Source organism: Sedimentisphaera cyanobacteriorum, assembly GCF_001997385.1.
In the GTDB taxonomy this organism is placed as follows: domain Bacteria; phylum Planctomycetota; class Phycisphaerae; order Sedimentisphaerales; family Sedimentisphaeraceae; genus Sedimentisphaera; species Sedimentisphaera cyanobacteriorum.
This window is the reverse complement of record NZ_CP019633.1, coordinates 288357-346027: the sequence shown is the minus strand read 5'-3', so window position 1 is coordinate 346027 and position 57671 is coordinate 288357. Positions and strand designations below refer to the sequence as shown.

The 57671-nt window shown below is 46.8% G+C and carries 49 protein-coding genes, 1 tRNA gene and 2 rRNA genes (2 of these 52 cut by a window edge); 21 read left to right on the top strand and 31 right to left on the bottom strand.

Going from position 1 to position 57671, the window contains the following annotated elements; all coding sequences use genetic code 11:
• A 23S ribosomal RNA gene (locus L21SP3_RS01225) occupies positions 1-2496 on the top strand (it extends 313 nt beyond the left edge of the window).
• A gap of 91 nt (positions 2497-2587) precedes the next feature.
• Positions 2588-2691, top strand: a 5S ribosomal RNA gene (rrf, locus tag L21SP3_RS01220).
• 178 nt (positions 2692-2869) lie between these two features.
• Here rrf and L21SP3_RS01215 read toward each other — a convergent pair.
• The 5 genes from L21SP3_RS01215 to L21SP3_RS01195 form a co-directional block, all read right to left on the bottom strand.
• Positions 2870-3619, bottom strand: a complete 750-nt coding sequence (locus L21SP3_RS01215; RefSeq protein WP_077538777.1) for a hypothetical protein — start codon at positions 3617-3619, stop codon at positions 2870-2872.
• Between the two features lie 193 nt (positions 3620-3812).
• A complete protein-coding gene (locus L21SP3_RS01210; RefSeq protein WP_077538775.1) occupies positions 3813-4502 on the bottom strand; it encodes an L-ribulose-5-phosphate 4-epimerase in 690 nt (229 codons plus the stop codon).
• Positions 4495-6162: a ribulokinase gene (locus L21SP3_RS01205; protein WP_077538773.1), complete on the bottom strand. Its 1668-nt coding sequence runs from the start codon at positions 6160-6162 to the stop codon at positions 4495-4497. Before L21SP3_RS01205 ends, L21SP3_RS01210 begins: the two co-directional genes overlap by 8 nt.
• A gap of 11 nt (positions 6163-6173) precedes the next feature.
• Positions 6174-8600: an alpha-L-arabinofuranosidase C-terminal domain-containing protein gene (locus L21SP3_RS01200; protein ID WP_077538771.1), complete on the bottom strand. Its 2427-nt coding sequence runs from the start codon at positions 8598-8600 to the stop codon at positions 6174-6176.
• Positions 8601-8796: 196 nt separating this feature from the next.
• A complete protein-coding gene (locus L21SP3_RS01195) occupies positions 8797-9723 on the bottom strand; it encodes a glycyl-radical enzyme activating protein (RefSeq protein WP_077538769.1) in 927 nt (308 codons plus the stop codon).
• A gap of 176 nt (positions 9724-9899) precedes the next feature.
• On the opposite strand from L21SP3_RS01195, the gene L21SP3_RS01190 reads away from it, so the two are divergent.
• Both L21SP3_RS01190 and L21SP3_RS01185 read left to right on the top strand, forming a co-directional pair.
• The gene (locus tag L21SP3_RS01190) at positions 9900-10559 is read left to right on the top strand and encodes a YqaA family protein (RefSeq protein ID WP_123785105.1); all 660 of its coding nucleotides are present in this window, start codon (positions 9900-9902) and stop codon (positions 10557-10559) included.
• A gap of 80 nt (positions 10560-10639) precedes the next feature.
• A complete protein-coding gene (locus L21SP3_RS01185; RefSeq protein WP_077538765.1) occupies positions 10640-10843 on the top strand; it encodes an STAS-like domain-containing protein in 204 nt (67 codons plus the stop codon).
• A gap of 120 nt (positions 10844-10963) precedes the next feature.
• Here the strand turns inward: L21SP3_RS01185 and L21SP3_RS01180 are convergent, their stop codons facing one another.
• The 4 genes from L21SP3_RS01180 to hflK form a co-directional block, all read right to left on the bottom strand.
• Positions 10964-12451, bottom strand: a complete 1488-nt coding sequence (locus L21SP3_RS01180; RefSeq protein WP_077538763.1) for a hypothetical protein — start codon at positions 12449-12451, stop codon at positions 10964-10966.
• 186 nt (positions 12452-12637) lie between these two features.
• Positions 12638-13168, bottom strand: a complete 531-nt coding sequence (locus L21SP3_RS01175; RefSeq protein ID WP_077538761.1) for a Fe-S-containing hydro-lyase — start codon at positions 13166-13168, stop codon at positions 12638-12640.
• Between the two features lie 14 nt (positions 13169-13182).
• Complete coding sequence (gene hflC / locus L21SP3_RS01170) at positions 13183-14142, bottom strand: protease modulator HflC (protein ID WP_077538759.1); 960 nt, start codon at positions 14140-14142, stop codon at positions 13183-13185.
• A complete protein-coding gene (hflK, locus tag L21SP3_RS01165; RefSeq protein ID WP_077538757.1) occupies positions 14139-15104 on the bottom strand; it encodes an FtsH protease activity modulator HflK in 966 nt (321 codons plus the stop codon). The genes hflC and hflK overlap by 4 nt, the downstream gene beginning before the upstream one ends.
• Positions 15105-15959: 855 nt before the next feature.
• Between hflK and L21SP3_RS01160 the strand changes: the two genes are divergently transcribed.
• Positions 15960-17930, top strand: a complete 1971-nt coding sequence (locus tag L21SP3_RS01160; RefSeq protein ID WP_077538755.1) for a hypothetical protein — start codon at positions 15960-15962, stop codon at positions 17928-17930.
• A gap of 55 nt (positions 17931-17985) precedes the next feature.
• On the opposite strand, the gene L21SP3_RS01155 is transcribed toward L21SP3_RS01160, so the two are convergent.
• A complete protein-coding gene (locus tag L21SP3_RS01155; RefSeq protein ID WP_077538753.1) occupies positions 17986-19269 on the bottom strand; it encodes an O-acetylhomoserine aminocarboxypropyltransferase/cysteine synthase family protein in 1284 nt (427 codons plus the stop codon).
• Between the two features lie 185 nt (positions 19270-19454).
• Here L21SP3_RS01155 and L21SP3_RS01150 point away from each other — a divergent pair, with 185 nt between their 5' ends.
• From L21SP3_RS01150 to L21SP3_RS01130, 5 genes are all read left to right on the top strand, one after another.
• A complete protein-coding gene (locus tag L21SP3_RS01150) occupies positions 19455-21305 on the top strand; it encodes a hypothetical protein (protein WP_077538751.1) in 1851 nt (616 codons plus the stop codon).
• Between the two features lie 122 nt (positions 21306-21427).
• Positions 21428-23119, top strand: a complete 1692-nt coding sequence (locus L21SP3_RS01145) for a cation:proton antiporter domain-containing protein (RefSeq protein WP_077538749.1) — start codon at positions 21428-21430, stop codon at positions 23117-23119.
• Positions 23120-23129: 10 nt separating this feature from the next.
• Complete coding sequence (gene cmoA / locus L21SP3_RS01140; RefSeq protein WP_077538747.1) at positions 23130-23864, top strand: carboxy-S-adenosyl-L-methionine synthase CmoA; 735 nt, start codon at positions 23130-23132, stop codon at positions 23862-23864.
• A gap of 97 nt (positions 23865-23961) precedes the next feature.
• Positions 23962-24993: a peptidylprolyl isomerase gene (locus L21SP3_RS01135; protein WP_161488041.1), complete on the top strand. Its 1032-nt coding sequence runs from the start codon at positions 23962-23964 to the stop codon at positions 24991-24993.
• A 373-nt stretch (positions 24994-25366) separates the two neighbouring features.
• Positions 25367-25451: transfer RNA gene (locus L21SP3_RS01130), tRNA-Leu, on the top strand.
• 335 nt (positions 25452-25786) lie between these two features.
• Here L21SP3_RS01130 and L21SP3_RS01125 read toward each other — a convergent pair.
• From L21SP3_RS01125 to metX, 14 genes are all read right to left on the bottom strand, one after another.
• Positions 25787-26134 carry a HepT-like ribonuclease domain-containing protein gene (locus L21SP3_RS01125; RefSeq protein WP_077538743.1) on the bottom strand — a complete coding sequence of 116 codons (348 nt, stop codon included), beginning with the start codon at positions 26132-26134 and terminating at the stop codon, positions 25787-25789.
• A complete protein-coding gene (locus L21SP3_RS01120) occupies positions 26115-26420 on the bottom strand; it encodes a nucleotidyltransferase family protein (protein WP_077538741.1) in 306 nt (101 codons plus the stop codon). Before L21SP3_RS01120 ends, L21SP3_RS01125 begins: the two co-directional genes overlap by 20 nt.
• Before the next feature lie 12 nt (positions 26421-26432).
• Positions 26433-26558 carry a hypothetical protein gene (locus L21SP3_RS12205; RefSeq protein WP_261340804.1) on the bottom strand — a complete coding sequence of 42 codons (126 nt, stop codon included), beginning with the start codon at positions 26556-26558 and terminating at the stop codon, positions 26433-26435.
• Positions 26559-26609: 51 nt separating this feature from the next.
• Positions 26610-27842, bottom strand: a complete 1233-nt coding sequence (locus L21SP3_RS01115) for a sulfate adenylyltransferase subunit 1 (RefSeq protein ID WP_077538740.1) — start codon at positions 27840-27842, stop codon at positions 26610-26612.
• Between the two features lie 20 nt (positions 27843-27862).
• Complete coding sequence (locus L21SP3_RS01110; protein ID WP_123785104.1) at positions 27863-28426, bottom strand: retron system putative HNH endonuclease; 564 nt, start codon at positions 28424-28426, stop codon at positions 27863-27865.
• A gap of 17 nt (positions 28427-28443) precedes the next feature.
• Positions 28444-29721, bottom strand: coding sequence for an AAA family ATPase (locus L21SP3_RS01105; protein WP_077538736.1), 1278 nt, complete (start codon positions 29719-29721; stop codon positions 28444-28446).
• Positions 29722-29813: 92 nt separating this feature from the next.
• On the bottom strand, positions 29814-30641 hold the full coding sequence (locus tag L21SP3_RS01100; RefSeq protein ID WP_227806783.1) for a sulfite exporter TauE/SafE family protein: 828 nt from the start codon (positions 30639-30641) through the stop codon (positions 29814-29816).
• A gap of 36 nt (positions 30642-30677) precedes the next feature.
• Positions 30678-31490: a sulfate adenylyltransferase subunit CysD gene (gene cysD / locus L21SP3_RS01095; RefSeq protein WP_077541781.1), complete on the bottom strand. Its 813-nt coding sequence runs from the start codon at positions 31488-31490 to the stop codon at positions 30678-30680.
• Positions 31491-31651: 161 nt separating this feature from the next.
• Complete coding sequence (dgt, locus tag L21SP3_RS01090) at positions 31652-32764, bottom strand: dGTP triphosphohydrolase (protein ID WP_077538732.1); 1113 nt, start codon at positions 32762-32764, stop codon at positions 31652-31654.
• A 15-nt stretch (positions 32765-32779) separates the two neighbouring features.
• The gene (locus L21SP3_RS01085; protein WP_077538730.1) at positions 32780-33280 is read right to left on the bottom strand and encodes an HIT family protein; all 501 of its coding nucleotides are present in this window, start codon (positions 33278-33280) and stop codon (positions 32780-32782) included.
• Positions 33277-34260 carry a hypothetical protein gene (locus L21SP3_RS01080; protein ID WP_077538728.1) on the bottom strand — a complete coding sequence of 328 codons (984 nt, stop codon included), beginning with the start codon at positions 34258-34260 and terminating at the stop codon, positions 33277-33279. Before L21SP3_RS01080 ends, L21SP3_RS01085 begins: the two co-directional genes overlap by 4 nt.
• Before the next feature lie 82 nt (positions 34261-34342).
• Positions 34343-35176, bottom strand: coding sequence for a hypothetical protein (locus L21SP3_RS01075; protein WP_123785103.1), 834 nt, complete (start codon positions 35174-35176; stop codon positions 34343-34345).
• Between the two features lie 221 nt (positions 35177-35397).
• Positions 35398-37752, bottom strand: coding sequence for a trans-4-hydroxy-L-proline dehydratase (gene hypD, locus L21SP3_RS01070; protein ID WP_077538724.1), 2355 nt, complete (start codon positions 37750-37752; stop codon positions 35398-35400).
• A gap of 140 nt (positions 37753-37892) precedes the next feature.
• A complete protein-coding gene (metX, locus tag L21SP3_RS12090) occupies positions 37893-39605 on the bottom strand; it encodes a homoserine O-acetyltransferase MetX (protein ID WP_227806782.1) in 1713 nt (570 codons plus the stop codon).
• A gap of 317 nt (positions 39606-39922) precedes the next feature.
• On the opposite strand from metX, the gene L21SP3_RS01060 reads away from it, so the two are divergent.
• The 8 genes from L21SP3_RS01060 to trpA all read left to right on the top strand — a co-directional run bounded on the left by L21SP3_RS01060 (position 39923) and on the right by trpA (position 49077).
• Positions 39923-42130 carry a hypothetical protein gene (locus tag L21SP3_RS01060; protein WP_077538722.1) on the top strand — a complete coding sequence of 736 codons (2208 nt, stop codon included), beginning with the start codon at positions 39923-39925 and terminating at the stop codon, positions 42128-42130.
• Between the two features lie 273 nt (positions 42131-42403).
• Positions 42404-43900, top strand: a complete 1497-nt coding sequence (locus L21SP3_RS01055; RefSeq protein WP_077538719.1) for an anthranilate synthase component I family protein — start codon at positions 42404-42406, stop codon at positions 43898-43900.
• Positions 43901-43924: 24 nt separating this feature from the next.
• On the top strand, positions 43925-44545 hold the full coding sequence (locus L21SP3_RS01050; RefSeq protein WP_077538717.1) for an anthranilate synthase component II: 621 nt from the start codon (positions 43925-43927) through the stop codon (positions 44543-44545).
• Positions 44546-44558: 13 nt separating this feature from the next.
• Positions 44559-45563, top strand: a complete 1005-nt coding sequence (trpD, locus tag L21SP3_RS01045) for an anthranilate phosphoribosyltransferase (RefSeq protein ID WP_077538715.1) — start codon at positions 44559-44561, stop codon at positions 45561-45563.
• On the top strand, positions 45563-46363 hold the full coding sequence (trpC, locus tag L21SP3_RS01040; protein ID WP_077538713.1) for an indole-3-glycerol phosphate synthase TrpC: 801 nt from the start codon (positions 45563-45565) through the stop codon (positions 46361-46363). The genes trpD and trpC overlap by 1 nt, the downstream gene beginning before the upstream one ends.
• Positions 46360-47031, top strand: coding sequence for a phosphoribosylanthranilate isomerase (locus L21SP3_RS01035; RefSeq protein WP_161488040.1), 672 nt, complete (start codon positions 46360-46362; stop codon positions 47029-47031). Before trpC ends, L21SP3_RS01035 begins: the two co-directional genes overlap by 4 nt.
• 1 nt (position 47032) lies before the next feature.
• Positions 47033-48229: a tryptophan synthase subunit beta gene (gene trpB, locus L21SP3_RS01030; protein ID WP_077538709.1), complete on the top strand. Its 1197-nt coding sequence runs from the start codon at positions 47033-47035 to the stop codon at positions 48227-48229.
• Between the two features lie 35 nt (positions 48230-48264).
• Entirely contained in the window at positions 48265-49077 is an 813-nt protein-coding gene (gene trpA, locus L21SP3_RS01025) for a tryptophan synthase subunit alpha (protein WP_077538707.1), read from the top strand.
• Between the two features lie 67 nt (positions 49078-49144).
• On the opposite strand, the gene fabF is transcribed toward trpA, so the two are convergent.
• From fabF to rpmF, 7 genes are all read right to left on the bottom strand, one after another.
• Positions 49145-50395, bottom strand: a complete 1251-nt coding sequence (gene fabF, locus L21SP3_RS01020) for a beta-ketoacyl-ACP synthase II (RefSeq protein ID WP_077538705.1) — start codon at positions 50393-50395, stop codon at positions 49145-49147.
• Positions 50396-50417: 22 nt separating this feature from the next.
• Positions 50418-50660: an acyl carrier protein gene (acpP, locus tag L21SP3_RS01015; protein ID WP_077538703.1), complete on the bottom strand. Its 243-nt coding sequence runs from the start codon at positions 50658-50660 to the stop codon at positions 50418-50420.
• A gap of 137 nt (positions 50661-50797) precedes the next feature.
• Entirely contained in the window at positions 50798-51535 is a 738-nt protein-coding gene (gene fabG, locus L21SP3_RS01010) for a 3-oxoacyl-[acyl-carrier-protein] reductase (RefSeq protein ID WP_077538701.1), read from the bottom strand.
• Positions 51536-51560: 25 nt separating this feature from the next.
• Entirely contained in the window at positions 51561-52496 is a 936-nt protein-coding gene (fabD, locus tag L21SP3_RS01005; protein WP_077538699.1) for an ACP S-malonyltransferase, read from the bottom strand.
• A gap of 15 nt (positions 52497-52511) precedes the next feature.
• Positions 52512-53528 carry a beta-ketoacyl-ACP synthase III gene (locus tag L21SP3_RS01000; protein ID WP_077538697.1) on the bottom strand — a complete coding sequence of 339 codons (1017 nt, stop codon included), beginning with the start codon at positions 53526-53528 and terminating at the stop codon, positions 52512-52514.
• Complete coding sequence (gene plsX / locus L21SP3_RS00995; RefSeq protein ID WP_077538695.1) at positions 53525-54541, bottom strand: phosphate acyltransferase PlsX; 1017 nt, start codon at positions 54539-54541, stop codon at positions 53525-53527. Before plsX ends, L21SP3_RS01000 begins: the two co-directional genes overlap by 4 nt.
• A gap of 2 nt (positions 54542-54543) precedes the next feature.
• The gene (rpmF, locus tag L21SP3_RS00990; RefSeq protein ID WP_077538693.1) at positions 54544-54732 is read right to left on the bottom strand and encodes a 50S ribosomal protein L32; all 189 of its coding nucleotides are present in this window, start codon (positions 54730-54732) and stop codon (positions 54544-54546) included.
• Positions 54733-55402: 670 nt separating this feature from the next.
• Between rpmF and accD the strand changes: the two genes are divergently transcribed.
• The 3 genes in view from accD to hisB are tightly spaced (at most 10 nt apart) and all read left to right on the top strand, a layout consistent with a single transcriptional unit that may run on beyond the window.
• The gene (accD, locus tag L21SP3_RS00985) at positions 55403-56251 is read left to right on the top strand and encodes an acetyl-CoA carboxylase, carboxyltransferase subunit beta (RefSeq protein ID WP_077538691.1); all 849 of its coding nucleotides are present in this window, start codon (positions 55403-55405) and stop codon (positions 56249-56251) included.
• Complete coding sequence (gene hisC / locus L21SP3_RS00980; protein ID WP_161488039.1) at positions 56248-57297, top strand: histidinol-phosphate transaminase; 1050 nt, start codon at positions 56248-56250, stop codon at positions 57295-57297. The genes accD and hisC overlap by 4 nt, the downstream gene beginning before the upstream one ends.
• Positions 57298-57307: 10 nt before the next feature.
• A protein-coding gene (gene hisB / locus L21SP3_RS00975; RefSeq protein WP_077538687.1) for an imidazoleglycerol-phosphate dehydratase HisB crosses the window boundary here: on the top strand, positions 57308-57671 show its 5' portion. It continues 221 nt past the right edge of the window; 364 of the gene's 585 nt are visible here — the first part of the coding sequence; the start codon lies at positions 57308-57310; the stop codon falls past the right edge of the window.

Sequence of the window (57671 nt, the reverse complement as noted above, 5' to 3'; positions counted from 1 at the left end):
TGGAAAGCTGAGCCACAGAGGGTGAAAGCCCCGTAGCTGGAAGCTTTTATACGGATTGGCACATACGAGTATCACGGAACCCGTGGAACTCCGTGTGAATATGGGGGGCCCACCCTCCAAGGCTAAGTACTCCTCGGCAACCGATAGTGCATAGTAGCGCGAGTGAACGATGAAAAGTACCCCTACAAGGGGAGTTAAAAGTACCTGAAACCACATACCTACAATCAGTGGCAGCCCATTAATGGGTGGCCGCATGCCTTTCGCATAATGAGCCGGGGAGTTACTGTCTATGGCATAGGTTAAGTCCTTCAGGGACGCAGCCGCAGGGAAACCGAGTCTTAATAGGGCGATTCAGTCATAGGCGGTAGACGCGAAACCAGGTGATCTACCCATGGCCAGGTGGAAGGGAGTGTAAAAATTCCTGGACGACCGAACCCACCAACGTTGAAAAGTTGGGGGATGAGCTGTGGGGAGGAGTAAAAGTCTAATCAAACCTGGAGATATCTCGTTCTCTTCGAAATAGCTTTAGGGCTAGCCTCAAGTAATACCCGTCGGGGGTAGAGCTACTGATTGGGACTGGGGGGCCACCAGCCTACCCACCCCTACCAAACTCCGAATACCGTCGGGCTTATCTTGGGAGTTAGACTGCGGGTGATAACATTCGTGGTCAAGAGGGAAACAACCCAGATCGCCGGTTAAGGTCCCAAATTTCTGCTAAGTTACAAAGGAAGTCGGTTTGCACAGACAATCAGGATGTTGGCTTAGAAGCAGCCACCATTTAAAAAGTGCGTAATAGCTTACTGATCGAGCAATCCGGTGCCGATAATGAACGGGAATAAGCAGAAAACCGAAGCCGCGGACAAGCAATTGTGGTAGAAGAGCGCAGCATTCAGCGTTGAAGCGATACGGAAACGAGTCGTGGAGCGTATGCTGGCGATTATCCCGGCATGAGTAACGATAAAGCAGGTGAGAATCCTGCTCGCCGAAAACCTGAGGTTTCCTGGGGAAGGTAAATCCGCCCAGGGTTAGTCGGCCCCTTAGTCGAGGCTGAAAGGCGTAGACGATGGAGAAGCAGGTTAATATTCCTGCACCGTGTTGTATGACACAGGCAGTGACGTATTCTTTAAGGCAGTCCCGTGAGTAGTCGAGCGGGTCCCGCAAGGGCGAGGGCGATTTACGATCCCGAAGCTGCCGGCGAGAGTACCGAGAAACAGCTGCTGCAGACTGATTACAGCGCGACCGTACTAAAACTGACACAGGTAGGTGAGGAGAATATCCTCAGGCGCTCGAGAGAACCGTCCTTAAGGAACTCGGCAAATTGACCCCGTAAGTTCGCGATAAGGGGGCCCTACCCCGCTTCGGCGGGAAGGGGACAGAAAAGTAGCTCTGGCGACTGTTTACCAAAAACACAGTTCTCTGCTAACACTTAAAGTGGATGTATAGAGAATGACGCCTGCTCGGTGCCGGAAGGTTAAGGAAGCTTGTTCACGCTCGCGACTGAAGCCCCGGTAAACGGCGGCCGTAACTATGACGGTCCTAAGGTAGCGAAGTTCCTTGTCGGGTAAGTTCCGACCTGCATGAACGGCGTAACGACTGGAGCACTGTCTCAAGGACGGACTCGGTGAAATTGTATTTGAGGTGAAGATACCTCATACCCGCGGCAAGACGGAAAGACCCCGTGAACCTTTACTGCAGTCAGGTATTGGCACCTGGCATATCATGCGTAGGATAGGTGGGAGATTATGAAGCGGCCATTCTGGTGGTCGTGGAGTCATCCTTGAAATACCACCCTTGGTGTGTTAGTTGTCTAACGGTGTTCCTTGAATCAGGGCACCGGACCGTGCTTGATGGGCAGTTTGACTGGGGCGGTCTCCTCCTAAAGAGTAACGGAGGAGTACAAAGGTACACTCAGCATGGTTGGCAATCATGCGAAGAGCGTAAAGGTATAAGTGTGCTTGACTGTGAGAGTTATCGCTCGAACAGATGCGAAAGCAGGTCTTAGTGATCCGGTGGTTCCGAGTGGAAGGGCCATCGCTCATCAGATAAAAGGTACTCCGGGGATAACAGGCTTATCTCCCCCGAGCGTCCATAGCGGCGGGGAGGTTTGGCACCTCGATGTCGGCTCATCACATCCTGGGGCTGTAGGCGGTCCCAAGGGTTCGGCTGTTCGCCGATTAAAGTGGTACGCGAGCTGGGTTCAGACCGGCGTGAGCCAGGTCGGTCCCTATCTGCCGTGGGCGTAAGAACCTTGAGAAGATGTTTCCCTAGTACGAGAGGATTGGGAAGCACTGACCGCTGGTGTACCAGTTGTGCTGCTAAGTGCAACGCTGGGTAGCTAAGTCGGGAAAGGATAACCGCTGAAGGCATCTAAGCGGGAAGCCAACTTCAAGATTAGGGTTCTACAGTTCCCTGGAAGACTACCAGGTTGATAGGCCGGGTGTGTAAGTGTAGAAATACATTAAGCTAACCGGTACTAACGAACGGATACTTGACCATATCAATCATTGATTGACTTAACGTAGGTAAACGTTAATCCGCTGTCTCTTTTTCTTTGAATATAACGCTCATTTGAGCTTATAATAATCTTGCTGGTGACTATACTGAAGGGGAAACGCCTGATCCCATTCCGAACTCAGAAGCTAAGCCCTTCAGGCCGATGATAGTCTAAGCGAAAGTAGGTGATCGCCAGCTTTATGAAGCTCCTCAGGGAAACTTGAGGAGCTTTTTTAATGTATATAATTTCTAATTGATGCTGCAGGAAAGCAGCTGATATAATAATGTAAAAATTACATATTACACGCAAATAAAATCCTGTGAAACCTGTCAAAAATCATTTGCCGCATCATAGCTGGAGAAATATCCTTCTCAGTTAATCCGAACTAAGGGGCTCGCAAGCTGGGTTGGACGGATCTTGCTTGCAGTTGATAAGCCAGTTTTTCGCCATAATTGCCAAATCAGAAAGATCGACCTTGCAGTCCATATTGATATCACCCTGCAGAGCGTAATCGCAGCTTCTCACCGAACCAATCGCTCCAACAGCATCAATATCCGCTCCAACTGTTGCACCTGAGTTATTGCCTTCGTTATAATCATCAATCAGCTGTACAGCATCAAACAGGAGCTCTCCTGCGGAATATCCGGCAAAAAAAGCATCAATATCTATCGATGAAGTGCTGCCTGAAACCTTGCCGATTTCATAAAAGCCGTCGTCGTTGCTGTCATAGTCTTCCCCCGCAAGAAGAGCAGCTGTCTCCTGCGTAGGGCGCACGGCAACAAATGTATCTTCTACATCCGGCCCTATCTCAAAGATATGCATATCAGGTTCTTGAGTACCGTCGTTTATGAGGAAGTTGTCAACAAACTTGAGCTCTATCAAACCGCCTCTTCCCAAACTAACAAAATAGTTATCATCAGGGACTCCCAAAGCTTCCTGCGGATTTGTATTTGATGTTGAAGCGGGGCCGCCTGAGTAGAGCGGGTCGTATGTTATAACCTCATCTGCAAAGCTGAGCTCGCCGTTTGGAAACTCAATTCCGCCATATTCCTCTGCCGAGGCAGATGAGGCGAAAATAAATACTGATGCAGAAATTATAATCAGAACAACTCTTATTTTTCCCATTTCAAAAATCTCCCAAAACAATATTTATATACAAAATTTAATATACGACAGTTTCAATATAGCATAATTCTTAAAATTACCAAAATCTTTTTCAGCTTTTTCAAACTTGTATCATAAAATAAGGCTGCCGGAAAAACATCCCGGCAGCCCCTTTCTAACCATATCTACATTTGCAGAGGGAACTGAGTGCGTTTTAATTTTGCCCGTAGTATGCGTCTTTCCCGTGTTTTCTGAGGTAATGCTTATCAAGGAGTGTTTGGGAAATGGCCTGCATTTTTCCGGAAAGGCTCATGGTATCTAAGCCCATTTTGCATGCCATCTCCAAAACAATTCCATTCTTTACAGATTCTGCGGCGTTTTTGCCCCAAGTAAAAGGCCCGTGGCCAGCGCAGAAAACAGCGGGTATTGTTTCAGGTTCAATACCTTTGAAGCGTTCGCAGATTACTTTGCCTGTATTAAGCTCATAATCGTTTTCGATTTCTTCTTTGCTGATTTTCCTTGTAACGGGGACAGTTCCGTAAAAATGATCCGCATGGGTTGTACCGAGGCACGGCAGCTCGGTTTCTGCCTGAGCGTAAGCGGTTGCGCAGGGGGAATGCGTATGACAAACCCCGCCGATACCGCCCCACTGCCTGTATAGCTCGAGATGGGTGGGCGTATCAGATGACGGCTTCATATCCCCTTCCACCTTCTCGCCATCAAGTCTGACAAGCACAATATCCTCCGGCCTGAGCTTTGCGTAGTCAACTCCGCTGGGCTTTATAGCGAATATGCCTTTGTTTCGGTCTATCCCGCTAACATTTCCCCAGCTGAGTATTACAAGCCCGCTTTCTGAAAGCTCAAGATTTGCCCTGCAAACCTGTTCTTTGAGTTCTTCAAGCATTTGCTGCCTTCTCCTTTATCTCGAGAAGATCTTTCATTACGTTTCCAAGATCGCCGCCCTGCCCGATTCCAAACTGATCGTGAATCTGGCAATAGAGCCCGTAGAGTTTTTGGTAAACCCTGCCGTTTTCAGGATTCGGTTTGTAAGCCTGCTCTCTAACGCCTGTCATAGCATTTGCGGCCTCATCGAAATCAGCAAATTCGCCCGCTGCAACCGCTGCACCCATAGCTGCCCCAAGAGCGCAGGTTTGGCTGGAGCTGGAAACCTTCAGCTCGCGTCCGAGCACATCAGCATAGATCTGCATAAATACAGGATTCTTCTCAGCAATCCCGCCGCAGCAAATGAGGTTTTCAATTTGCACGCCGTATTCTTCTATTCGGTTGATAATCCTGAGGGCTCCGAATGCAGTAGCCTCGATGAGCGCTCGGTAGATCTCTTCTGGTCTTGTTTGGAGGGTCTGCCCCATAATCAGGCCTGTGAGGCGCTGGTCAACAAGGATGGTTCTGTTGCCGTTGTTCCAGTCCAGAGCGAGGAGGCCTGTTTCGCCGGGTTTGAGCTTGGCTGCCTTTTCTGTGAGGTCCTGATGAGAGCATTTATCACCTTCAGGCTTGAGATAGTTTACATACCAGTTCAGGATATCGCCCACAGCAGACTGCCCTGCCTCAATTCCGTAGCAGTTAGGCAGAACCGAACCATCAACGATTCCGCATATACCCGGAATGTCTTCAAGAGGCTTATCACTCGGCCAAACTATAATATCGCAGGTGCTTGTGCCCATAATCTTAACCATAGTTCCAGTCCTTATGCCGCTTCCGATCGCTCCGTAATGTGCATCGAAAGCGCCCACTCCAACAGCAATTCCGGGCTTTAGGCCGAGCTTCTCAGCCCACTTGCCGCTGAGCCTGCCTGCGAGCTTATCGTTTGTAAGGGTTTCGCTGTAGAGCTTATCGGTCAGGCCGGCAAGCTCAGGCGAGAGCTTTTCGAGGAATTCATTTGAAGGAAGCCCGCCCCACTGGGAGCTGAACATTGCCTTATGCCCTGCTGCGCATCTGCTTCTTACTATATCCTTCGGGCTGGTTATTCCGCACATGACAGCAGGAATCCAATCGCAAATTTCCACCCAGCTTTCTGCTGCATTGTACACCTCCGGCGCCGCATTTAGGCAGTGCCATATCTTGCTGAAGAACCATTCGGATGAGTATGTCCCGCCGCATTTTGCCAGATACTCCGGGAAGTCCCTGCGTGCTGTCTGGGTGATTTTTTCTGCTTCCTTATGGGCGGTATGGTCTTTCCAGAGCCAAGCATAAGCGTTAAGGTTGTCCTTGAATTTCGGGTTCTCATTCAGGGCGCAGTTTTCAGCGTCAACAGGCATCGGAGTGGAGCCGGTTGTATCAACGCCTATCCCGACAATTTTATCAGCAGAAAAGTGCGGGTCGCTCTCAGCCTTTTTAATCGCCTCATTTACTGTTATTTCAATTCCTTTGAGATAATCAGCAGGGTTTTGGCGTGCGAGATTATGGTCTGAGGAGTCAAGAAGGATTCCCTCTTCGCCGGACTCATAAACCCAAACGCTCGAGCTCAGCTCTTTTCCGTCTGCTGTATCAACGATAACGCTTCTTACTGAATTTGAACCGAAGTCCAGTCCTATTGTGTAAGCCATAAATTAACCTCTTAATCTACTTTAATTTTTATAAATTGCACACTCATTGCAGGAGCATTATATTCAAACTCTCTGCCTGCTCTAATTTTCATTGTTTCGGGTTTTATTCTTTCAGGGTTTTCGAAGGTGTTCTCAGCATCGCGTTCGCCTGCAATGAGCTTCACTTCCGCCCTTTTGGCAGCTGTTCTAACATTATTCAATTTAATTCGGGCATCTGCCGGCTTATCTGAGGAGTTTACCAGCTTCACAACCACTTCGCCGGCATTTTCATCTAAAGTTGCTGATGCAAACAAGGTTTTCTTCTCGAGGCTGTAATCGTGGATGAGTTTATTGTCCAGATAGCAGCGGATGCGCCCGGGAATTAGCTCAACTTTCATCTCATACCAGCGGTTGGGCTTTATGCTTCCGTTTTTCTGTGTGAGCACGGATTTGCGTCCATTGACGGTTTTCTCGATTGCGTGCTGGGAATTGCCCCAGCCGCCGATATTCCACCAATAGTATGTATCGCTGTCTTCAGCTCCGAAAACTATCAGAAATCCCTCATCACCTGCTGTTTTGCGTGCGCGGACGGAGTAGGTTATTTTTTCGCCGCTGAAATCTTTTGGAGAAAAGCTTATTGCAGGCCTCGCTGTGCCGTCTTTCTGAGAGAGCCTGCCTGCGCTGAAATCGAAATCACCTGAGCTTTCTTCGAAACGAGAAAGATCAAGCTTTCTGCCGTTTACTTTCGCTTCGGCTGCCTCAATTTTTGTATTCCATGTGCCAATGCCAACGCCTCCGCTAACAGTTTCAGGCTCCCGGTCTTTAGCCACTTCAACCTCATTGCCGAGATAATAATCGCCGGCGTTTTTGCTGAACATCTGCTGAACATAGTAGTTCGGGGTTTTGACAACCTCACGCTTATCGAACCAGATCAGGTCTGCCGCTCTCCACTGGGTATGATTTTTGTGGGCGAAGAGCGGGGCGTAGCAGGTCATATCTACGATATCTGCGTTCCGCTCGACACCTGTAAGGAAGGCGGCCTCTGCAACAGCATTGTAATGCGTATTTCCCTGCGAGGCATACTCGCCAACAAATATCAGCGGCTTGCTGCGGTCGAAATCATCGAAGCGCGTGTCATTGTTCAAGTACCACTCCGGAGCCATATAGTAATGCTCATCGGAGCTGTAAACATTGAGTTTGTCCATAAGCGGGTAAAGGGGTATTTCCGTGCCGAGCCCGGAGGTGCCGATTATCTTTATATCGGGATATTCTTCCCGAATGGCCTTTACGAAATGAGGAAAACGCTCGTGGAGTTCGGGGCGGTCGTGCTCTTCATTGCCGAGACAGATATATTCCATCTCGAAAGATTCCGGATGCCCCATCTCAGCACGGAGGCTGCCCCATTCGGTGTTAGTATCGCCGTTGGCGAATTCTATCAAATTCAGAGCTTCGTCAATCCATTCATCAAGCTCATCCATCGGTGCACATTCATACGGAGGCCTGAACCCGCAGGAAACTCCCACAGGAACTACAGGGAGAGGCTCTGCACCGATATCCTCGCAAAACTGAAAATATTCGAAGAATCCGAGGCCGTATGTTTGATGGTAGCCCCAGAGATTCCAGTTGCCCCTGCGGCTTGCAGTATCACCTACCGTATCCGGCCAGCGATAGGCATTTTCGAGACTGTGGCCGTGTGAGATGCAGCCGCCCGGGAAACGCATAAATTTCGGCTCAAGGTCTGCCAGGGCCTGGGCGAGGTCTTTTCTGAGCCCGTTTTTTCTTCCCTTGAATGTGTCCTGCGGGAAAAGCGAGACCATATCCAGATGAAGCTTTCCGGTGTTTTCTGCGGTTACCACCAGCCTTGCGTTATCTGTTGTTATGCGTGATTGAATCGTAGTTTCAAATTTCTTCCAGTTTGCCTGCAGGCCTTGTACAGCTGCGTTTCCGCAAACCTTACCATCCTGCGTTTCAAGGGCAATATTCAGCTTGGAAATCCTACCTTCTCTTCGGGCATAAACGGAGAAATCGTATTTCGCCCCCCTGTCCAGCGGTATGCCGTCGTAGCCGGTGTTCATAACTCCGGCCTCGCCTGCCTCGTCAATATGAACGGTAAGATAATGGTGATTGTTTCTGTTCAGAGGTATCTCACGCTCGGAAGTTAGTCTGCATTTGCTGCCATTTCTTTCAATTTTCTTCCAAGCATAAAGCGGGTGATACTTATCTCGCAGTGGATTCCTTCCCGGTACAGTGTGGTACTCGAAAGACCTGTTCTGCACGAGTTCGGCGTAAAGCCCTCCGTCTGCTGCAAAATTTATATCTTCAAAGAAGATTCCATATAAATGGTCGCTGATTTCAGCTTTCTTTTCATCGCAGTTTATGCTGATATTAACTGAATCAGCGTAAGAAAAACCTGCTGCAGCAAATAAAATCAAAAAGAAAATTGACAAATGTCTGTTCATATTATCCCCTCATAAAATACTATTTCAAAAATATAGGCAGCGATTTACTGAGCCTGTCTTTCACTGCCCTGTATTCCGGTTTATCTGCCAGATTAATAAATTCTCAACAATGCTTTCGTTCGAGGAAATGATAGATGATTAACGACCTGCTTTCAAAGCCATTTTAAGTATTTAAATTAACCAATTTGCGCACAAATCAGCCCCCAGCCGTGCCGAGCAGACCTGATTCTGAAAGTACTGTTTTAGCTTTGTTGAAAAATTCTTCGCTTACCGAGCCAAATCCTGATATCCCGCCTGAGCTGATTAGTGTTTTCTGTTTTTCCAGCCCGCCTTCGTTGTACTGGAGAAGGTCAATTTGTTTGACGCTGGATGCCCTGGCAATTTTGGCTACCTTTTTTATGATAGCGATATCATCGTTAAAGCCTCTGATAAGCGGGATTCTCACGATTATCTCAGCCCCGCATTCCCCGAGCATCTTTATATTATCAAGAATCTGCTCAGCGTCTGCCCCTGTAAATTCCCTGTGTTTTTCTGAATCGGTGTGTTTTATATCAACAAGGAATAAATCAGCAAGCTCAAAAGACTTTGCCAGCAGTTTTGGATCTGCGCAAAGTGTGGTATCAACAGCGGTATGGAGCCCTGCCTCTTTGCAGAGCTCAAGAGAGCTGAGCAGGAATTCGGGCTGCATAAACGGCTCGCCTCCGGAAAAGGTTACCCCGCCTCCGGACTGCTCATAGAAAACCCTGTCTTTCTCGAGAACCTCCAGCACCTCCTGCGGATTGTATTCTCTGCCCAGCAGTATCCTAGCGTCCGCAGCGCATGCATCGCAGCACCTGCCCTGACCGGTGCATTTTTCCGGTTCAGTTTCGGGCTGGCCGTTCTTCCAGCTTATAGCCTGCTCCGGGCACACATCCACGCACCTGCCGCATCTGATGCAGAGATTAGGGGCGAATCTCAGCTCAGGGCGTATGCTCCAGCTCTCCGGATTATGACACCACCTGCACCTCAGCGGACACCCCTTCATAAAGACGGTTGTTCTAATACCCGGCCCGTCGTGGACGGCGAATCGCTTAAAATCGAACACTATACCCTTATTTTCTTGGTGATTATTACAGCCGCTCATCGAAAAACCTTTGTGTTTTTTCAGCAAAAATATATCTTATTGAAATCTGATTTTAGAAAGGCATCGCTTAAAGAGGCGATTTTAACAAAATTTTTATAAAAATATAGAGCTTGCTCTAAGGCCAGCCTGATTTGAAAGGTTTGCCGGCAGAATTTTTAATTGATTGGAATGCAATTATGGCGGAAAATGCGGAAAGCAGCGTTGCAGAAGGGCTCTCAAAGAAAAATATAAAATCATGGGAGATTCACAAGAAGCTCTACAACTGGTTTCTCAAATGGGTGGAAACAAAGTACGGAATGACTGTGCTGGTTCTGCTTGCATTTTTTGAACCTATATGCGTTCCCGTGCCTGCGGACGTTATGGTTTTGGGGATGAGCCTCGCAAAGCCTAAGCAGGGGATAAAATACGGCCTTATCTGCTCATTTTTCTCCGTACTCGGCGGGACAACCGCCCTTCTTGCCGGACTGCTCATAGGCGATGGAGTGATAGGTTTTTTCAGCTCGATTGAATTTATGCACATTGGCGAGAAAACGCAGAAGGCCCTTGAGCTTTACGAAGAGTACGATTTCTGGGCGATATCGATTTCCGCCCTTACGCCCGTACCTTATATGATTTTCAGCTGGCTCGGTGGGCTTGCGAAGGTGAGCGTAGTCAAATTTGTGCTGATAAGCCTTGTTTTCCGTACGCTTCGCTTCGGCACAGAAGGCCTGCTCTTTTACCTATTCGGCGAGAAGGCAAGAGACTTTATCGAAAAGCATTTCAACACGGCAACAATAGTTGTGATGGTTCTGCTGGCCGGCCTTGCATTTCTGCTTAAATTCTCCGGCGGGGCGTAAAATCTGCTCAGACCGTAAATTAATCCAGATGAATACAGTTACAAGATGCGAACAGAACGATAACTTACAGGGTTTGTATTATGCCTAAAGAAATAAAAATTGCTGAATTTATAGGCAGTCTCTGCGTATCTTCAGATAACGGCCAGAAACTATTCAGCAAGCTCAAGTCTCTGCTTGAGGAAAACAACAAAATCATTCTTAATTTTGAAGGTGTGGAGATACTGATCTCACTGTTTTTGAATGTTGCTATAGGACAGCTATACGGGCAATTCAGCAAAAAATGAGCTTCTGGCTTTGATTATTTATTCTTCTTATGTTGCCGGGTTACAGGCAATTCCGATAATACTGCAAAGAAGAAGCGGGTTTTTGGCAAGTTATTCGCAGTAATTACCCGCTGTTTTCTCTTATGGGTCAACTTCAGGCGAGGGAATTTTCACGAGAGTAATTGAAAGCGGGGGCAGCTCGAAGGTAAGAGGGGATCTGGAATATTTTAAGGTCATTGTTCTTTTGCGGGTATCAAAGTGCAGCTTTGGGGTGTTGCGTGCAATGAGGGTTGTAAGCTGATAGTTTTTGGCGGGTGAACCCTGCAACACAAGGCTGATTTTTTGGCTCTTTTCTTTGGAATTTACCAGAAAGACGGAAATTTGCTTTTTTCTGGCGATTGATGCGAAATGGTATGGGGCATTCTCGGAGGCAGCGGTCGATTGGATTCGGTGAGTTCCCATATTTTTTGAGAACAGGTGTAGCAGCTCGTAGTTGGGCAGGGTGGAATTGTCTCGATGATCTAGTAGAGATCTTGGATGATGGTTACCAAAGCCGAATAAAGGCCAATAAAAAGCCATCTGCACATCGGAGTCAATGAATTTACCAATAGCTTTTGCCAGAGCAAGCAGTCGGCGGTTTTTTTTGACGCCCTGCTTATGAACGTTCCATTCGGTGATGATTATAGGAATTTCTTTGGAAGGGATTTTTTGGCGTGTAAGATTTTTTAGGCGGTTGAGTTTTTTTTGCATATTGGGCAGCTGGTAGCGGGTGTTGAAATACCAGTGAACAGAGACGATGTCTATGTGCGGGCCAGCAATATCAAAGACGTTTGACCACCATTTTGGAGGATTTTCCACTGTCTCCAGCTCATGGATCTTATCATACAGATCCCAGTTTCCATTTTCGTATTTCACTTCTAGCCGCTGGGCTTTTTCAAGATTTTTGCTCGATATCATGGCCTTGCGGCCCGGGTAATCAATGTTCCAATTACCTACAGCGGCGATTTTGATGTCTGGGTCCACGGCTTTCATCGCTTTTGCAATCTTGATGAACAGACGGGCATATTCTTTGGCGTTAAAGCGAGTGTGGAAATAGGGTTCGTTTCCGATCTCCCAATACTTGATATTGTAATTTTTTTCGATGTTGCAGTAGTGTACCCAGTCGGCTGCCAATTCTACAGAGCGCTTAGGGTTTTCGAAGAAGGCGATCTCAGTGTTCACAACCATCAGGGGCTCGGCATTAATCTGGCGGCAAAGGGAGATAAAGCGGTCGGTATCCATGGATTCAGGGCCTTGGTAGGCCGGCCAGCGGTTTGGGTCATGTACACGGTGGGCATCCCAGAGATAGTTGTCCGAATCGGTTCCGCCGGGAAAACGAAGTACGCGGATGGGCAGGTTTTTGAGATGCCGAGCGACTTTGCCGTCGGCCATTCGCCGGCTGCTTAGGTTGAAAAATGAAGGGCAAGTCCCGAAAAAGTTTGGATTGATTGAGGTGATTTTCTTTTCTGGGAAGACCTCTATTTGAGCAGGGCCTTTTTTATCTTTGCCAATGCAGGGCAGCGAAAAAAAGAAAAGAGCTGATATTATGAGCCAGTATTCTTTATTTTTAAACATATAAAGGGATTTCAATTCAAAAGCTGGTTATTATTTTATCTTACATTTCTGTTTTAAACGGCTGCAAATACTTTTCTAATAGAATCGGCGATTAAAACAAGCAGCATAGGATTTCTGAAAGCTGATAAGTTTTTACAAAAACACTTCATAAAATCAAATACCTTTCATTAAATAAGAGCTCCATTACCTCTTAACAAAGTATCATTTGCGTTCGTATATGCTTGCGCCGCGGGAGTCGTAGGCAACAACTGCCGGGAAATCCAACACCTCAAGGCGGCGGATTGCCTCGGGCCCGAGGTCGTGATATGCCACCACTTCGGATTTGACGATTGATTTGCTCAAAAGCGCCCCCGCCCCGCCTACAGCGCTGAAATGCACCGCCTTATTCTTAATCAGGAAATTGATTACAGCATCCCCGCGGTATCCCTTGCCTATCATGCCGGCAAGGCCGTTATCCAGAAGAATCGGGCTGAATGGATCCATCCTTGAGGACGTAGTGGGGCCTGCAGAGCCTGCGGGCCTGCCCGGGGAGGCAGGCGAAGGGCCTACAAAATATATAATCTGCCCTTCCAAATCAATCGGAAGAGGCTCAGAGCGGGCGATTGTTTCCGTGAGTCTTTTGTGAGCCATATCCCGAGCGCTGTATATAATGCCTGAGATAAGCACCTCTTCGCCTGCTCTGAGCTGTTCTGCTTTCTTTTTTGCCAGTGGAGTGGAAATCTTCTCTGCCATCAGAAGCCTTCCGCCTACTCCGCTGTTTCCTGCATTTGCTTTCCGGTGCTTGAGGAAAGGTATTTCAGGTATTCGCTGTCTGTTGAGAGAACAGCGTTTGCGCCTTTGAGGTTGTCCTTGTAAGACTCAAGGGTTTTGTAGAATGCGAAGAAATCAGGGTCTAGCCCGTAGGCCTCGGCGTAGATATTAACGGCCTCTGAATCGGCTGAACCGCGAATCTGCTGAGATTCTCTATAGGCCTCTGAGATAATGCGGTTTGTATCATTTTCAATCTTACCCTGAATGTTCATCTTCTCGCCTTCACCTTCAGAGCGGTATTCCGCTGCCACGCGAAGCCTTTCTTCCACCATCCTCTCGTAAACCTTCTCACGAACCTGTTCGGTGTAGTTGATGCGTTTGATGAGCACATCCACAAGCTCAATGCCGAAATCCTTGGCCGAAACTTTCGCTTCCTTAAGAATTTTATCCTCAATAGCGTTCCTGCCCATTGAAATGCTGGTAACATCCTGCTCGCGAATATCCTTCACTTCCACCATCATCGACATCTCTCTGTTGGAATTGCGCACGGCTTCGATGAGCTGATTGCTTGATATCCTGTTTCTAACAGCAGAATTAATGATATCATCCAGCCTGCTCTGAGCGGCGGTTTCAGTGCGGAGAGTTTTCATAAATTCGAGTGGATCTACGATTCTCCAGCGTCCGAAGGTGTCAACGTTGATATACCTCTTTTCTACAGTAGGCATTTGCGTTGGTGTTCCGTCCCATTCGAGAAGGCGTTTCTCAAACATATTCACCTTTTCGACAAAAGGAATTTTGAATTTCAGGCCTGCGTCCTGCTCAACTCTCTTGTACTGCCCGAACTGAGTGATTACAGCCTGCTCGGTTTCCTTGACCGTATAGCAGAAAAGATTGAACGCCACAAAAAGGGCGATAAAGCCCCATAGGATGTAGTTTGCTATTTTAGTAGGATTCATTTAGATTCCCCCTTCTTGTTTATATTCATATGGGGCAGAAGAGATTCAACCTCTTTGTCCATAATATTAATCTGACCAATCTCAGGGAAGGCTTCGTTTATAGCCTCGAGATACATTCTTGTCCTTGTAACCTCTTTGCTGTTTTTGTAGTTGTTGTATATCTCTCTGAATCGGCCGGCATCACCTTCAGCCTCGTTCACCCTCTTAACAGCGTAAGCCTCGGCCTGCTGAACCATCTTCTGCGCTTCGCCCCGCTTTTTGGGGATAATCTCGTTGTACTCTTTCTTAGCGCTGTTTATAAGCCTTTCCTTCTCCTGCTGGGCAGCATTAACTTCATTAAACGCATGCTTTACCGGATCCGGCGGATTAACATCCTGCATTTTAACAGTTACCACAAAGAGCCCTGATTCATAATCATCGAGGATCTTCTGCATACCGTCTTCAACGAGCTCGTTGATCTCCATCCTTCGCTCTGTAAGCACTTCATCAACCGATGAATCGCCCACTTCTCTTCGAACTACCGACTCTGCTACATCACGAAGCATTTTGCGATGGTCTCTGATATTGAACAGATACTTCTGGGGATCGATAATCCTGTACTGCACAATCCACTGGACATCTGCAACGCTCAAGTCTCCGCAGAGCATAAGCGATTCACTGGAATAATCGCGGCGGTCGTACTGGCTTTCAACGCCCGCCTTGAGCGTCCTGAAGCCAAATTCTTCCTTGAATACAGTAGTTACTTTCGGGGTTGATACCGATTCAATACCGAATGGGAGCTTGAAATGAAGCCCGGGCTCGGCGGTACGGCTGAACTTGCCGAATCTGGTAACTACAGCACGTTCGTCGGTGTTCACTGTATAGAAGGACCCGTTAATGATCCCTATAATCAGCGCTGCACCTATACCAAGCAGGATATACTTGGAGAAATTACTTTCAGAATCAAAAAATTGTTTTACCATTTCTACCTCTTAGTCTATATTTCATAATTTCCCGCTATTCTAACAGAAACAACTGCAAACACAAAAAATAATCGCTGATACAGCAAAATACTATGCGACAATATTTTCCGGCAAAGCTTTTTAAAGCCGTATCTATCCGCTTACTCTCCGCCGGAGGCGGAGAGTAAACAGAGGGGAGGTTTTTTAGACGGGATTTACAGGATTGACAGGATAGATATTTGATAAGGAAAAGGCGGAGAAAGATTTTTGGGCGGGTATTTTTTTAATCCTCGTGGAATTGGTTTAAACCGCGAAGGGCTCGAAGGGCACGAAGGATTTTGATATAAATTGTTTTATCGCAAGCTTTTACACTCATAAAAACATCTGTGCCATCCGTGCTATCTGTGGATAATAAACTTCGCTGCGATTTCACGAAACGAACATTTATCTGCATTTCTCCGATACCTCTCCGCCTTCGGCGGACAGGCTCAATGTTAAACATCCCCCGTACTACAGCGGAGCGACGCAAGTCGCCCGCTAAGCCGACACAACGAATAGACTCTTCATATTACACCGCTGTACGACGCTGCATTATTAAGCAGCGAACCGCTGGCTCAGTAAATAGATAATAAATTCTGCAAAGCATTCAGCATGAAGATTTGCGTTTTGCCGGAAAATATTGTCGCACACGCAAAATCTGCCTTCCAAGATGTGAAATTGATTGCGGAAAGAACAATAAAAAGCCCCGCCAAAAGGAATTTTTACCAGTTTGGTTAAAAAAAAGAAGGTTTTGGGAAAATTTTGTATCAGAAAACGATTCAAGTCTGCTATGATAAAAAAAACAAAACAGTTCACTTTTTTTTAAGGAGTTCATTTATGAAGATTTGTTTAATTATTGGTGCAGCCTGTTTTTTTGCATCTTTTCCGTGCCTTGCGGAAGACCCCGACTATGGTGGTGACATTTCGACCGCTGAAGTTATAGTTCCCGGCTCTGGAGAGATTTACGGCACTCTCACGCCAAGCGGTGATAATGACTGGTTCAAGTTTTCAAGCCCGGGCGTAACTCTGTACAGAATCTCGCTCGACTCCACAGCAAACGGCTATAAATATATGGAGATTTATTTCGTTGATGCACTCGGCACAAGCGAAAGACAGACCTCAGACGCTATTCACTCAGGTTCGCTGACGAAGGATGTCTTCATTGAGCCGGCAGAGGATGTATGCATAAGGATTTGGGGCAGCGAAGGCAATTATTCTGTGCAAGCAGCAGCTCTTGGAACTTATCCCGAGGATTCATACTCCGATGACTGCTCCTCGCCTACTATGATTGCCCTTGATACGCTGATAGAAGGCACAATAACGCACTTCGACCCTATCCTTCAGCTGCCTGCAGATGAAGACTGGTTTGAATTCGAGGCAGAGCAGATGCACAGGTATCAGATACTGCTAGGCGATGCTGACAACAGAAATATGAACTTTTGGCTTTATTATGAAGACTGCGAGCCTGTAAACCTCAGCGGAACTTCCAGAACTATTGTATCTCTCAATGGGGAGAACTATAAAATCAAAGTCGCCGGCGGGCAGTATGAAAAAGGAGAATACTACAACCTTCAGGTTACAGACCTCGGAGTAATGCAGGATGACTATCCGAATTTCAGCGATCAGGCAGTTGAAATCACTCCCGGGGCAGATTTAACAGAAGGCTCCATCGAATACAATCAGGATCTGAATCCGGATTTTGATTGGTTTAAATTCACCCCGCAGGCGGAAACACTTTACAGGATTACAATAGTAAGCCGCAACAACGGGGGCTACAAGTATATTCAGGTTTTTCAGGAAAACGATTATGGGGAGTTAATTTCTTACTTCTTAACAGCAACTTGGAACAAGGCGGAAACCTTTGATGTTTTCATAGAAAAGGACGCTCCAGTTTATTACAAAATTTACGGCAGCGGCTACTTAGGCGACTATTCTGTTGGAGCAAAGATTCTCGAGGCCTTCCCGGAAGACAGCTACTCCAACGACTGCTCCACAGCAAGCGAAATAATTGTCGGCGAGCCGGCCATCGATGGAACAATAAACAGATCAGACCCTGCAAACAGCATCCCCATTGACACAGACTGGTTCAAATTTGAAACGCAGCGTCTGCATAAATACGAGATTGTTCTTACTGCTTCGGATTACTCAAACGTTAATTTCAAATTATACGATAATGATTGCAGCCTGCTTCAAAACATAAATTATAATTACGCCACAATGGTATCCTTGTACGACGGTTTCTATAAGATTAATGTACTTGGAAATGATTCGAAGATTGGCGAATATTACAATCTGAGCGTAATAGATTTGGGTTTGCAGGAAGAGGACCACGGCAATACTTTTGAAAATGCGACTCTTTTTTCTCAGCTAGACGGAACGAGACAGAGCGGCGAAATAAATTACTCAGCAAATATAAACACAGACTTTGATTTTCTCAAGTTCATCGCTCCTATGACGGGAACTTACACCCTGGGATTGGAAAATTTATCCGCCGCAGGCTATGTGTATTTGCAATTTTTCGTAGAAGAGACTGCAGGGCTGTACAATTACATGCGCGGTTCAAGCGACTATAAGGGGGGAAATTCTGCAGAAGATTCTCTAAACTTAATCGAAGGTAAGTATTATTATATGAAAGTTTACGGAGATCTCGGACCATACGAAACATACATTGTATCGCCGGAGCCGCGATGCGGAGATTTGAACCACCCCCATCCAGTTGGCGATGCTAATGAGGACTGCGTTGTAGATATGCTGGATATTGCTGAAATGGCCGGGAGCTGGCTTACAGATAATCGGCCTGCAGAGTGATTAAATCGAAAGATTCAAACGGGGCGTTCATCCGCCCCGTTTTTTTCGTATTGCTTTATCTCTGAGAGGCCTTGATTGCCTGCTCAAAATCTGCAAGTATATCATCGATGTGTTCAGTTCCCACAGACACCCTGATGAAATCCGGCAGAACGCCGGCATCAATCTTCTCCTGATCAGAGAGCTGCTGATGGGTGGTTGATGCGGGATGAACCACCATCGTCCTGCTGTCGAGCAGATTTGTTACGTGGGATGCAAGCCTTACGCTGTTGATGAATTTCTTTCCGGCTTCGGTGCCGCCTTTTATCCCGAAACCCAGAATCGCCCCCTGCCCCTTTGGCAGATACTTCTGAGCATTCATAAAATGCGGGTCGCTTTCAAGGCCGGGATAGTTTACATAGCTCACATACTTGTTTGCCTCGAGAAATCTTGCCAGTTCGAGGGCGTTTTGGCAGTGCCTCGTGACCCTGAGATGGAGCGTTGAGAGCCCGTGGAGAAACATATAAGCATTAAAGGGAGCCATACACCCACCGATATCACGCAGCATCTGTATTCGGAGTCTTGCCGAAAGGGCTACTCTGCCGAATTTTTCGCAGAGCTTCAGGCCGTGATAGCTCGGGTCCGGCTCTACCATATCTGGATACCTTCCTCGAGCCCAGTTGAAGTTTCCGCTTTCTACTGCTATCCCGCCAACGCTCGAGCCGCGTCCGTCTATTATCTTCGTGCAGCTCTGAACCACTACATCCACGCCGAAATCAATCGGCCTTATCAGCATCGCTGAGGTAACGGTGTTATCGCATACCACAGCTACCTCACTTTTGTGCGCGATTTTAACAATCTGCTCAATCTCGGGCACATCGTTCTTCGGATTGCCGATAGTCTCGAAATACACCATCTTTGTGCGGTTGTCAATATGTTCAGCGAAGGTGTCCGGGTCGGTTGAATCTGCAAACCGAGTTTCTATGCCCCATTTTTTCAGGGTGTGGGTGAAAAGGGTGCTTGTTCCGCCGTAAAGCGAGCTTGAGGATACTATGTTATCGCCTTCCCTGCAAAGCGCAAGCGCCACACCCGCAATCGCTGCCATACCGGAGCTGAAGGCTACCGCCTCCTGACCCCCTTCCAGAGCCGCAATACGTTTTTCAAGTATTCGAACGGTGGGATTAGTGAGCCTCGAGTATATATTGCCCTCTTCTTCAAGCTCGAATAAATTCGCCGCCTGCTCGGTGCTGTCATAATGGTAGCCGGTGGTCTGGTAGATAGGTTCATTAACGCTTCGAGTCTGCTTGTCTTTTTCGTAGCCCGCATGAATTGCAAGCGTTTCCAGATGATATTTGTTTTCCATAATTGCTCCTTTCGGGGTAAATTAGTGCTCTGCATTATACGCCGGCAGGGACGTTATTCAACCTTTAGGAAAAACTATAAAGCGTTTAATAAAAAAATATTTTCTTGAAAAACATTCTGCCGGATATAGAATCACCATCTTGAAAGTGCTATCTTTATAATTTTACTATTTATAAGCGTTTAGAGATGAAGTACATACTAAAGAAGAAATTTTTTCTTATTCTCCTCGCCTCAGTATTTGCTGCAGGCGGCTGCGGGAAAAACCCTGAAGATCAGGCGGCTGAAAAAGCGGGCAAACAGATTGAAAAAGCTGTGCGGACTGTGCAGGACTACAAAGCTGAAGCTGGAGGCCATGATTTTCAGGCCGCTATTGAAGAGGTGGAAAAGGCAAGAGACTACGCTGAGAAGGCGGGCGGAAAGGCTGAGCAGGTTAATCTGCTTGCAGGCAGGCTCTACAAAGCCAAAGCGGAAAAGCTTTCTGATAAGCTCAACACCATCTCGCTTGAAGCTGGCAATATGATTGAAGATGCGGGCGAAAAGCTCTCAAGGGTATCAGAATATGCCTCTGATATGGAAATGGTGAAGATGCTTTCAGAAACAGGGACTTCTGAGAAACAAAAGCTTCAGGAGCTGCTTGCCGAGAAATCAGGGATAGAGGCAAAGATATCCGAAAAGAAAGCCCAGCTCAGCACCATTGAGGCCAAGGTCAGTGAATACAAATCAAAGATTGAAGATGTTAAGTCTTCATTGATTAATATAAAATCTGAAACAGTGAGCCTTTTCAACAAAGCTGAACTTAAGAGCGGGGAAACAAGGGCAAAGCTTGAAGATAAGGCTTTCAGTATATTAAGAGGCAAGGCAAACGGCGATTCGCAGTTTTCACTGGAATCTGAGCTCCAGAAATTTATGGATAAGCTCGAGCCTCTCGAAGATGAAAAGGAAAGCATTGAAAACCTTCTTTCTATGCTCAAAAGCGATGCTCAGGAAGTAAAGAACAGAATAGATTTTCTCAAAAATATGGATTCTGAGCTTGGCTTTTCCGAGCAGCTCTCGTATCTGGGCGATCTGATTGAAAAGGGAAGGGCTTATGTTAAGGACAAGACAGGCAGCCTCGATTCTGTCATAGAAAGCTTTTCTGCAAGGACATCAGAGATTGAAAACACCTATTCACAGGCAATGCAGGCTTATTCTCAAGTAAAGGGCAATCTCACCTCCGATGCAGCTGTCCAGAAAGCGCAGGTTCAAAGTTCACTGGTTTCACTGAGAAAAACTCAGGCAGATTTCTTTGAAACAGCTTCAAAATCTTTGAATAACCTTCAGTCTCTCCAGCAGCAGGAAGCGGCAGTTTTGCCTGAAAGTTTGATAGAGAAATGCGAAGAAAAGCTGAGTGAAGCAGAAGACAAGATAAATGAGGCGTTCGAGAAAAGCTTCGAGCTCTATCAGAATGCTGTAGAAGCAGCAGATACCAGCTCAGGCAAAGATGCGGCCGCCAGAGGATATATGGCTCAAATCTACAGCAGGCTCAAGCTTGCTGAGGAAAAAGGTGGAAATGAGCAGCTTAAAGATGAGCTTCTCAAAAAGCTCGATTCAATAAAGGACTATTCAATCAAGCACGACCCTCAATTCGGTACAAGCTACCTTGCAGGGCTTTTCAAAGAATACGGGATAGACTTCAAAACCGCCCAGCAGAAACTTATGGAAAAATACGAAAACGCCAAGGTGGCATTTTCGCAGGTTTCGGGTATGCAGGAGCAGGACAGGCTCGACAGGCTGATATACCTAATCACAGAATTCAACAAGCTGGAAAAACCTGAAGACCAGCAGGCGTATCAGGATATTGTAAAATCAATCTTCGAGCTTCATAAAGAAGACTGGATAGAGCTTAGCGAAGACCCCGCAAACTCCGAAGCGCTTGATCCGTTTTCTGATCTGCTTGCCCAGGAAGTTCAGCCTGCCGCTGAAACGCAGGTCGAAGAAGGCGCAGGAGAAGCTGAAGCAGAAGAAGGTATTGCAGGCGGCGAACCGAATATGCCTTAATCCTCTGAACCCGAAAATAAATACTTAAACATATCAGCTGGCCGGTGCATAAAAATGTGCCGGCCAGATTTAATTATACTCACAATTAACAGTTAAAACAAACCCGCAATGCAGGGAATAAAATGCCTATAGATATTCAACACCTAAACGTTGTATTAATGATGGGAGTCGTAGTATTCGGCGGAATACTCGGAGCCAAGCTCTTTCAGCGTCTTAACGTACCTCAGGTAATAGGGTACATTGTGATTGGCGCTATAATCGGAGAGAGCGGGCTTAAGATAATCTCCGCAGAAACGATAAAAACCCTTGAGCCGCTTAATTTTTTCGCCCTTGGGATAATCGGTTTTATGATAGGCGGCGAGCTCAAGAGCGAGATTTTCAAGAAGTACGGCAAGCAGTTTATGAGCATCCTATTGGGAGAAGGCATAACTGCCTTTCTGCTGGTAGGAGCTGCGAGCGGCGGGATATACTACCTGTTCACAAAAGATCTCCAGATGGCCTCTGCTTTAGGCCTTGTACTTGGAGCGATTTCCTCTGCCACAGATCCAGCCTCTACGATACAGGTGCTGTGGGAATACAAAACCCGAGGCGTTCTCACAACCGCCGCTACAGCGATAGTGGCTCTGGACGATGCCTTAGCGCTGACGCTCTACGGGATCGGGACAAGCGTAGCTGGGATTATCGCAGGCGGGGCTGAAGGCGGGGTAATCACTTCGCTGCTGAGCGCTGTTTATGAGCTGGGCGGAGCGATTGTGCTGGGCGTTGCAGGCGGATTCATTTTGCAGTGGATCCTGAAGCGAACAAACGACACAGACAGTATGCTCACATTTGCCGTAGGCTCTGTACTGCTTACAATCGGGCTGAGCATAGCCCTTCATTTCGATGTAATACTCTCCTCAATGTGCCTCGGGCTCACGATTGTGAACATCGCCCCAAGGCTCAGCTCACAGACATTTTCAATGATCCAGAAATTCAGCCCGCCTATATACATACTTTTCTTTGTATTCGTTGGAGCGGGAATCGAAATACAGGGGCTAAAAGGCGCAGCACTCGCTATAGCTGCTGGATACGTGGTTTTCAGGAGCCTCGGAAAGATGGGCGGGGCCTTTATTGGAGCCAAGATTTCAGGCGCAAGGGCTGTGGTAAAGAAGTATCTGGGCTGCTGCCTCTTTGCTCAGGGCGGCGTTGCTGTAGGTTTGAGTATTATGGCGAGCCACAAATTCGCCGACCAGCCGGAAATTGCACAGATGATTGTGCTTGTGGTAACTGCTACTACCCTTTTCGTTCAGCTTCTCGGGCCGGTTTCTGTGAAGTATGCAGTTAAGAAGGCCGGCGAGATAGGCCTCAACGTAACTGAAGATGATTTGATAAAGAAGTACAAGGTGCGGGATGTTATGATTGAAAGTCCTGTAACAATACACGCTTCCCAAACTCTTGATGAGGTTTTAAGGATCTTTTCAGAAAACGACTTCACCTACTACCCGGTAGTTGAAGATTCCGGGAAGGTTATAGGCTCTATGTCTATTGAGGGCATAAAAGAAACACTAAAATACCGAGACACCGCAAGCTGGCTTCTCGCATGCGATATTATGAAGCCGATAGAAGACCATATAAGCCCCGATATGGAGCTTGAGGAAGCAATGCGGTATTTCCGTTCGTACAACCTTGAGTATGCTTGCGTTATTGAAGACGGCAGCGATAAAATCAAGGGACTGTTTGACATTCGCCTCGCTAACAAGAAAATCTCTGCTGAGGTGATTAAGTGCAGAGAGCACGCCGACCACGGCGAGACCTGCCCGGAATGCTCCGCTTAAAATATAACTAATGAGGCAAATGAAAGATTCAATATACTCAGAGTACCGCGAGAAGGTGGCGGATTTCGTGTTCGATAAGGACGTGGTGAGCGTTTTTGACGATATGATCCGCAGAAGCGTGCCCGGATATGCAACGGTTGCCGCTATGACGAAAGTTTTTGCCGAGCAGGTTGCAGAAGACGGGGCCGTGTGTTACGATTTGGGCTGCTCGCTCGGGGCATCAGCTATTGCCATGCGAAGAGGATTAGAGCATAAAACTGGATGCAGGATAATCGCTGTGGATAATTCAGAGGCTATGGCTGCCCGGTGCAGGCAGATGGTAGAGCAGGACCCGAGCAATGTGGAAATTGATGTCCGCTGCGAAGACATCCTCGATACCGAAATCGAAAACTGTTCGCTCTGCGCAATGAATTTCACTTTGCAGTTTCTCAGCCCCGAAAATCGGGATGAAATCGTAAAGAGGATCGCTTCTAACACCCGCCCGGGAGGGATGCTGCTTCTATCCGAGAAGATCAGGTATGAAGATAAGCAGGAGCAGGACTTTCAGGTAAAAATGCACCATAAATTTAAAAGTCTCAACGGCTACAGCGAACTTGAGATAAGCCAGAAGCGTAGAGCCCTTGAGAATGTACTATTACCAGACTCAACAAAAAAACATTTCAGCAGGCTGTCTGAAGCTGGATACTCTCAGATCTATCTGTGGTTTAAGTGTTTTAATTTTATATCAATTGCAGCAGTAAAATAGTTTGAATCAAATTTTAAAATCACTTGATTTATAGAAGTTGATGTTCACAATTGAAGGCAGTGTTCTTAAAATTAGGAAAAATCTTGAAAGGAAAAAAATGAAACTTATCAAATCTTTGTTAATAGTAACCCTGTTAACTGTAACTTTCGCATCAGCGGAAGAGGCGGACAAACAATCAGAAACAAAAGACCTCAGCGGCGTAGCGGCAATCGTCAACGGTGAAAAGATCGGGATGGAAAAGGTTGACAGCCTTGCAGAGATGACTCTGAGCAGATATCCCAAGCAGATGCGCGAATCTCAAGCGACAAAAATCAAAAAGCGCGTTCTTGATACCATCATCTTCGGCGAGCTCGTTTCTCAGAAGGCAGAAGAAATGGGTATATCCGTAAGCGATGAGAGATGCGAGAAGGAAGTAAAAGATATGATTTCTTCTAAAGACATCACTCTTGAGCAGTATAAAAAGATGATTAAAGACGCCGGCAAGGATTACGGCGAACTGCTCGATCAGGTGCGCAGGAGCCTCGAATTCGAAAAGATCATCAATAAGCTCTCTTCGGATGATGTAAAGGTATCAGATAAAGATGTAAAAGAGTATTTCGACTCGAACAAAGAAAAGCTCGCAAGTCCTAAGCAGGTTAAAGCAAGCCACATACTCATCAAAACCGAGAGTAAAGAAGACCAGCAGGCAGCTAAGGAAAAGGCTGAGGAACTTCTTAAGAAAATCAATGACGGCGGCGACTTTGCAGCTATAGCTAAAGAAAACTCGGACTGCCCCAGTTCTGAGCGCGGCGGGGACCTCGGCTTCTTCTCACGCGGAAGAATGGTAGGAGCGTTTGAGGATGCAGCTTTCAATCTTGAAGTAGGCGAAGTGTCTGATGTGGTAAAGACTAAATTCGGATACCATATCATCCTCGTTACGGACAAAAAAGAAGCCAAAGAGGCTGTATTTGAAGACCAGAAAGAGAAAATACGCGAGCAGCTTGTCAATCAGAAGATGGGCAAGGCGGCTGACAAAATCCGTGAAAATATGATGCAGGCAGCCACAATCCGCTACTCAGATGTATTCAAGCCGGAAGAAAAAGAGGCGAAAAAACAGTCTGAAGGCACTGAGCTGAAAATCGAAGAATAAACGCTCAGATTAATTAAAAGACCAAAAGCGGCTCAGGATCTAATTCCCGAGCCGCTTTTTTTGTGTTTATTTGAAAACTTTTTTCAATATTTTCAAAAACCTTAAGAACCTAAGAAAGACTTGCCCGTAAAGTATTGCAGTAAAACGGTTTAATGAGAATTAAAGCTAAATAAAAATTTTCAAAATTTTTCGCTTTTTCTCTTGACCTCTTTAAAAAACTTAATATCATAACAATTGTTTTAGAGGGAATGGTTTTTGTACGTCAAAACTTTTTCCTGTTAAACAATCAGTGGATGCGGGAGCTAAACGCAAAGCTGTTCTTAAGAAAACGGCTTGACTTTTTTTGCCGATTCAATATTATCTGCGTCTTCCCGCGGATGTGGCGGAATTGGCAGACGCGTTAGCTTCAGGTGCTAATGGGCAATACGCCCGTGGAGGTTCGAGTCCTCTCATCCGCAATTCTCCTTAAAAAACACATAACAACAACCAACACAAAGCCTCCTTAAAAACGCGAGGGCAGACCGCAACGGTCTGCCCACTCTTTTTTAAACGAACTTGATTTAATCTGTACTTGTGCCTCTCGAAGAGATTTAAACCGCCCCGCTTCTTCGCAGATAGCCAAATTAAATAAAAAACTGCTATTTTAAGATTTATAGTATGTAGCCGGAATCAAAAAAATATATGCCTCTCCGCGCATAAATTCGTTGCCCACCTGAAAGCGCCGAAGCAATACGATTAAGGCAGCGCGAAACCCTTTTCATTAGCTTCACTTACTGATTTTCACCTTTCTTGGCTATTCCCTTAACTCCTTGATGATTATATCTAAATCTGCGATCAGCCCCGGCAAATCAACTTGAATAATTTCCCACAGGATATCCATGTCAACCGCATCGTAGCCGTGTATAAGCCGGTTACGCAAACCAATAATCTCTGACCACGGAATTTCAGAATACCCATTCTGCGTTTGATTTGATACCCTTGCCGCAGCTTCGCCGATAATCTCCACTAATCGCGTCAACGCCAGTTCCATTTTCCGGTCGCTGTCAAGGTCTTTCCTGCTTTTACCTTCAGCCAGTTTCACCGCTTCTCTGGAATGTTCGAGCATATGCCGTAATTTAATATTATCCTTGCACTGCGTCATATAACACCTCTGCTTCTCTGATTACATCCTCACGGAAATCTCTGCTCAAAAAACCCGGCGTATTCAAATCTACCTTACGTTCAAATATATCCGATAACACCTTTTCCATCCTGAAAAACGCCAGCCCCACATGCACATCTGGCTCGAACTCCACCAAAACATCGACATCGCTTTCACCTGAGAAATCATCACGCAGCACGGAGCCAAACACTGACATCCGGCGTATCCCGTTTCGACGGCAGAATTCCGCTATTTTTTCTTTCGGTATGTCAATTTTCATTGTCATGCTTCTGTTCCTTTAAGCATTCTTCTCTTGAATATCAAAACGTGCCTTGGCCTTGGGTTTGATTCTCCACTGCTCAAAAAAGCCTTCTTCCGCTCTTGTGTAAGTTTGTAATCCGCCGCTGCTTTCTTCCGTGGCCATCTCTGGAAACAAAATAGAAACCTATATTAAAATACTAACGCATTTTACTTTCTACCGGCCGGTGATAATTCCGCCTGCAACGATATTTTCGTCTTTCACAAGCACGAATCTGCCCATCTCCTGGGTATTGTTGAAGTCGTCGAAGGCGATTTCCTTCTTGGTTTTAATCACCACCTCGCCCACTTCGAGATTTTCGAGTCTAGTGCCGTTTTCCTCGAGCACCTTGAGGGTGGAGGAGTCGATGCGTTTTTCTATGGTATCTATACTGCAGCGTGTCTGCTGGGTTGCGCAGCGTATAAACAGCCTTTCGGATGTATCGAGCGGGCGTTTGGTCATCCAGAAGATTCTCGCACGGAAGCAGTCTGCAAGAGCCGGCTCGCCGCCCTCTCTGCATACGATATCGCCTCTGTCGAGGAAGAGGGCATCTTCAGTTGTCAGGCCGATAGATTCGCCTGCGCACGCCCTATCCGTCTCTTCGAGAAACTTCTCCACAGACTGAACCTTTGTTTTCTGCCCCGAAGGAATCACCTTTACAGCCTCGCCCTGCTCCACGCAGCCCGCCTCCACGCGTCCTGCATTAATCCGCTTTTCATCCACCTTGTAAACATCCTGCACAGGGAAGATGAGGCTCTTATCCTCAGCCGGTATCCTGCCTTTAAGGCTGTCGAGGCTTTCGAGGAAGGTAAGGCCTTTATGCCAAGGCATATTATCCGAAGGCTTAGCAATATTATCGCCTTTTGCAGCGGCTATCGGAATCGTTATATCTGAGCTCGCCCCGATGGATGCGAGAAACTCCTGCACATCGCTTCGAACCTGCTCAAACCGCTCTTGACTGTATTCTACGAGGTCCATCTTGTTAATAACGGTGATTATCTGCTCAAGGCCGAGCATATTCAGCATATACGAATGGCGTTTTGTCTGCTCCATAACGCCCTCGGCGGCATCAACAATCAATACAGCCGCCTCGGCCTGAGATGCGCCAGTGATCATATTCTTCACAAACTCAACGTGCCCTGGGGCATCTATGATAACGTAATGCCGCTGGTCTGTGCTGAAGAAAACCTGCGTTGTGTCTATTGTAACGCCCTGCTTGCGTTCTTCCTCGAGGTGGTCGAGCAGGTATGCAAATTCATTCTCATCACGCCCGCGGGATTTGCTCATCTTCTCCATCTCGGCAATCTTATCAGGCTGGAGAGAATCGGTATCGTAGAGCAGCCTGCCGATGAGGGTTGATTTTCCGTGGTCAACGTGTCCTACTATTACGAAATTCAGTACATTATCCATATATGCGCCTTTGCTGTTTGTTATAATTTCTTTTCAACGTATTTAATTACTGTATAAAAACCTTTGTACCATTCATTGCAGTTTTCCGCAGCACTGGAAATATAATCAGGACATGCTTTTGCCAATTCTCTGATTATACTCCTTCTATTATCAATTAATCTCTTAGAGTTCAGACCGAGTATTTTAATAGTCTTTTCTGCATTGCTGTCTTCAGGGTCTGCCGGAATAACCTGCCCGTCGCCGGTATAAGTGAACCTTTTTTCACAGTCAGGGTCCGTTGGTGCTACCGGAATACAAGTGTTTCCTTTGGAGAATCCACACGAATCAGAAAAGTTGCAGGAAAGCAGAAGATTATCGTATGCGAAAGTTTTTTGAGGGTATTTACTTCTGGGAAGTAAATGCTCCACATGTGAATCCCTGCTGTTTTGGCAATCGTTTTTTTTCTCGCAATAGCAGCAATTCCCTTTCTGCTCTTGGGAAAGGGAATTCTTTAAATTCCGGCAAATTTCCTCTAATTTCGTAAAATCAGACCAGTTTGCGCTGCTGCTGCCCCGCTTCCATCTTTCGAAGTCTTGAGGACTCATTTTTTTCCTGATATGCCTCAATTCCTGATCTCCTCCATTCTAATAAGAGTATCAGCTCTCATTATTTCCGGATCCTCGGAGGGCATATCTTTTTTCAGTTCATTGAGAATACTTTTGGCTTGGTCAAATTTTTTCCATTCGATAAGCCGGAAAACACTGCTTAGTTTTTCGCTTACCTCCTTCGGCCTCGCCTCATCATCCATCACGAGCTCAACTACCCTGTCTATGCTCATTCCGTAAGGAGCATTTCCTGCGGAAACCGGGTGGCTGGATTCAAGGCCGTCCTCTAACTGCCTCAAACAGAAAACCTGATTCGTTTTTCTAACGTTGCTGATCACCTGCGGGGAATGTGTTGAAATGAAAAACTGGCAATTCGGGAAAGCTTCAAGCAGATTCGGTATAACAGTTCTCTGCCAGCTTGGATGCAAGTGTAAATCAATTTCATCTATAAGAATAATACCCTCGTTTTCGAGAGGATTTTTGCATTCAGGAGCTGAATTAACAAGCCTCATTGCAATATCACCAGCAAGGGCTATGAGATTCTTTTCACCGCCGGAGAGCTGATCGAAAGAAAGCGTTTCTCCCGCCTTTTCCATAACCAGCGAAGCCCCGCCGGCAGAATAGCTTTCTCTATCAACTTTTATATTAGACACCTCAGGCACAAATGTTTCTATGGTTTTCTTTACTGCCTCATATTGCCTATCGGGCTCAATCTCCATTTGCGAGGGGTTATTTCTGTGTTTGCGGTATGCCTCTGCCAGTTTCTGATTGAGCAAGTCTTCCCTTTCTCTTATCCAGTTGAAGAGAAGGTTGTAGTCAACCTTACCTAAAAGTGAGGATTTAATCACCTCAGGCGGATAAACACCAGGCTTCAATGAACCTGAAATCTTTTCGGTTATAGAACGCTCAACGGGATAATAGCATACAGCAGGGAAAGAACCTTCCTTCTGGAAACAGTCAATCAATGGGTTGATTTCAGAAATTTCGTTTTTGAGATTTTCTTTTCTGCTCTTATTGACCTGCCACTTAAATGTTTTTTTATCATGATGGGCGTATGCCAAAATAGAACAGCTTTTTTCATTAAATCTTATATCAGTTTCGTCGATTTTCTGCCCTGTTTTTTTGCCGGCTTTGCTTTTACTTACAAGCCAGGAAAGAGCAAGGCTGAGCGCATCAAGGATTGTCGATTTGCCCGAGCCGTTCACTCCGACAAATACATTGAGCCTCTTGTCAAACTCGAGATTGACCTCAGAAGCAAGACGGAAATTCCTTAATGATATTCTGTCAATTTTCATCTTATTCTTTCTACCTTTTATAAGCAGTTTCAGCTGCCATGATATTAAAAAGAGTATGGCATTTATGAGATTATTTCAAGCAAAAAGCAGGGTTAAAAGAACAGCTTCAGCAGTGTGAATAGGCCGAGAGCCATAGTTATCGCTGCTATGAGCATCTTCATATTCCCGGAGCTTACCTTCTTAACAGCAAGAGCAGAGAGCGGAACAGAAAGCACAGCCCCCGTGCAGAGCCAAGGTGCGAGGCGGAAATCGAACGGCTGCTTGAGCACGTACACATAAAGCACAACGCCAACGAGGCAGGTAAGCCCTTCAGCGAGGCTGGTAATGCCGACAGCGCTTTTGCTGTTTACTCCAGAGAGGATCTGACCGCTGGTTACCACAGGGCCGTATCCGCCGCCGGAGATTCCTTTGTTGAACGAGGCGATTATGCCGAGAAAAGTCATCTTATGCCACGAAAAGCGGAATGTTTTCTTGAGGCATATCATTATCAAAAGCCCCATAGAGAACACCAGAACGCCGATATAAAGCTTTAGCCAGAAATCCGGGATATTCACTGCCACGTAAATCGCTGCGACCGTACCAATAACGCTGCATAGCGAGAGCAGAATCGCTATTTTCAGATGCCGAGGGGTATTCTGCTTGAAGCTCTCGATATAACCAATACTGCTGAGCTGCTCTGCAATCTTTCGTGCATTCATCGTTTCCGGCCTCAGGTTCACGTTTCCGTGGGTGTGGTGCAGAACCGCTGCAAGAAGCCCGCTGACAAGCTCGCTCAGCAGCACCGCCGGGACAATCTCCAGAGGCTCAAAGCCGAACAGCAGCATCAGCACAGGCGTGAGCGTAGTGCCATAGCCCATACCGAGCGTGGCATCTACAAACTCACAGAAAAACGCTATGATTATCAATCCAAAGCTTTGCAACAGCTGCTTTCCTTCGCTCGGGCCTACGCCCTTTTACTACATATACCCCAGAGAGCGGAGTTTCTGCATCATATAATCATCTTCTTTGTCCTGAGCTCTTCCGCTGCGTTCGGAAACCTTTGTGCTCTTCAGCTCAGCGATTATATCATCAATGCTTTGGGCATTTGAATCTACAGGCCCGCAGCAGGTTTCGCAGCCTATGCTTCGGTATCGCTTGCCGTTTTTGGCAAGGTAGAGGGTTGGTATCGGGATATTTTCCCGTTTGATGTATTCCCAGATATCCACCTCACGCCATCCAAGCAGAGGATGCACTCTGAGATGTTCTTCCTGAGCGGCCTTAGTTTTATACTGATCCCAAAGTTCCGGCGGCTGGTTTTTGTAGTCCCATTCGAAGTCTTCATCTCTCGGGCTGAAAACCCTCTCTTTAGCCCTTATACCGTGTTCATCCCTTCTGATTCCCAACAGAAGCGCCTTAAACTGATAATCTGCTATTGCATTCTTCAGGGCGAGGGTTTTGAGCTGATTGCAGCATTCAAACTTGCCTTTATCCGGCCCCATCCCGTCGGCGAGAGCCTTCTCATTCCTTGCAACTTTCAAGTCAAGGTTCCACTTTTCAGCATACTTATTGCGGAAATCATAGATCTCCTGAAATTTATACGACGTGTCAATGTGCATAACAGGAAATGGAATCTTGCCGAAAAACGCCTTGCGGACGAGCCAGAGAAGTGTTGTGCTGTCTTTGCCTATAGACCAGAGCATAGCGATGTTTCTGAACTGACTGTACGCCTCACGGATTATGAAGATACTTTGGTTTTCGAGCTTATCGAGCTGTGTGTAGTTGCCGGCCATTTTTACCATCCAGAAAATTTAAGTTTCATTTTTCCAGCAATAATTATACGAAAAAACTTCGAAATTGCAATTGAACGATGGAAAATCAGCTTAAAGAAAAGGGGTTGATTAAAGAACTGCTGTAAGGCTTATAAATCTAAAAACACGCTTTTTCCGCCTCACTAATCTGTCTGGGTCTGCGTTGCCTCAAGCTGTTCGAGCATACGCATACAGAAGCGGTCTGTCATACCCGAGATATAATCGCAAACCATTCTCATACGCCCATATTTTTCTTCAAATGAGCGGTAGTAGCCCGGTATTTCGCCTGTGTTTTTATAGAAGTATTCGAAGATCCTCTCAAGCCAGCCTGCCACTTCTTCGGTAGTAGCGCGCACCTTCTGAGACTTATACAAATTTTCCAAAAGGAAGCTCTCGAGCTCGCGAAGGCATCTATCAGCTTCACTGGTTATATCAACCAGCGGCTCACTTCGCTGATATACATCGCTAAGCGAATCTATGCCTGCGTTTTGAATCTTGCTTATACTGGTTTCTATAGCATCGCTTACCAAGCTGTCGAGAATTTTCTTTGAAACCCTCACATTCCTAATAAAACCATCGCTTATGTCCTGCTCACGAAACTCATTTACAGCCTTTTTAACAATCTCAAGCTCCCAAACCTCAGGCACATCTATTACCCTTGCCTTTGCTCTGAGCCCGTCTTCGAGGTCGTGGCAGTTGTAAGCGATTCTGTCGGCAATATTTGCAATCTGGCCTTCCAGAGAGCAGTTTTTCTCAACGCAATCATCGCTGTGGGGCGGGTCGTAAGGGCTGAGATGCCTTGAGAGCCCGAGCCTTGTTTCATAGCACAAATCCAAACCGGGAAATGCGGGATACGGATGCTCCAGCACCTCCACCACTCTCAGCGTTTGGATGTTATGTTCGAATCCGCCCCAGCCGGCCATAATCTTATCGAGAGCCTCTTCGCCGGAATGGCCGAACGGGCTGTGCCCAAGGTCGTGTGCGAGGCAGATTGCCTCAGTAAGGCTTTCATTAACTCCAAGACACTTTGCAATTGTCCGCCCGATCTGGGCTACCTCTATGCTGTGAGTAAGGCGGGTGCGGTAGTGATCATCCTGGCCGGGCGTGAAAACCTGCGTTTTTCCCTCCAGCCTTCTGAATGCGCTGCAGTGAATTACTCTGTCTCTGTCGCGTTCAAAGGGGTCTCTGTAAAGATGAGGGGTGTTTTCGTAGATCCTGCCCTTTGAATTTGCCTCAGTTACAGCATACTGTTTCATCAAATATCTTTCAAACTAACAATGCTTTATCAGTTTGTCGTACAAATCTCGAAGCCCCTGGCTTACAACATCTGTCTGGCCGCATACTGCCATAAAATTCGTATCGCCGTCCCATCGGGGTACAATATGAATATGCATATGTCCCGGCAAACCGGCACCTGCACAGCGGGCAATATTTATCCCCACATTAAACCCATCCGGAAATATTTCCTTTCGCAAAAGGGATTGAGTTTTCTTAACCCCCTTAAACAGATCGAGCATTTCTTCATCCCTCAAATCTTCGATATCGCCTGTGTGCGTTAGCGGACATATCATAATATGGCCGTTGTTGTAGGGGAATTTATTGAATACGGCCATTGAATGGTCTGTTCTGAAAAGAACAAAATTTTCCGCATCCTTTTCCGGCTCACCTGCATAACCGCATAGAAAGCAGCCTTCTGATCTGCCGGAAAGGCCCTGGATGTATTCCATCCTCCAGGGCGCCCAGAGGTTTTTCTTTTCGAATTCGCTTCTCATTCTGCCAGTTCAACTGTTATCTTCTGATGCACTTCCAATTTCGGCACGCTGTCTCCAAGCGGAATCATAAATCCCGCCTCCATCAGCATATCATACTCTTGCGTTTCGCTAACAAGAACGCCTTGGAGCTGGTCGTAAACGGTTTTTCCCCCGCCTTCAAGGCTCAGTGGCTTGTAATTTCTCAGAAACCCGAACATACCTTTAGTTTGGAAGGAGCCTTCATAAGGCTTTGGGCGCGGCTCAATTGACGGTTTAAATTTCAGCTTCCCGTCTTCTGTCTCTTTGTATGTGCTGAGCTGATAGCTGCTTTTTATCACCATTGTGTTTTCATCTTCAGGCTGCATATCAGCAGGCAGGCTGTAGGTAACGATTCTCTCCGCGGGGATTCCCACAGCGAAAGGAACCATAAGCAGCGATTCCCACTGCTGGCCGGGCGATATACCGAAAGATTTCTTGTTTGCACTTGCCACAGCATTCCACATAGACCACTGCGTTGCGGCGAAATCGAGAATCATATCGGGGTCTTTAATGCGGCGTTTCCCGCTTTCTTTAATAGCCTGCTTTCCGGCCTTTGCAAGGGCATTCTGAAGGCCTGAATAGTCTTCAATCTCGCCTGCGGAGTTAATCTTTATTTCCCACTTCTGCCCTTCAAGCACCTCAAGCGGGTCAGAACTGCTTTTTTTGCCGGTAAAAGAGCTGCGTCTAACGCTTACATTCCTGCATTCCGCCTCGAGAACAGTGCTGCCCAGCTCATCAACTTCCACTGGTTTGTATGCAATCTGCATATTTAGCTTTTCAGAGGCATTCTGCTTCTTGCCGGATTTGCTTCCTTCAAGAGTGAGCGTAATATCCCGCTGGGACACAAAGTTGTAAACCATTTCCTGCCTGTCAAAGCCGAGGGAAAGATAGGTCTTTTCACTGCTGCATCCGGAAATAATAACTGCCGCTGCAGCAATTGAAAACAGTAAGACTCTTTTCAAGTTAGCTCTCCTCAAATTATATCGCTATTATTAAAAACAAAATGCCCGCTATGCTTTTTGCAGCGGGCATTCGAGTTTTTTGTCAAATCTTTTCAAATGAGTACTTATGAATAAATTTCATAGTTAAAACATCAGGGCCTTTTTCAGGATCGCCGTCTTTGGGCTGCTCAGCTGCAACGTGCTCGCTTACCAAATGCTCCTCAGACTTAACCACCTCGCCGGTTTCTGTATCGTAAACCATACTGCCTTCCAAGGTGTCTTTGGTGTCGAAAATGTTTGCCATAAAGCCCATAGAACCTGAACCAACATCGAGACCTTCTATTTCTTTATTAGTCTGCGAGCCGGTCATTTTTACGTGAGCGGTGCCGTCTTTCATCTGTTTAACATTATAAGTTTTCTTAAACGCCTTTGCATCGAGAGCACCCTTCGGGCTTGAAGAATACCTAACCCAAGACTTCCCTTTGCTTACAGCAGTTCCGGGCTTTGGAATGCCTCTTATGGTATGCCTTTTGATAATGTATTCATCCTTGAAGATTGTTTTGGCCTCTCTGCTGCGGCATTTTTTCATAATGTCTTCTTTGTCCACCACTTCAACAGTACCGTCGGGGGACATGGATATTTTGTAAGACTCACCAATAAGAGAGGCGAGCGTCCCGCCTTTGTCCTCTTTGCTGTTGAAATCTACATTAACCCCTTTGCTGTTTTTCGAGAAGAACACAAGCTCTTTTACAGTAATATCAAGGATTGCCGTGCCGTCAGGCTTAACTGAATCAACCTTCTGGTCGAAAACCATCTCAACTCTTCCTACATTTCTGTCGAGCTTGCTCTTTTCTTTTGAAGGCTGTTCAAAGCTCACCTCCTTTGTGGTTTCCTGAAGCACCTTGAATGTATCAACCTCACCTGGCTGATAATTCATTGTGAATTCTGCTGTTTGGCAGCCTGTAAGAAGGACTGCAGCACAAACAAACGACGCTGTAAAAACAATACGGAACAGTTTCATTTTAATCTCCAATAAGCGTAACATTAATGCTGATTAACCGCGTTAGCACAAAAATATTATATAAGAAACAGTTTTTACCACAAGTTATTACTAAAAAATAAGCTGCTAACAAAAGTTTTTCTTTCTTTAAAATACATTCAAACTGCCTGTTCAGTGCGTTTTATAATCTCGTTTTGCAGATCGCGTCCCAATACAACAAAATAATCGCTGTATCCTGCTACTCTGACAATCAGGTCTTTATGCTTTTCGGGATTCTGCTGGGCATCAAGAAGCGTTTCTTTGTCCACAACATTAAACTGGATATGATGTCCGCCCAGCTTAAAATAAGACCGCACAAGGTCTGCAAGCGCCTTTACTCCTTTGTCCTTCATAAGCTCCGGACTGAACTTCATATTCAGAAGCGTACCGCCTGTGAGCGAATGATCGAAACAGGCTGCGCTTTTTATAACTCCCGTAGGCCCAACATGATCGGCTCCCTGCGTGGGAGAAATACCGTCTGAGAGCGGCTCTCCTGCTTTCCTGCCTGAAGGCAAGGCCCCTGTTACGGAGCCGAAATAAATATGAGATGTTGTGGGCAGAAGGTTTACCTTGTATAACCCGCCCTTTGTATTTGGCTTTCCGTCTAATGCATCATAGTACATCTGGAAGACATTCTTGGCGATCTGGTCGGCATATTCGTCGTCGTTGCCGTATTTAGGGGTTTTGTTCAGCAGCTGCTGACGGAGATATTCATTATCCTTGAAGTTGCTCTTTAAGGCTTCGGCAAGCTCTTTGAAAGATACGTTCTTCTTATCGAACACGTTGTACTTCAGGCCTGCAAACGCATCAGCCGCTGAGCCAAGACCAACGCCCTGTATGTAAGTGGGGTTGTATCTCGGGCCTCCGTTATGGTAGTCGAGGCCTCGATTAATGCAGTCATCAACAAGCAGAGACATAAACGGAACCGGCATACGCTCTGCATAAAGCCTTTCTATCTCGCTGTTAAGCTCTATCTTTAAATCTATAAAGTAGTTCAGCTGCCGCTTATACTGCTCGAGAAATTCATCGAAGCTTTCGATCTGTTCTGGAGGTTTTGTTTTCAGCCCCACCTGATTTCCTGTACGCGGGTCAACGCCGGCATTTATGGTAATCTCGAAGATTTTAGGCATATTGCAGTAGCCGGTGAGAATGCAGCTTTCCTTCCCGAAAGCGCTTACCGTAACACAGCCGCTAGGGCCTCCGTTTCTTGCGTCTTCAAGAGATTTTCCTGCATTGAGCATTTCTTTTATTATAACGTCGGTATTGAACACGCTGGGCTGGCCGAACCCCTCGCAAATCACCTTGCAGGCTCTTTCGAGGAATTTGTCGGGATTTTTCTCGCTGAGCTGAATGCAGGAGCTGGGCTGGGTGAGCTTCATTTCTTCCACTACATCCAAAATTATATACGAGAGCTCATTAACAGCATCAGAACCGTCCTCGGGGAGGACGCCGCCAACATTAATCAGAGAAAAATCGGTGTATGTGCCGCTCTGTTCTTCCGTAATGCCAACTTTAGGCGGAGCGGGATGGTTGTTGAATTTTATCCAGAAGCATTCAAGAAGCTCAACAGCCTGTTCTTTTGTAAGCTCGCCTGCTTGAATTTCTTTCTCATAGAATGGCATAAGGTGCTGGTCTATCCTGCCGGGGTTGTATGAATCCCACGGGTTTGTCTCGATGATTACGCCCAGATGGATGAACCAGTACATCTGCAGGGCTTCGCGGAAGGTATCGGGCTTTGAAGCTGGCACTTTCCTGCAAATTCTTTCAATCTCGAGCAGCTGTTCTTTTCTTACACTGCTGCTTTCATTCTTTGCAAGCTCTGCTGCGCAGTCTGCATATCTTCCTGCAAACATAATCAGGGCATCTGCCGCTACTGCCATAGCCTCGAGTTCCTGATGCTTTTCTTTCGCCTCGCTGTCAGACTCAATCTCGTAAATGCTATCTCTGATCTCTTCCTTGAAATCATTGAGACCGCGGGAATATATTTTGCCGTCAAGGATGGCATGGCCGGGGCTTCTCTGCTCCATAAACTCAGTAAAAACGCCCGCATCAAAGGCCTTTATCCAGTCTTCATTTGCACGCTCGAAAACCTCCTCACGCATTGTTCTGCCATGCCAGAAGGGGATGATTCGCTCTTTGTAAACCTTCTTAACCTTATCAGACACTGCATACTGGGTCTTTTCCCGTGTGCTCATAATCTCGAGGTCTTCAAGACCGTGACAGCATATTTCAGGGTAGGTAGAAACGGCTTTCGGGCCGGACCCTCTTTCCCCTACTATCAGCTCACCATCGCAGATGTGTATGCTTTTGTTTGCGAGGATATATTCAAACATCCTTGCTCGTGCCAGTGGTGCAGAAAGCTTTTCGTCAAGCTCCTTGATGTAGAAGTCTGTTACAAGCTCTGCACGCTCGGGACAGATGAAAGGCTTAGTGTTTATACTCTCCTGCCTTAATTTCCTCACTCTCTGGTTCATTTTGCTGTCCTTAAAGTATTACTGAAAACCAAGTATTAAAATTGTATTTCTAATCATACCGTGATTATAAAACAAAAGTTTTAAATTTCAGCTTTTGAAACGAAAAAATAAATAAAAAATTAAAATTTCTTCCATCTCAATCAAGATTCCCTGCTGATAAGATAAATCGCCTCTCTTCCGAAAAGATTAGGCAGAAAATTGACAATGCCCGTCCCTGCGGTTCTTGGGACTATTCTCTGCTCAATACGGATATTAACACTGCGGCAGAGTTTTTCAAAATCCTTCATCGAGAAGAAATGGACATTTGGGCTGTCGTACCAGCTGTAGGGCAGAGAGCTTGTAGTAGGCGCTCTGCCTGTAAAAAAGAGCTGAGCCCTGCAGCTGATATGGGCGAAATTCGGAAATGTAATCACGGCCTTTCTCCCGATTCGCACAATCTCCTTGAGCAGTTCTTTGGGACGTTTGGTTGTCTGCAGTGTTTTCGAGAGCACAACATAATCAAACTGCCCGTCTGCGAAAGACTCAAGCGAATCCTCTATGTCCGCCCAAACAGCGGGGACACCCTTCTTCAGGCACGAACCTATAGATTCGGTATCAATATCAATACCCAAAACATCGCATTTGTTTACATCTCTGAGCCTTGCAAGCAGTTCGCCTTCCCCGCAGCCGAGGTCTAAAACATCCCCGCTTACAACAAACTGGTTTTGAATGATTTCATAATCAGACCTGCCCGGCTCACTGTTTCTTGTGTATGCAAATGAATCTGTAATCTTATGGGATGTAGCCCAAACGAAATTTTCTATGTACGGGCCGATAACATCAGTTTCAATCAAGAAGGCATCATGTCCGTGATGCGAGTTGATATTGCTGTATGAAACATCCTTTGCATTAGATACAAGGGCATCAACGATCTCCTGCGAGTGTGCCGGCGGGAAGAGCCAGTCGCTCGAATAGCTTACCACAAAAAACCTTGCCTTAACCGAGGCGAATGCCTTTTCCAGAGAGCCAAACTCCTTTTCGAGGTCGAAATAATCCATAGCTCTTGTAATGTAGAGATAGGAGTTCGCATCAAAACGCTCAACAAACCTTCTTCCCTGATGGTCAAGGTATGTCTCTACAGAGAATTCAGGGTCGAAATCGTAGCTGTAGTCGTCTGAGTTTCGAAGCGCGCGGCCGAATTTCCGCCTCATCCCTTCTTCAGAAAGATAGGTGATATGGCCTATCATTCGGGCAATCCCAAGCCCCCTGTCCGGACCTTTATCCTCCGGATAATGCCCGCTGTTGAACTGTCTATCTGCCAGAATCGCATTACGCCCAACTGCATCAAAGGCAATCGCCTGGGCACCCAGATGGGAGGTAGTGGCAATAAGGACAACGCTTTTGACCTTTTCAGGATAATCTATGGCTATTCTCATTGCATGCATTCCGCCCATAGACCCGCCTATAACGCACAGCAGCGTTTCAATTCCGAGCTTATCGACAAACATCTTATGAACCCGTGCCATATCTTTTATAGTAAAAAGAGGAAAATCAAGGCCGTATTTGAGCCCTGTATCGGGATTTATTGAGGACGGGCCTGTTGTGCCCGAGCAGCCGCCGAGAAAATTCGAGCAGATAACGAAGTATTTTTCTGTGTCGATATACTTCCCTGGTCCGATCATATCGTCCCACCAGCCGGGTTTGCTGTCTTCGCTGGAGCTGTAGCCGGCAACATGAGCATCGCCTGTAAGCGCATGGCAGATGTAAACAGCATTCGAGCCGTCTTCGTTGAGCTCGCCGTAGGTCTCATAGGCCACTTCGACCTCTTTGAGAACCCCGCCAGATTCAAGCTCAAAAATTTCCTCTTCTTCCAAGATGCTGAGCTTCTTGGTTTCTACTAAGCCTACGCTTCCCGGTATTCTGTTTTTCTTAAAACGATTCGCTTTAATACCCTTTCCTTAAGAACAAAACCTTGGAAAATATGTATTACAGAATAGAGATTTTAGCATTATGGCATTTTTTTTCAACTTTGCTTTTTTGATATAAACTATGTATTTGCAAGAATAAAGAATTGACTAAACACAGGTGTTTTGATTATACTTTACTATATGATGCAGCGCACGGGGAAAAATACGTTTACCCGTGCGGATAAATCTTAACTTTTTACCATATAACCCCATTAAAAAATAAAATGAACATTAAGACAACTCTGCAAATATTTGTTCTGCTTCTACTGCTTACTGCAAGCGGAGAGAGGCGTTTTGCATTTGCTGATGATGAAAATGAAAAGCTGGAAATATACAAATCCACTCTGAGCTCAGATAAAGAGCCTCAAATGAGGGTTTCCGCTGCCAAGCAGATACTTCTCAGCAACCAGCAGAATGAAGCATTAGAAATTATTAAGGATGTTTTCAGCTCAGGCAGCGCTGAATCACAGCAAGCCGTGCTTAAAGCAATAGAGAACCGCAATTCATGGGAGAAAAAACTTCCCCGTCAGCAGGAATATATAAACATTCTGATAGATTTCCTGTGCTCAAGCGATGCGGCTATGGCGCAGCGCGGGGCTGAAAGCCTTTCAGGCTTTGACTACTCACAGTACAGCGAACAGCTCAAAGAAAAGCTGCTCTCTGAAAAGACCGGAAAAAAGGGCAAGCTGAACATTCTGCACACAATATCTCTTAACCTCACAAAGAAAAAAGCTGTAGAGGCTATGATTGCTGCGCTGGATTTAAAAGACAGAGAAATTGCCAAAAAAGCAGCGGAGATACTTCAGGGCTGGGCACCTGAGGAAGACAACAGCAAGGTTTGGGAAGACTACATAAAAGAGCTCAAAGAAAAGAGCCCTGAACAGATAATTGAAAACAAGCTTACAGCTCAGAACAAAACTATAAAAGAGCTCCAGAGCTACAGCGACAGGCTCAAGAACGAGCTGCTCGACACGCTCAACAGGCTCTACGACACCACAGAAAAGACCGAGCAGAGGGTAAGTTTGATCATCGAAAAGCTTGAAAGCCCGAACTTCAATGTAAGGCTGTGGGCTGTAGGCAAAGCTGAGCAGTGGCGCAGCAATGCAGAAGTACCTAATAAGATAAAAGAAAAACTAAAAACACTCATCTCGGACGAAAAAACACAGGTGAGAAAAGCCACAGCAGAGCTTATGGTATATCTCGCTGAGAGCAATCCTTCCCAGGAGCTTTACACACAGCTTCAGCGGGAAACAAACCCCGAGGCCAAGCTGGCTCAGTTCGAGGCTCTTACCGAGAGCTGTTACTTCGGGCTCCTGCAGTCATCCGAAGTTAAAGTTGAGCCGGAGGTGCGGGTTTTTGCTCTCAATACAGCAAAAAAAATGATTCAAAACGGCAATCGCACAGAGGTTCTCTCAGCAGTAGAATCTATAAGGAAACTGCTCGACAGAAACGGCATCAGCGAAGATCAGACGCGGGAATACTTCACAGCGATTCTGAAAAAATATCAGTCTGCGGTTACAGAAGATCAGGATTTTGCGTCTGAGATTCTCAAACGTTCAGCAGGCCTTTTTGCCCAGAACGCTCATTACCGCTCTATCGCTGTTAAACTGTTTGAACCTGCTTTAAGCCAGACGCTCTCAAGCAAAAACGGCAAACTGCTCGGTGCAGCGGTATCCTGTCTTGAAGTTATAAGCAAATCAGACCTGCTCCAGAAAATCCGCAGCTCTGAGCTTTATAACAGATCAGAGCAGATACTGGCAAAATCTCTTCAGACAGCCTCTCAGGCAGGCAACGAAAAAGACATTAAATGGATCGAAAGCAAGATTAATCAAATGCCCGAACAGGCAGCAGATACGCTTAAAAGCATAATGAAGCGGACAGACGGGAATGTTTCTGACACTGTGGTATCTCATCTTCAGAGCTATGATATGCCTGAGAAAAAGAAGGTGGAACTGCTCGAGGCTGCAATGCAGAAAAACAACCTTTCGATTGAATCATTTAAGACAGCTGCCAACGCCTTCTACTCAAGAGATATGCATCAGCAGGCTGCCTCCTGCTACAGAAAAATTATGGGCGGGGACTCCCTATCCCCTCAGCAGCAGAACAGAGCGCTGAATGTGTTTGCTGCAGTAAAAGATTATTCAGGCTTCAGCGATGTGCTGAAGATGGTGATAAGCAGAAAAGATTTCACTAAAGACTCACAGGCTCACAAGCTCACTCTATCTCTCTTGAACGACAAAGAAATCAGCAAGGAAGACAAGGCAGGATTCCTCAAAAAAATTACCAGCATCCCTGCCACAGGAAAGCCGGAATGGAAGAAATTCCTCGATTCGCTTGCTCCTGAGCCGGAGAAGAAAAAGCAGGAAAAGCAGCCGAAAAACGAAAGCAAGGCCGCTGAAAAGCCTGCTGAGACGAAAGAAAAGCAGAAATAAATAAATTAAAAAAAAGCGGCAAAAAATTTAAAAATAACAGTTTTTAAACTTGATTGCCGTTTTTATTTTGATACGATGTTTCTGTAGATAGTAACGAAAGGGAAAATCTATGATTTCAAGTGCATATAACAGCTTTTACTGGTGCTGGCTTCCTGAGAAATGAGGGAAGCTTCCGGAAAAGTTGTGCGCTGAAATCGGGTACGCAGGCCGTAAGCTCTCTCAGAGTTTACGGCCATTTTTATTATATGAGAAAAATTTGAAGGTTATATTAAAATGAATTTAGACAAGTTCCCTAATTTTGAAGAGTTTAAGAAGCAGTTTGCAGAAAACAGCGTTGGGGTGGTATGCTCGGAGTTTCTTGCTGATATGGAAACGCCTGTATCGCTCTTTGCCAAACTCTACGACGCCTACGAAGGCCGGATTTTCCTGCTTGAGAGCGTTGAAGGCGGAGACCGCTGGGGCAAATACAGCTTCATTGGAGTGGGCGTTCACAAGAAGGTTGAGGTGTTTGCCGAGGATGTAGTAATAACCGGCTCGCAGGGCAGGCAGAAGATTAATCATGAAGGCCGGCCTTTTGATGTTCTTCGCAGGATTTCATCGGAGTATAACCTTGCCCGCATAAGCAGGATCGAAAGGATGCCTGCCGGCCTTGTGGGGTATATGAACTACGAGATGGTGAGTTTCTTTGAGAAAATCCCAAACAAGCTCGGGAAAGATGAATCGATTGCATGCTTTGTTATTCCGGAGGTGATTATATCTTTCGATAATTCCAAACATACCTCGGTATGTGCGGCACTGGCCTTCAAGGAAGAAGTTTCTGATCCGCAGAAGGCCTATCAGCAGGCCTCGGAGAAGGTGTTCTCGGTAAGGCAGATGCTTCAAACACCTGCAGTTTCAACTATAGCCAAAGACCACGGGGATTTCTCCGTAAAGCCTACATGCGGGAAAGAAGAATTTATGGAAAAGGTTGAAAATGTTAAGGAGCATATCGCAGAGGGCGATATAATTCAGGCGGTAATCTCGCACCCGTTTATATGCGACCACCGAGTAAGCCCGCTGTCGCTTTACAGGGCTCAGCGTTATATAAACCCCTCGCCATATATGTTTTTCATTGATATAGACGATAGAACGCTTGTGGGCTCTTCGCCTGAAACTATGGTTCGGCTTGAAAGCGACAAGGCTTTTTTGAAGCCGATAGCAGGCACGCGAAAGAGAGGAGCCAGCCAGCAGGAAGACCGCAAACTCGCCGATGAACTGCTCAAAGATGAGAAGGAACGGGCAGAGCATTTGATGCTCGTTGACCTCGGGCGCAACGACCTCGGCCGAATCGCTCAGACAGGCACTGTTCAGGTAACAGACCTTATGATAGTGGAGCGTTATTCGCATGTTATGCATCTTGTATCTAATGTAGAATGCAATATCAGGCAGCAGAAAGACTGCTTCGACCTCATCCAGGCCGCCTTCCCCGCAGGCACGCTGTCAGGCGCTCCGAAGGTGCGTGCAATGGAGATTATAGGCGAGATGGAAGAACAGCCCAGAGGCCCCTACGGCGGCTGCGCAGGCTACATCTCATTCAACGGCGATATGGATATGGCCATTACAATACGAACTGCGGTTGTGGAGAAGAATAAGGTTACAGTACAGGCGGGGGCTGGGATAGTTGCAGATTCCGACCCCGAAAGCGAATACATTGAAACTGTTAATAAATCTATGTCTATCCAGCGGGCTCTAACTTTCATAGAGGAAGTTATGCTCCCGGGAAGCCATTAATCAATAGAAACGAAAGGCTGAGCAATGATACTTTTAATTGATAATTACGACTCCTTCACCTACAACTTAGAGCAGTACCTCAGGGAGCTTGAGGCCGAAACTGCTGTTTACAGAAACGATGCGGTCAGCTGCTCTGAGATAGAGAAAATGAACCCCGAGGCGATAGTGATCTCTCCCGGGCCAGGGAGGCCTTCTCAGGCGGGTATATCCGTTGAAGCGGTAAAGAATTTCAGCGGGAAGATTCCAATTCTCGGGGTTTGTCTCGGTCATCAGGCAATTGCTGAGGCATTCGGAGGCAAGATAATCCGTGCGGGGAAAATTATGCACGGAAAAACCTCCGAGATAACAAACGATGCGAAGGGGATTTTCTCCGGCTTCAAAAAACCCTTCAGGGCAATGAGATACCATTCGCTTGTTGTGGACAGGGAATCGCTTCCTGAAGAGCTGGAGATATCCGCTGAGAGCGAGGACGGCGAGATTATGGGCCTTCGCCACAAAACCCACTTCACCGAGGGTGTACAGTTCCATCCGGAATCGATAATGAGTCCGCACGGAAAAAGGATGCTGCGGAATTTTATAAATCAGGCCAAACTGCTCACCGACAAAGACGGCGGGACAGGCAGATTCGCCGAGGCGTTAATTTAAGGGAGACTGCAAGATGATATCTGATGTACTGAATGATTTAATTGAGAAGAAAGATTTATCCCGCAGGCAGGTAGCAGAGCTTTTCGACCAGATGCTCTCAGGCGAACTTACCGGCTCTCAAACAGGAGCTCTGATTATGGGTCTTGCCTGCAAGGGCGTATCGTTTGAGGAGCTGGCTGGTGCGGCATCTGCAATGCGTTCTAAGGCGAAAAAGATGCAGCTTACCACCTCAAACCATATCGACACATGCGGGACAGGCGGAGACAGCCTCGGAACATTCAATATATCCACTGCCACCGCATTCGTGGCAGCGGGAGCTGGGGTAAGCGTGGCCAAACACGGGAACAGGAGCGTATCTAGCAAATGCGGCAGCGCAGATGTGCTCGAGGCTTTCGGAGTTAATCTGGATGTGGAGCCGGAAATAGTGGCAGATGCAGTGGACACTATCGGAATAGGCTTTCTTTTTGCACCAAAGTTTCACTCGGCGATGAAGCACGCCGCAGGGCCGAGGAAAGAACTGGGAATAAGAAGCATATTTAATATGCTAGGCCCGCTTACCAACCCCGCAGGCACAAGACGCCAGCTTCTGGGCGTGTTTGCTCCGGAGCTTACAGAGATGTTCGCAAATGCTCTGAATTTGCTTGGTTCTCAGAGGGCATTTATCGTTCACGGCAATGACGGGCTCGATGAGATCTCCGTATGCGAATCAACCCGCATAAGCGAGCTTAATAACGGTACAGTGAAGACATACGAGCTTTATCCGGATATCTATTTCGGCAGCTACGCAGAGCCCGAATCGCTGAAAGGCGGGGATGTGCAGCAGAATGCTGAGATAATTGACGATATATTCTCAGGCAGAAAAAGCCCTGCAAGGGATGTTGTGGTGATAAATGCGGCATTCGCAATTACCGCAGGCGGAGAGGCCGAGAGAATAGAGGAAGGGATAAAGATTGCTGAAGAGGTTATCGATCAGGGCAGAGCCAAGGATAAACTGAAAGAACTTGCGGAGTTTGCATAATGAAAACAGAGCAGAGAAACATATTAGCGGAGATTGTGGAAAGAAGGCTTGAGCTCGTTGCGCAAGACATTCAAAACAAGCCGATTGAAGCGGTAAAGGCGGAGATAGATTCCGAAAGACCCAAGCGGCGATTCTTCACAGCGCTGAAGCAGGATTTCGATGCAATAAATATAATCGCCGAGATAAAACGCCGGTCGCCTTCAAAGGGAATTATCAAAGAAAGCGTAGATGCTGCTGAAACTGCGAAAATTTATGAAGAAGGCGGGGCATGCGCTATATCAGTGCTTACAGAGCCGGACTACTTCAACGGCTCGCTGGAAGACCTTCGCAGCGTTAAGAAGGCTTCTACCCTTCCGGTTCTGCGGAAGGATTTCATCGTAACAGAGTATCAGATTTATGAATCTGCCGCAGCAAACGCTGATGCAGTTCTGCTTATTGCAGGCTGCTTGGAAGACAGGCAGCTCTCGGAATACTACCACCTCGCAAGAGAAATCGGTCTTGATGTGCTTGTGGAAATCCACGACGAAACCGAGCTGAGCAGAATCTCCGATATAGACCCTCGAATCGTGGGCATAAACAACCGCAACCTCAAAACATTCGAGACCAGCGTATCCAACGCCATCTCTCTTGCATCAAAGCTTGAGAGATATCAGCTTCCGGTAGCCCTGAGCGGGATCAACACAATTGCCGACGTGCAGCTTTCAAAAAACTACGGAATATCAAATTTCCTTATTGGAGAAAGCATTATGCGGAGCACAAGTCCTGTTGAATTTATCAGAGACCTGAGGGGGAAGCAGTGAATCTATCGGGACTGCAGGTTAAGATATGCGGGCTTTCAAATCCAAACGAGGCGGTTAGATGCTTTGAATACGGGGCATCTGCTGTGGGCGTTGTTTTCTACGAGAAGAGCCCGAGGAGCGTAGATTCAGCTCAGGCAAAGCAGGTTAAAGAAGCCGCGGGCGAAAGGCCTGTTGTGGCAGTTACTGTGGATAAAAGCATAGATCAAATCGAAGAGATTCACAGAGAAACGGGAATAAACTGGTTTCAGCTTCACGGCAGCGAGACGCCGGAATTTGCTAAGCAACTGCAAAACAAAAAGCTGAATGTAATCAAGAAGCTGAAGGCGTTTGAGGCAGCGATGGATCTGATCACCGAAAGATTCACGGGCTTCCCTCTGCTTCTGGAATCAGGCAGCGGCGTTCTCCCTGGCGGGAATGCAGTGGAATGGAACTGGAGCGATTCGAAGTGCATATCGGGGAAACGCCCGTTCCTGCTCGCCGGCGGGATAAGCGAAGAAAACGCAAGGCAGGCAATAAGCGAGGCTTACCCTGACGGGCTCGATTTAAGCAGCGCTATAGAATCAAGCCCGGGTGTTAAGGATATGGGCAGAGTGAAGAGCCTTTTTGAAACTCTTGAAAATGTGATGAAGGAAATTGAATACAAACGGAAAATACAAAGGATCTTTTAGAATGAACAGCAATTATAACTATCCGGACAGCAGAGGTCATTTCGGCCAGTTCGGCGGGATGTACGTTGGCGAGACACTTATGCCCGCTGTCCTCGAACTGGATGAAGCGAGAAAAAAGTATATGCAGGATGAAAGCTTTAAGAGCGAACTTTCGGAACTGCTTAAGAAATTCGTTGGCAGGCCTTCGCCGGTTTATTTAGCCTCTCATCTCAGTGAATACGCAGGCGGGGCAAATATATACCTCAAACGCGAAGACCTCGTTCATACCGGCGCGCACAAGATAAACAACACGGTGGGGCAGGGACTTCTCGCAAAATATATGAACAAACGCAAGCTCATCGCAGAAACCGGAGCCGGCCAGCACGGCGTAGCAACGGCCACTGTAGCCGCCCTTCTGGGGATGGAGTGCAAGGTGTTTATGGGCAGAGAAGACATAAAACGCCAAAAGCCCAACGTTGACAGGATGCGGCTCATGGGAGCTGAGGTAATTCAGGTGGACGGGGGGACAGGAACGCTCAAGGATGCTATGAATGCTGCCCTTCGGTACTGGACAACGGCCGTTGAAGACACTTTTTACGTTATCGGGACTGTTGCAGGCCCGCACCCGTACCCCATTCTCGTACGTGATTTCCAGAAAGTGATAGGTGAGGAGGCACGCAGGCAGATGCTCGAGGAAACCGGCAGACTGCCCGATTCAATCGTTGCCTGCATAGGCGGCGGAAGCAATGCTATGGGCATATTCTATCCGTTCCTGCCGGATGAAGATGTGGAGCTTGTTGGGGTTGAGGCGGCAGGAAGAGGAATCGAAACAGGCGAGCACGCAGCGAGCCTCTCGCACGGGTCTGTGGGGATCCTGCACGGGTCTAAGTCTTATGTGCTGCAGGATGAATACGGCCAGATTAATGAGGCTTATTCGGTATCAGCGGGGCTCGACTATCCGGGCGTAGGGCCTGAACATGCAATACTCAAAGAAATCAGCAGGGCAAAATACGAAACAATCACAGACAGCGAGGCTATGGACGCCTTCTGCCTGCTCTCTGAGAAGGAGGGGATTATCCCCGCACTCGAGAGCTCGCATGCAATAAGCTATGCAGTAAAATACGCTCCCAAGCTCGGAAAGGGCAAAAATATGCTGGTTAACCTCTCCGGAAGAGGCGATAAAGACCTCACCAGCGCAATATCTATTCTTGGTATGTAAAAGATAATAGTAACAGAACAGCTTTGGATAATAAAATGAGCAGAATAAAAGAAACCTTCAATAAACTAAAAAATAAAAACGCAAAAGCGCTTGCAGGCTTTATTACCGCAGGTGATCCGACTATAGAGGGCTCGCTTGCGATTGCCTCGGAGATGTTCGATAACGGGCTTGACATCCTCGAACTGGGCGTTCCATTCTCAGACCCCACAGCAGACGGAGATGTAATACAGCGTTCTTCGGCAAGAGCTCTTATGGCAGGAGCGAATCTTAGCAAAATAATCCAGATGACAGCAAAGCTCAGAGAAAAATACAATCAGCCGATTATCATCTTTTCATATCTCAACCCAATATACCGATACGGATATGAACGTTTTATCAGGGAGGCCATTGAGGCGGGGGCAGACGGGCTTCTTGCAGTTGATATGCCGATTGAAGAATCCGAAGATTTCAAATCTATCAGGAATAAACATTCATCTCAAGAGGATTTTGCGCTTATCAAACTCGCCGCCCCTACAACCAATGAGGCAAGGCTTGAAACAATATGCAGGGCAGGAGAAGGCTTTATTTATATGATTAACCGCGTTGGGATTACAGGTACAGGCGGGCTGGACCCTGAATCTGTAGCAAAGCACGCGAGGCAGATTAAGCAGCATACAGACCTGCCGGTATGTATGGGCTTTGGCATATCCTCGCCTGAGGATGCTGAGAAAATCGCATTTGCCGGGGAAGGAATAGTAGTGGGGAGCCTCTTTGAGAAAACTATAGAAAAGAATTTAGACAAAGGCAAAGAGGTTTATTCAAAGCAAGTGGGAGAAACGGTGCGGGCTATGAAGGCCCCGCTTCGCTAATTTGAATATCAATATCAGCGCATTAAAAAGCCCCTTGATTAAGGGGCTTTTATTTTCAATACGAATCTTATTTTACCTTCTTGAGAACCAGTGAGGCATTGTGCCCGCCGAAGCCGAGCGAATTGCTCAGCACGACATCAACATTCTGCTCCACAGACTCTCCGAGTATATGGTTGAGCTCAGGCAGACATTTCTCGTCCAGATTTTCGGTGTTCGCTGTAAGCGGAATCATCGAATCATCTATAGACCTCGCAGAGACAATAAGCTCTATCGCCCCGCTTGCACCGAGGAAATGGCCTGTACAGCTCTTTGTGGAGCTGAGGGCAGGCTTTTTCGCATGCTCGCCTAATACGCTCCTTATCGCTAGCGTTTCAGCAATATCATTGAGCTGCGTGCTTGTCCCGTGTGCATTTATGTAATCCACATCTTCAGGATTCACCCCTGCATCGTTTAAGGCAAGCTTCATACCTCTTGCCGCTCCTGCACCGTCCGGAAGAGGAGCAGTGATATGATGCGCATCGCCGGTGGCTGAATAGCCTGCAAGCTCGGCATATATCTTAGCGCCGCGTTTAACCGCATGCTCGTATTCCTCGAGTATCACAGTTCCTGCGCCTTCTGAGAGGATGAACCCGTCTCTTTCTACATCAAACGGACGTGAAGCCTTTTCCGGCTCATCATTTCTCGTGCTCAAAGACTTGAGCGAACAGAAAGAAGCAAGCGCTATCGGCGAAACTGCCGCCTCGCTTCCGCCTGTAATCATTACGTCGGCATCGCCGTCCTGTACCATTCTGAAAGCTTCACCTATGGAGTGAGCTGCAGAAGCGCAAGCTGTAACAACGCAAAGATTCGGCCCTTTGGCTCCGAGTTCGATTGACACGCATCCGGAGGCTGCGTTTACCATTAGTTTGGGCACACAAAATGCTGAAACTTTCGAAGGCCCTTTGGCAAGAAGCCTTTTATGCTGGGTTTCGATTTCATGTATGCCGCCGATGCCCGAGCCAATCAAAACTCCGGTTCTTTCGGCTTCTTCCGGGATAGACAAATCTAAGCCGCTCTCTTCAAAAGCTGTCATCGAGCTTACAAGAGCAAACTGACTGAATCTGTCAAGGCGTTTGGCTTTTCTGCGCTCTATGTATTTGCTTACATCGAAGTTTCTGCACTCGCCGGCTATTTTTACATCATAGTCGGACGGGTCGAAACCGTCGATTTTAGAGACGCCGCTATTGCCTTTACAGAGGTTCTCAAACAGACTGTCAACTGTCTCGCCATAGGCGGTTACACAGCCCATCCCGGTTATTACAACTCTACGTTTATCCATAATTAAGCTTGGTTTAATCGAGTTATTCTGCTACCTTCAAAATGTAATCAACAGCAGCGCTGACGGTTTGGATCTTTTCCGCTTCCTCTTCAGGGATGCTTGTATCAAAGGCATCCTCAAATTCCATCACCAGCTCCACTGTGTCAAGTGAATCCGCGTTCAGATCATTGATGAAAGAGGTTTCCTCAGTGATAGACTCATGGTCCACACCCATCTGCTCGCTTACAATCTCAACGACCTTTTCGAATACTTCCTGACGTTCCATTCTCTATTCTCCTAATAAATTAGAAAGTTTCTTTTCTGTTTCCAAATCCTGCGGCGGTATAATACCTACACGTAATGCAAATTCAAATGAAATCTTATTAAATTTTAACAATATTTTAGCGTTTCGTAACTTTGCGGCTACATTGCCATTCCGCCGTCCACGCAAAGGACCTGTCCGGTAATGTAGCTTGATTCATCTCTTGAGAGAAAAGCTACGGCCTTTGCCACATCTTCAGGCCTTCCGTATTTCCGCATTGGAATCACAGCCTTTGCGGCATTCTTAACCGCATCCGGCAAAACGCTTGTCATATCAGTTTCGATAAATCCCGGCGCAATGCAGTTTACCGTAACATTCTTTTTACCCACTTCTCTAGCAAGGGACTTGCTCATACCAATCAGTCCGGACTTGCTCGCAGCGTAATTAGCCGAGCCTGCCTGCCCCATAACACCTGCTACCGAGCTGATATTCACAACTCTGCCGAATTTATTCTTCACCATAGCCCTTAGAACGGTCTTGGTTGCCATAAAAGCAGCCTTCAGGTTCACATTCAGCGGGATATCGTAGTCCTGTTCTTCCATCTGCATCATAAGCTTATCACGTGTAACTCCAGCGTTGTTAACGAGGATTCCCACGCCGCCGTATGCTTCTGAAAGCTCATCAAGCGTTTTTGTCAGCTCTTCAAGGTTTGTGATATCGCAAATCCTTGCTTCCACTTCGAAGCCTTCCTTCTGGACCGCTTCTTTAAGCTCATTGAGCTGTTCCTGATTTATATCGAGCCCTGCAACGGCCCTTCCTTCTCTGAGCAGCTCAAGAACAATCGCACGGCCGATTCCTCTTGCCGCACCGGTTACTACTGCTAATCTTTTTTCTGACATATCAAATTTTCCTTCTCAAACCTAATCAGTCTTCAATGCTCTCGATAAATTTCTTTATCAAGTCTGAATTGCTTAGATTCGTAACCTTCTGCTTTCTGTCAATCTTTTTCATAAGACCGGTGAGCACCCTGCCCGGCCCGATCTCGTAAAATTCATCCGTACCGTCTTCGATAAGCCTTTCCATACACCTCTGCCAAAGCACAGAGCTTGTTAGCTGTTTGCAAAGCCCTTCTCGAACCTGCTGGGCAGAAGAATAATACTCAGCTGATGCGTTGGAAATCACCTTCACATCGCTTTGAGTAATCTGTTTGCTCTCAAGAGCCTCTTTTAGCGTCTCAGCTGCCGGCTGCATAAGCGGCGAGTGAAACGCTCCGGCTACCGCAAGCTCTACAGTTTTCAAAGCTCCCAGCTCTCCTGCGATCTCCGCAGCCCGCTTGCAGGCCTCGGGGCTTCCGCTCAGTACAATCTGACCGGGGCAGTTGAAATTCGCCGCTACGAGGGTATCGCCCTGCCGAGCCTTTTCCACTGCCTGCATAACCTTATCTTCATCGAGCTTGAGTACGCTGAGCATAGAGCCCGAGGAGTTCTCTGCGGCCTTCTGCATCGCCTCGCCTCTCTGCTGAACGAGCACCGCTGCATCTTCAAAGCTCAGCATTCCGGCTGAGTATAGAGCGGTGTATTCGCCAAGGCTCAGCCCAGCTGTTACATCAGGCTTAAGTTCTGTTCTGTTTTTAATCACTTCCAGCATCGCAGCGCTTGCCGCAAATATAGCAGGCTGGGATATGCTGGTTTTGTTGAGCTCATCCTGAGGTCCTTCAAAGCAGTACTGAGAAACCTTCCAGCCAACTGCTTCATCAGCCCTCTGAAAGATCTCCTTGGCTTCGGGGAAATCTTCAGCGGTTTGCCTGCCCATTCCAACAATCTGCGCTCCCTGCCCGGGAAATATAAATGCTGTACTCATATCAGACGCCTTCAATCAAAATTTTATGATGTTTCCGCCCCAGGTAAGGCCTGCCCCGAATGCAACCAGTGCTACGTAGTCGCCTTCAGAAATATGGCCTGCCCTGTTACACTCATCAAGGGCGATTGGTATTGAAGCTGCCGAGGTGTTGCCGGTTTTGTCTATATTTACAAAGAGCTGTTCCTGCGTAAGACCGAGCCTCTTTGCACTGGATTCTATTATCCTCGCATTCATCTGGTGCGGGACAACCTTCTTAATATCCTCGCTTTTGAGGCCTGTTTTATCAAGGCAGTCTTCTACTGTTTCCACTATCTTTCTCACGGCAAGCTGATATACCTCTCTGCCGTTTATGAACATATACTTCTTGGCCTCATCCTCAAGCGGCTTGTCCGCGGGATACTTCGAGCCGTAGGCCTGACAGTTCAGGGCAGTCCAGCCTGTCCCGTCTGAGCCCATATTGCTGTACAAAATCCCCTTTCCCTGCTCATTGGAGGCCTTAACCACAGCCGCACCTGCTCCATCTCCGAAAAGTATGCAGCTTGCGCGATCTTTATAGTTTGTAATCTTGCTGAGCGTTTCAGCACCAATCACAAGCACATTGTTCAAAGCGCCGTTATTTATTAGGTTTGCTGCGGTCATAAGGGCAAAGACAAAACCGCTGCACGCAGCTGAAAGGTCGTAAGCTGCTGAATTTTTTGCGCCCAATTCAGCCTGCACAAAGCAAGCGGTAGAGGGGAAAACCATCTCGGGAGTTACCGTGGCAACTATGATTAAATCAAGCTGCTCGGGGGCCATCTGTGCCTGCTCAAGAGCCTTCTTTGAAGCCTCAGAAGCAAGCGAAGCGGTGGTTTCATCATCGCCGGCAATGTGTCTTTCCTTGATACCAGTTCTCGTAGTGATCCATTCGTCGTTGGTTTCTACGATTTTTGTCAGATCCTCGTTGGTAAGAATCTTCCCCGGAAGCGCCGAACCTGTTCCGGCGATAACTGCGCTTCTTGAGGGCAATTGTATTTTTGGATTATTGTTGCTCATTGCGGAGTCTCCACAGGTCTGCTGGACAGCCAATCAACTATCTGGTCGTTTATTTGTTTGTTTGTGAATCTCTCGGCTGCAAGCACTGCATTCTTAATCGAACGTGGCACACTCGAACCGTGGCATATAACAGAAGTTCCGTTCACGCCCAGAAGCAGCGCACCTCCATACTCATGATAATCGTATTTCTTGTAAAAACGCTTCATCATACCCTTGAATTTAAGGGCAAACAGCATATTTTCTTTTTTCAGTTCATCTCTAATAGCCCCGAAGAGGTGGTCAACAAGCCCCTCGGTAAGCTTTAATACTATATTCCCTACAAACCCCTCGCAAACAGTTACATCGCAAACCCCTTTGAAGACATCCCTTCCTTCGATATTGCCAATGAAGTTCAAGTCTTCATCGTCTCTTAAAAGAGCTCGGGTTTTCTTGGTAATCTCATTGCCTTTGCTTTCCTCCTCGCCAATACTCAAAAGGCCGACTCTGGGCTTTTCTATCCCGAGCATCTGACTGGAATAAACGCTTGCCATTATGGCATACTGATAGATGTTTATCGGCTTGCAGGAGACATTCGCACCAACATCACATACCACATGCGGGCCTGTTTTTGTGGGGAAAACAACTGCAATACCCGGCCTGTTTACCCCGGGAAGATTTCTCATCCTGAGCTGACTTGCCGCTACGCAGGCACCTGTGTTCCCAGCTGAAACTATAGCATCTGCTTCACCCTTGGACGCCATTTTCGCCATTACAGCGATAGAGCTTTTGCGTTTCTTCCTAATCGCATCCACAGGAGGCTCTTCCATACCGATTACATCCGGTGCGTGGATTATTTCAAGATTGTCAAACTTTGAGGCGTTTTTAAATTCGCTGAGTTTGTTTTTAACAATCTCTTCCGGACCCACCAGATATATGGTATCGCCCTTTTCAATTTCCTTAGCAGCGAGCAGGGCTCCTTCTATATTAACCCCGGGAGCTCCGTCTCCGCCCATTACGTCCAAGGCAACTCGCATTTTCAGCTTGCGGCCTCCGTATCGATATCAATACTTATCTTCTTGTTGTAGTACCCGCAGTTTCCGCAGGCCGCATGAGGCAGTTTAGAATCACCACACTGCTGGCATACAGAGTAGTTCACAGGGCGAAGGGCATGATGGGCTCTTCTTGTCCTTGTGCGGGAACGACTCGTCTTCTTTACTGGCTGCATTATTGTCTCCGTGTATATTTGTTTGCTGTCAAATTATAGTACTTTACCACTAAAAACTATTGCCCCACGGCTTAACGCAAGCGGCGGGGCTTAATTCTTTATGCAAAACAGAGCAGATTAAATATAAAAAAACAGCCCCCTTGTCAAGAAAAAACTGCAGGGCTTAATGATACGGTTTTGACATTATCAGGCTTCTTTGCAGCGAGGAAAGCGTAAGCTTTTGTCATTAAAGCACTTGCAGCCGTCCTAAAACACGCTGGCCTTCAATCTTTCTCTCACAGAAGAACTGCTCAAAAAAAACTTTTACACAAAAGAAAACCGCACTATAAATTGCCTGATAACTAAAAGAACTATTAGAAATAAACTAAGACAAACTTAAATCAATTTTCACTTTCTGACAATTATACAAGACCGGATTGATTTTTGAGCATTAAAATATGCAGAAAATTTGCTGCTAATAGGGGCAAAAAATTATCAAAAAATGCTTTCCATTCTCAGAGAAGGCCTTAAAAGGGTTACAGGCTTGGTTTTTCAATTGTTTTTTTCTCGAAATGGGCTTTTGTATGAATATAATTAAACTCTGTAAATGTTAGTCCGCTTAACCATATTGAGCGGAGCGAATAATTCAGAGGCCTGAGAAAACCTTACATACAGCAGGAAATTAAGATTTATGGCAAAAAAACCAAAGTCTAACTGGGGCGGATTTTCGCTCAGCCCCCGGCTTGAAATGCCTGAAGGCGTTTGGATGCAGTGCAGCAGCTGCAAAAACACGCTCTACTGCAAGGCCGTAGCTTCGAATATGCATATCTGCACCGAATGCGGACAGCATTTCCGTATTGATGCAGATACAAGGATAAAACAGCTCGCAGACGAAAGCTCTTTTGAGGAATTCAATTCTGAGCTTACAAGCTCAGACCCGCTGAATTTCCACTTCCGCGGCACGAGCTACAAGGACCGGCTCAAAACAGATGCCGAAAAAAGCGGCTCTTCAGAGGCGGTGAAGGTCGGACGGGCATTTATAAAAGGACGAAGAGTAATTCTCGGTGTTATGGATCCGAGCTTTCTTATGGGGTCTATGGGCGAGGTAGTTGGAGAGAAATTCTGCCGAGCGGCCGAGAGAGCTGTTGAAGAAAAAGTGCCTTTTATAATGGTGGTCTGCAGCGGCGGGGCAAGGATGCACGAAGGTGTAATCTCTGTCCAGCAGATGGCAAAAACCAGCGCCGCCCTTGCACGGCTTGATAATGCAGGCGGGCTTTTTATCCCAATACTCACAGACCCGACCACAGGCGGAGTAACAGCGAGCTTTGCGATGCTTGGTGATATTATCGCAGCAGAGCCCGGGGCTCTTATCGGGTTTGCAGGTCCGCGTGTTATCAAGCAGACAATAAACGTAGATTTGCCCGAAGGATTTCAGAGAAGCGAATTTCTCCTTGAACACGGATTCGTTGATATGATAATAGACAGAAGGGATTTGCGAAAAGAGCTGGCAAAACTTATAGACTATTTATGGGACAAATGATGGGCTATTTCAGAGAAAATATTGAAAATTTAGAGGCCTATGTTCCCGGTTACCAGCCGGCAGAAAGCGATGTTATAAAGCTCAACACCAACGAAAATGCATTCGGCCCCTCCCCGAAAGCGGGCGAAGCATTGAAAAACTTCGATCCAAACCAGCTGCGCAAGTATCCGCAGCCCTCAGCTGATAAATTCCGCAAAATCGCTGCTGAGGTGAACGGTGTAGGCATAGACAATATTATCTGCACCAACGGAGGAGATGAGCTTCTAACCCTTGCATTCAGGGCGTTTACGGACGAAAAACGGAACGTTTGCTGGGCATCGCCCACATATTCACTCTACGACGAGCTTGCGGGCATTCAGGGCTGCTCGGCGCTTCGGGTAACGTATCAGCCCGACGAGGCTGTGCAGAAAATCGCAGAGATTTCCGCTTCCCTGAGCATACTTTGCAACCCCAACGCACCTACAGCAGATTTCATCACCCCGGACAGGATCTCTATGCTTGCAGCAAGGCTCGAGGGGCTCGGCATCCTTCTTATAGACGAGGCGTATGTGGATTTCGCACCGACAAGCTGTGCCGCAATTGTTAAAGAATTCGACAATATCATCGTACTTAGGTCTATGTCTAAGGGATACGGGCTTGCAGGGCTTCGCTTCGGATACGGAATCGTATCGGAGAATCTGCTTGAAGGACTCAATAAGGTGCGTGATTCGTACAACGTAAACAGGCTTTCAGTGGAAATCGCCTCAGCAGCGATTGCAGACCAGAACTACTTCCGCAAAACAGTGGGAAAGATAAAGGAGCAAAGGGAAATGCTCCGTGTTGAGCTGGTGAAGCTCGGCTTTGAGGTGAATAAGAGCCATACAAACTTCGTACTCGCCCAGCACCCGGAAGCTAAGCAGATATACAAAAAGCTTTTCGATGCAGGCATTATCGTCCGCTATTTCGACCTTGACGGTCTTCGAGATAAGCTTAGGATTACCGTAGGAACGAACAGGCAGAACAATAAACTGCTTGATTCCCTGAGCACAATATTACCGTCCCTTTAGGAGAATATTTATGTCAGACAGGAAAGCAGAGATAAACCGCAAAACCACCGAAACGCAGGTAAACCTGAGCCTCAATCTGGACGGCAAAGGCATCTGCAAATCCAATACCGGAATCGGTTTTCTCGACCATATGCTTGCTCACTTGAGCAAACACAGCGGGATTGACATCACAATACAAGCATCCGGAGACTACGAGGTTGACTACCACCACACCTGTGAGGATGCAGCGATCTGCCTTGGGACAGCCTTCAACGAAGCCCTTGGCGATAAGCGGGGAATAAACAGATACGGCTGGGCAAGCGTTCCGATGGAAGATGCTTTGGCCAATGCTTCTGTTGACATATCAGGACGCCCATATCTGGCTTATAATATCC

Bases quoted from the DNA above. Each gene is read 5' to 3' on its own strand.
- trpA (WP_077538707.1), top strand. From the start codon at position 48,265: ATGAGCAGAATAAAAGAAACCTTCAATAAACTAAAAAATAAAAACGCA.
- cysD (WP_077541781.1), bottom strand. From the start codon at position 31,490: ATGGCCGGCAACTACACACAGCTCGATAAGCTCGAAAACCAAAGTATC.
- L21SP3_RS01145 (WP_077538749.1), top strand. From the start codon at position 21,428: ATGCCTATAGATATTCAACACCTAAACGTTGTATTAATGATGGGAGTC.
- trpC (WP_077538713.1), top strand. From the start codon at position 45,563: ATGAAAACAGAGCAGAGAAACATATTAGCGGAGATTGTGGAAAGAAGG.
- trpD (WP_077538715.1), top strand. From the start codon at position 44,559: ATGATATCTGATGTACTGAATGATTTAATTGAGAAGAAAGATTTATCC.
- fabF (WP_077538705.1), bottom strand. From the start codon at position 50,395: ATGGATAAACGTAGAGTTGTAATAACCGGGATGGGCTGTGTAACCGCC.
- L21SP3_RS01105 (WP_077538736.1), bottom strand. From the start codon at position 29,721: ATGAAAATTGACAGAATATCATTAAGGAATTTCCGTCTTGCTTCTGAG.
- L21SP3_RS01075 (WP_123785103.1), bottom strand. From the start codon at position 35,176: ATGAATTATCAGCCAGGTGAGGTTGATACATTCAAGGTGCTTCAGGAA.
- L21SP3_RS01205 (WP_077538773.1), bottom strand. From the start codon at position 6,162: ATGGCTTACACAATAGGACTGGACTTCGGTTCAAATTCAGTAAGAAGC.
- trpB (WP_077538709.1), top strand. From the start codon at position 47,033: ATGAACAGCAATTATAACTATCCGGACAGCAGAGGTCATTTCGGCCAG.
- L21SP3_RS01115 (WP_077538740.1), bottom strand. From the start codon at position 27,842: ATGGATAATGTACTGAATTTCGTAATAGTAGGACACGTTGACCACGGA.
- L21SP3_RS01050 (WP_077538717.1), top strand. From the start codon at position 43,925: ATGATACTTTTAATTGATAATTACGACTCCTTCACCTACAACTTAGAG.
- L21SP3_RS01110 (WP_123785104.1), bottom strand. From the start codon at position 28,426: ATGAGTCCTCAAGACTTCGAAAGATGGAAGCGGGGCAGCAGCAGCGCA.
- cmoA (WP_077538747.1), top strand. From the start codon at position 23,130: ATGAGGCAAATGAAAGATTCAATATACTCAGAGTACCGCGAGAAGGTG.
- hflC (WP_077538759.1), bottom strand. From the start codon at position 14,142: ATGAATCCTACTAAAATAGCAAACTACATCCTATGGGGCTTTATCGCC.
- acpP (WP_077538703.1), bottom strand. From the start codon at position 50,660: ATGGAACGTCAGGAAGTATTCGAAAAGGTCGTTGAGATTGTAAGCGAG.
- L21SP3_RS01120 (WP_077538741.1), bottom strand. From the start codon at position 26,420: ATGACAATGAAAATTGACATACCGAAAGAAAAAATAGCGGAATTCTGC.
- L21SP3_RS01195 (WP_077538769.1), bottom strand. From the start codon at position 9,723: ATGAGCGGCTGTAATAATCACCAAGAAAATAAGGGTATAGTGTTCGAT.
- accD (WP_077538691.1), top strand. From the start codon at position 55,403: ATGGCAAAAAAACCAAAGTCTAACTGGGGCGGATTTTCGCTCAGCCCC.
- L21SP3_RS01185 (WP_077538765.1), top strand. From the start codon at position 10,640: ATGCCTAAAGAAATAAAAATTGCTGAATTTATAGGCAGTCTCTGCGTA.
- L21SP3_RS01155 (WP_077538753.1), bottom strand. From the start codon at position 19,269: ATGGAAAACAAATATCATCTGGAAACGCTTGCAATTCATGCGGGCTAC.
- fabD (WP_077538699.1), bottom strand. From the start codon at position 52,496: ATGAGTACAGCATTTATATTTCCCGGGCAGGGAGCGCAGATTGTTGGA.
- L21SP3_RS12205 (WP_261340804.1), bottom strand. From the start codon at position 26,558: ATGGCCACGGAAGAAAGCAGCGGCGGATTACAAACTTACACAAGAGCG.
- plsX (WP_077538695.1), bottom strand. From the start codon at position 54,541: ATGCGAGTTGCCTTGGACGTAATGGGCGGAGACGGAGCTCCCGGGGTT.
- L21SP3_RS01175 (WP_077538761.1), bottom strand. From the start codon at position 13,168: ATGGCAGAGAAGATTTCCACTCCACTGGCAAAAAAGAAAGCAGAACAG.
- L21SP3_RS01000 (WP_077538697.1), bottom strand. From the start codon at position 53,528: ATGAGCAACAATAATCCAAAAATACAATTGCCCTCAAGAAGCGCAGTT.
- dgt (WP_077538732.1), bottom strand. From the start codon at position 32,764: ATGAAACAGTATGCTGTAACTGAGGCAAATTCAAAGGGCAGGATCTAC.
- hisC (WP_161488039.1), top strand. From the start codon at position 56,248: ATGATGGGCTATTTCAGAGAAAATATTGAAAATTTAGAGGCCTATGTT.
- L21SP3_RS01125 (WP_077538743.1), bottom strand. From the start codon at position 26,134: ATGACGCAGTGCAAGGATAATATTAAATTACGGCATATGCTCGAACAT.
- L21SP3_RS01215 (WP_077538777.1), bottom strand. From the start codon at position 3,619: ATGGGAAAAATAAGAGTTGTTCTGATTATAATTTCTGCATCAGTATTT.
- L21SP3_RS01190 (WP_123785105.1), top strand. From the start codon at position 9,900: ATGGCGGAAAATGCGGAAAGCAGCGTTGCAGAAGGGCTCTCAAAGAAA.
- L21SP3_RS01135 (WP_161488041.1), top strand. From the start codon at position 23,962: ATGAAACTTATCAAATCTTTGTTAATAGTAACCCTGTTAACTGTAACT.
- hypD (WP_077538724.1), bottom strand. From the start codon at position 37,752: ATGAACCAGAGAGTGAGGAAATTAAGGCAGGAGAGTATAAACACTAAG.
- L21SP3_RS01200 (WP_077538771.1), bottom strand. From the start codon at position 8,600: ATGAACAGACATTTGTCAATTTTCTTTTTGATTTTATTTGCTGCAGCA.
- rpmF (WP_077538693.1), bottom strand. From the start codon at position 54,732: ATGCAGCCAGTAAAGAAGACGAGTCGTTCCCGCACAAGGACAAGAAGA.
- L21SP3_RS01055 (WP_077538719.1), top strand. From the start codon at position 42,404: ATGAATTTAGACAAGTTCCCTAATTTTGAAGAGTTTAAGAAGCAGTTT.
- L21SP3_RS01160 (WP_077538755.1), top strand. From the start codon at position 15,960: ATGAAGATTTGTTTAATTATTGGTGCAGCCTGTTTTTTTGCATCTTTT.
- L21SP3_RS01150 (WP_077538751.1), top strand. From the start codon at position 19,455: ATGAAGTACATACTAAAGAAGAAATTTTTTCTTATTCTCCTCGCCTCA.
- L21SP3_RS01210 (WP_077538775.1), bottom strand. From the start codon at position 4,502: ATGCTTGAAGAACTCAAAGAACAGGTTTGCAGGGCAAATCTTGAGCTT.
- hflK (WP_077538757.1), bottom strand. From the start codon at position 15,104: ATGGTAAAACAATTTTTTGATTCTGAAAGTAATTTCTCCAAGTATATC.
- L21SP3_RS01085 (WP_077538730.1), bottom strand. From the start codon at position 33,280: ATGAGAAGCGAATTCGAAAAGAAAAACCTCTGGGCGCCCTGGAGGATG.
- L21SP3_RS01060 (WP_077538722.1), top strand. From the start codon at position 39,923: ATGAACATTAAGACAACTCTGCAAATATTTGTTCTGCTTCTACTGCTT.
- fabG (WP_077538701.1), bottom strand. From the start codon at position 51,535: ATGTCAGAAAAAAGATTAGCAGTAGTAACCGGTGCGGCAAGAGGAATC.